The following is a 57,671-nucleotide window of genomic DNA, read 5'->3' on the forward strand; positions in this document are numbered from 1 at the left end:
TTCATATAAGGACGGAATATGCGGCAATTACGAAAGAAAGCGTCCCTGTTGCTATTGGGCAGCTCACTCCTGGCAACCAGCCAGATCATGGCCGCGGATGCGGCTTCGCCCATAACGGTGGTTGCTACCAGCCCTTCGTTTTCCACGCTTGTCGAGCCCGATGCGAAGGTGGAACTGCTCACCGACGGAGCCAAGTGGGCAGAAGGTCCGCTGTGCCTGCCAGATGGGCGCCTGCTCTGGAGTGACGTCAAGGCGAACAAGGTCATGAGCTGGGACGAGAAAAGCGGCGTCACGACCTTGCTGGATCCTGCCCACTATCAGAATGGGCGGGCACTGGATGCCGAGGGTCGCGTGGTTGCAGCCTCCCATGGCGAACGGGCAATCGTGCGTCAGGAAAAGGACGGCAAATGGCAAACCCTGGTCGAGAGATACAGGGGTAAGCGCCTGAACAGTCCGAATGATGTCATCGTCGACAAGAGCGGCCATATCTGGTTCAGCGATCCGACCTTTGGCGTTTTGAACAAGGCAGAGAGTTACGGAGGTAAGCCGGAGCAGGGCGGCGAGTACCTGTATCGCTATAACCCGCAGCTCAAGGAGCTGACGCGCCTCAAGACACCAGGCCTTCATTCACCCAATGGCCTGGCCTTTTCGCCTGATCAAAGCCAGCTCTACGTCGCCGACTCCCAATTGGCCCACGACTTCAAGAACCCGAAGCTGGCCCACAAGATCATGGTCTATCAGGTACACAAGGGCGCACTGAGCAATGGCCGGACATTTACCGAAATCACTCCGGGTATCCCCGACGGCCTCAAGGTCGACAGCAAAGGCAATGTCTGGAGCAGCAGCAAAGAAGGTGTCCAGGTGTTCTCGCCAAAAGGCGAACTGCTGGGGAAATTGCAGGTGGCTGCAGAGGATACCGGCAACCTTGCATTCTGCTCTGCGGGCTCACAGCGCTGGGCTTACGTGACGGCAGGTAACAAGGTATTGAGAGTGCAGACGCTGGTTGGAGGGAGTCAGGAGTAACCCGGGTTCGTCATCAAGCCTTTCTTTTCTCCATTGCTGTGTATGTATGCACAGCAATGGGGAAATACCCCTAGACATCTCCGGGTAACCCTGAGGATGGTCTTTTCATTACCTGTCACTTGTATGTATTCATCTGGTCATGACATTCAGTCATAACTACGGCACATGTTTGTTTGCATATTGCCAAGTGCCAGGATGCTTGCGACATCATATTGATATCATTAGTTCCCGTGCATAAAAATAATAATCGCAAGAGTTAGTGGTAGGCGCTGTTGATATATAGATGATTGCTAATTGCCATCATCTTATATGATGGTTCTCATCCTTGCAGAGAGTGGTTCGCCTGGATGGATATGTCGTCCGTTGCGATGTGCCGGATGGGGTTCCATCCCGTGTGGGCCGCACTGAGGCAGAGATGTGTGACATCAGCCTGGTATCATTAGTTCTCGCGATTTAAGAAAATCCCTACAAAAGATAAAGAAGTTTCGTCTTGCTGTTTAAGTACTTGCTAGTGGCCATCACCGTGAGTAAGATCCACGGCCTCAGAAGGTGGGATTCCCAATTAAACCAGGGGTTCGCTACCACTTCGCGCTGTCTTATGCCATTGCACTTGTAATGGCCATATTGGATGTGATCGTAATTGAAGGTCATGGATGTCCTACTCAAGTAAGCTTTCAGCTCATTACCTCGAACTCGCAAAGGCACCGGTTTGCGCCGAAAGCTTTGCGGGAGAGGACGTTCGCTTTTCAAGCGAGTATGAGGCTCTGGAAAGCGAGCTGAATAAAGCCCAATCCATGCACGAAAGCGGTCAGATCGACTGGCTGAAAATTCGCGAAAACAGTGAAGCTCTCCTTCGTACCCAGTCCAAGGATTTGCGCGTAGGCGCCTGGCTGACCTGGTCCCTTTATCAGCGTGAATCCTTCCAGGGGCTGTTGGCAGGTCTCGGGCTTTTACACCATCTTTGCGAGAATCACTGGCCCGAGGTTTTCCCGAGCAAGGCTCGTACTCGTGCCGCTGGCATCAGCTGGCTGGTGTCACGCCTTGAGCAGGTGTTGAACGAAAACGTTGCCATCAAAGAGCAACTGCCTCTGTTCCGCCGTCTGGTCGAGCACCTTGAAGGTCTCGACAATGCGTGCACCAAACATCTGGGCGATGATGCTCCACTGCTGTTGCCACTTTCCCGCCGCCTTAAAAGCATGGTCCAGCGCGCTGCCGACAACCAGCCGGAACCTGGCGTGGTGGGTGCAGCGGTTGCTCAGGTCAAGCAGGCCGCTACCCAGTTATTCACGCCCGGTGCGCCGATCGACAACGAGAAGGAGGCGCACAAGGCCCTGCGTGCCCAACAGGAAAACGCACGTCCGCTGTGCGCCTGGTGGCTCAAGCAGAAAGCCAGTGACCTGCGTGCCTTGCGCCTCAGCCGCACGCTGCTGTGGCTGCCTATCGATGCTGTTCCTGAGCGCAATGCCGAGCAGATCACCGCGCTGCGCGGGCTGCCGGCAGACAAACTCAAGGCTTATCAGGATCGTTACGACCAGGGCAAATATGCCGACCTGCTGGTAGAGCTGGAGGCCAGCCTGACGAAGGCGCCATTCTGGTTCGATGGTCAGCGGATGGTCTGGGAATGTTTGCAAGCCCTGAACGCCGAACTGGCCATGCGCGAAGTGGAAATCCACTTTGCGCTGTTGATCCAGCGCCTGCCCGGCATCATCGAATTGCGTTTCCACGACGGCGCACCGTTTGCCGATCCGAATACCCGCGCCTGGATCAGCGCCCATGTCATGCCGCACCTGCAGACTGCCAGTGCGCCGCGCAAAGTTGAAGTTGCCGACACCCAGCCGGCCTGGGAACAGGCCCTCGAAGAGGTCATGCCGGTTCTACGCAAGGAAGGCCTCAAGGCTGCCGTGCAGATTCTCAAGCAGGGCTTGCAGAGCGCCAACGGCGGACGGGTAAAGTTTTTCTGGCAGTTCGCACTCGCGCGGCTGTGCTTCATGGCCAAGAAATACGAACTGGCCAGGACTCAGCTCGAAACACTCGACCAAACATTACAGGACTCAGGCCTGAACGCCTGGGAGCCCGATCTTGCGCTGGAAGTGCTGCATTTACTGCATAGCTGCTACGAGTTGTTGCCGCAGAACCATGCAGTGCGTGAACGCAAGGAAGAGATTTATCGCAGGCTGTGCCACCTCGACCTCGAAGTGGTACTCGAATAGGCCCCAGGGCCACAACCGCAAGGAGAAAAGCCATGGCCAAAGAAGGCTCGGTAGCCCCCAAGGAACGCATCAACGTCACTTTCAAACCTGCCACCGGTGGTGCACAGGAAGAGATCGAACTGCCGTTGAAGCTACTTGCAATCGGTGATTACACGCACCGCAAGGACGAACGCAAGATCGAAGATCGCAAGCCGATCAGCATCGACAAAATGACGTTTGACGAAGTGCTGGCAAAGCAAGAGCTGAGTCTGACATTGAGCGTGCCGAACCGCCTTCAGGAAGAAAGCGACAATGAAGAGCTGGCCGTGAAGCTGCGCGTCAACTCGATGAAGGACTTCAACCCGGCCAGTCTGGTCGAGCAAGTGCCCGAGTTGAAAAAACTGATGGAACTGCGCGACGCGCTGGTGGCCCTCAAAGGTCCGCTGGGTAACGCGCCTGCGTTCCGCAAAGCCATCGAAGGCGTTCTCGCCGACGACGAATCCCGCGGTCGCGTACTCGGTGAGCTGGGTCTGAACGCCGAAGCCCCGAAAGCCTGAGCCTCTATCAGTCAAGGAAGCCAACACAATGAGCACTAGCGCAGCACAGCAAAAGAGCAACGAGAGCGGCGAATACAGCATTCTCGACAGCATCATTGCCGAAACCCGCCTGACACCGGACGACGAAGCCTACGACATCGCCAAGCGCGGCGTATCCGCCTTCATCGAAGAACTGCTCAAGCCGCAGAACAACGGTGAGCCGGTCAAGAAGGCCATGGTTGACCGCATGATCGCCGAGATCGATGCCAAGCTCAGCCGTCAGATGGACGAAATTCTGCACCACCCTGACTTCCAGTCCCTGGAATCGTCCTGGCGTGGTCTGCAATTGCTGGTCGATCGCACCAATTTCCGTGAAAACATCAAGATCGAAATCCTCAACGTCTCCAAGGACGACCTGCTGGATGACTTCGAAGATTCGCCGGAAGTGATGCAGTCGGGTCTGTACAAGCACATCTACACCGCTGAATACGGTCAGTTCGGTGGACAACCGGTTGGCGCGATCATCGCCAACTACTACATGTCCCCAAGCTCCCCGGACGTGAAACTGATGCAGTACGTGTCCAGCGTAGCCTGCATGTCCCACGCGCCGTTCATTGCCGCTGCCGGCCCGAAATTCTTCGGCCTGGAAAGCTTCACCGGTCTGCCGGACCTCAAGGATCTGAAAGATCACTTCGAAGGCCCGCAATTCGCCAAATGGCAGAGCTTCCGTGAGTCGGAAGACTCCCGTTACGTTGGCCTGACCGTGCCGCGCTTCCTGCTGCGCAACCCGTACGATCCGGAAGAAAACCCGGTCAAATCGTTCGTGTACAAGGAAACCGTCGCCAACAGCCACGAGCACTACCTGTGGGGCAACACGGCCTACGCGTTCGGCACCAAGCTGACCGACAGTTTCGCCAAGTTCCGCTGGTGCCCGAACATCATCGGCCCGCAGAGCGGTGGTGCTGTTGAAGACCTGCCGTTGCACCATTTCGAAAGCATGGGCGAAATCGAAACCAAGATTCCTACCGAGGTACTGGTCAGCGACCGTCGTGAATACGAACTGGCCGAGGAAGGCTTCATCTCCCTGACCATGCGCAAAGGCTCCGACAACGCGGCGTTCTTCTCCGCAAGCTCGGTGCAGAAGCCGAAGTTCTTCGGCATCAGCGCAGAAGGCAAGGCAGCAGAGCTGAACTACAAGCTCGGCACCCAACTGCCGTACATGATGATCGTCAACCGCCTGGCTCACTACCTGAAAGTGCTGCAGCGCGAGCAACTCGGTTCGTGGAAAGAGCGCACCGACCTCGAGCTGGAACTCAACAAGTGGATCCGCCAGTACGTGGCCGACCAGGAAAACCCGAGCGCCGAAGTGCGTGGCCGTCGCCCGCTGCGCGCTGCCCAGATCATCGTCAGCGATGTAGAAGGGGAGCCGGGCTGGTACCGCGTCAGCCTGAACGTGCGTCCGCACTTCAAGTACATGGGGGCCGATTTCACCCTGTCGCTGGTTGGCAAGCTGGACAAAGAGTAAGGAGCAACTCATGACTGGATACGGCAGCCTTTTCGAACGCCTGAATGGCGACGCGGATCAACGCGTCGGATGGAGCCGCGAGGTTTCCGCCATGTCGTCCGTGGCTGCCCATCTGGCCAAGATGCTCAGCACCCGTGCGGGCAGCGTGCAAACGCTGTCCGATTACGGGTTACCCGATCTCAATGACATGCGCCTGAGCCTGCACGATTCCCTGAGTCAGGCACGCCTGGCCATCGAAAGCTTCATCGAAGCCTATGAGCCGCGCCTGAGCAACGTGCGTGTCATTTCCCTGCCGCGTGACAACGATCAGCTTCGCCTGTCCTTCAGTATCGAAGGCCTGCTGGAAGTTGATGGTTTCAAGCGCCAGGTCAGTTTCGCCGCGCGCCTGGATGGTAGCGGTCAAGTGAAGGTCAACTAAGGAGACTCCGATGTCCGGTAAACCCGCAGCACGCGTATCCGACCCGACGGCTTGCCCTGTCTCCGGCCACGGCACCAACCCGATTGCCGCCGGTTCCGGCGACGTCTTCTTCGATGGCCTCCCGGCCGCCCGCCAAGGCGATGCCTCGGCCTGTGGCGGTGCGTTGGTGGGTGATCTTGCAACAACCGTTCTGATCAACGGCAAACCGGCTGCGACCGTGGGTTCGGTGGGTAGTCATGGCAATATTGTGACGGCCGGGTCCGGGACGGTGATTATCGGGAATTCGCATACGCCGGCGCCGTTTGTGCCGCCGTTGCCGGTGGAGATCAAGTGGCCTTTTAACGAGCACTATGTGATCAATTGCCAAGACACCGGTAAGCCTCTTGCAGGGGTTGCATACAGCTTCAAAACAGCTTCTGGAAAAATAATCAATGGGGTTACGGGGGCTGACGGAAAGACCCAAATAGTTTCCTCCTCGGAGGCTGAAGCATACGAATTGATTATTGAACAACAGTCTGAAGTCGTCATTGGTTAATGTTGCTCAGGAATATTGCACGTAAGGAGTTGTGATATGGCGGATACAAAAGTAGCTTCAAATCTGACTCCGGCCAGTAATCAGGTAGGCAAATCTGCTGTTGTTCGTCAATTCAAGATTACCGATATTCCTGCTGCAATGGATAAAATGAAATGGCCTGTGGCTGCAAATCTGATGCGGCACTGGTTCAAGGGTAATCCCTGGCCTACGGCCGATGGCGCAATGAGTCCTGAGGTGAAGGACCATACTGTTCTTGCAAAAGATCCGTATGTAGAAGACTCCATCGTGACAATGAACTGGGTGATGCAGTTTGAACCGGCAAAGGCAGTCGTTCAAGAATTGAAGTCTGCCTGGAATAATCCTGCTGCACAGAAAAACATGCGCAACAAAATGGGGCCTAAACTTCTGAGCAAGGCGCCTGGAACATACCCGGTAAGGTTCGACGGGAAAGCAAGGGATGTTGAGGCGTTCGGGTATAGCAATAGTCGTGCCGTTAAGTTTGGTCTGATTGAAAAGACGGATGAGCTCAGGGCTGCGCTGGCTAATTTTAATATGCGCGTATTTCCGGAAGGTAATGTCGTCATTTCGGATAAGGGTATACAGTTGCTGGTCGATCGTATCGGGTTTTATGTTGAGGATTCCTATGACTTCAATGACTCCCCTGACGACAGCTTCAGCCAGCCGCTTGGGTATTGGAATTTCGACGGAATTGCCAATCCAGCTATTGCAAATGCTGCCAATATCAGCGCCCAACAAGCGAAGGCCAATATAGCGTCGAATCCATTTCTGGATCCACAGGACTCTCAGAAAATGTACAAGGAGTTAGACGAAGCGCGTTATTTTTATATAACAAACTCTCATTTTGTTAAATATCGAACGCAGTTTAAAAAGGGCGGGGATTTTCAGGTTTTTTCTGATGTGCTGTATCAAACCGTACCTTTGGCAGTTATAGATGTCTTGAGTAAGTGATAGGTAGTTTTAGTTCGCTTGGGCGACCGAAATTTCTTGGTGTGGAACAATGATGCGATTAATTAGGGATAAGTGGAAGTGGTTGCTCGGCGCTTTGCTGATGATTACCTGTGCGCTTTTGATTTATTGCGTGAATGCCATGCTTGGATACCCTGCCAGCTCGACTCAGGTCAGTCCCTCGGGTCGTTATGTCATGGAGAATGTGCGTGTTGGGCGGATCTTCATGCTGGGTGGTATGGGGTACTTAAGGGTTATTGATACTCAGGAACCGGGCAAGGTCTATCGAACGCCTTTATATGATACGCAGTCACTGGATATGCGTGCTTTTGAAAATGAAAAAGAAGTGGGTATTTCCTGGATTGATTTTGATCGGCAAGAAAAAACGTTCACTATTTCCATGCCGCAATGGAAAGAAAGTTGGCTGAATGTATTCATCAGCAATACCCATTATATCCATCTAGAAAACTGACCGATATGTCCAGGATAGGGTGCGCTATGAGTGACCTGAGCATTATTGCCAATAGGGATTTGTTCAGCGGTGAGAGTTTGTCTAGCTCGATATTGTCTGTGGCAGTTGAATCTGTTCGCAGGTGTTTTCCAATGATCCAGATAAACGTGGAATGCAATCCACAGGACCGCTCCTTCATAAGCTCTCCTACCAGGCAGGTAACCCGTGTCCTTTAACCACTACTACCAAAGCGAACTCACCGCACTGCGTCAGTTGGGCCGCCGTTTCGCCGAGCGTAGCCCGGCGTTGGCGCCTTTTCTGGGGCAGACCGGGCGTGATCCGGATGTGGAGCGGTTGCTGGAAGGTTTTGCTTTCCTGACCGGGCGTCTGCGCCAGAAGCTCGATGACGAATTGCCGGAGCTCAGCCATTCGCTGATGCAGTTGCTGTGGCCGAACTACATGCGCCCGCTGCCTGCATTCAGCATTTTGCAGTTCGATCCGCTCAAGCGTTCGGGGCCTGCGTTGAATGTCGAGCGTGATACGCCCGTTGAAAGCGTGCCAAAAAATGACGTGCGTTGCCGTTTCCGTACCTGCTACCCGACCGAGGTGCTGGCGCTGGATCTGGCGGCACTGAATTACTCGGTGAAGGGAGATGGTTCGCTGTTGAGCCTGCGCCTGGAGATGAGTGCTGATGGCCATCTGGGCGAACTGGAATTGAGCCGTCTGCGCCTGCACTTCGCCGGTGAGCGCTATATCAGCCAGATGCTTTACCTCAGCCTGTTGCGCAATCTGGAAGGCATTGAGTTGATTCCTCTGGACGGAGCCGGAAAGCCTATCAATGGCGTCAACGACATTCCGATGGCGTTCAAGATACCGGGCGACCGCGTGCAGCCGGTGGGTTTTGCCGAGGAAGAGGCGCTGATCCCGTATCCGCTGAACACCTTCCGCGGCTATCGCTACCTGCAGGAATACTTCGCCTTTCAGGACAAGTTCCTGTTCGTCGACGTCAACGGCCTGGATATTCTCAAAGCGCTGCCGCAAGACACCCTCAAGCAGATGCGTGGCCTGGAGCTGCGCTTCGATATTCGTAAAAGCGGCATCCAGCGCCTGCGCCCGACCCTGGATAACGTGAAGCTGTTCTGCACGCCCATCGTCAACCTGTTCAAGCACGATGCGCTGCCGATCCGTCTCGATGGCAAACAGGACGAGTACCTGTTGCTGCCAGCGGAATACGATCTGGAAAACTGTGGTGTGTTCTCGGTGGAAACCGTGACCGGTTGGAAGCCCGGTGGCCTTGGTTATCAGGAATACGTGCCGTTCGAGTCTTTCGAACATGACCCGAGCTTCGACGTGCCCAACAGCCGTCCGCACTACAGCATCCGCCAGCGTTCATCCTTGCTGCATCATGGCCTGGACACTTACCTGAGCTTCGGTATTCGTCATACCGAGGCTCACGAAACCCTGTCCATCGAGCTGATGTGTACCAACCAGAACCTGCCGCTCAAGCTCAAGCTCGGCGATATCTGCGTGGCCTGTGAAGAGACGCCGGAGTTCCTGAGTTTTCGCAATATCACCCTGGCCACGTCGAGTTTTGCGCCGCCGCTGAACCGAGACTTCCTGTGGAAGCTGATCAGCAACATGTCGCTTAACTATCTGTCCCTTGCCGACGTCAATGCACTGAAGGTGATTCTGGAAACCTACGACCTGCCGCGCTACTACGACCAGCACGCGGAAAAGGTCAGCAAACGCCTGCTGGGCGGGCTCAAGTCGATCAAGCATCAACACGTGGACCGGTTGCACCGTGGTCTGCCGGTACGCGGTCTGCGCACCGAACTGACCATCGACCCGGAAGGGTATATCGGCGAAGGCGACCTGTTCGTGTTCGCTTCGGTTCTCAACGAGTTTTTCGCGCTTTACGCCAGTCTCAATTCGTACCATGAGCTGCGGGTAAAAAGCACACAGGGAGAGGTGTACCAATGGACACCACGTATGGGCCTTCAGCCCCTGCTTTAAGCGGGCTGGCCCGAAGTATACGAGAGTACTCGCTGTTTCAGGCCGTGCTGCTGGTCATCGACCGGCTGCGCGAGGCGCACCCGTACCTGAGCGAGGACGACCTGTACGACCAGCTGGAATTCCAGGCCAACCCGAGCCTGGGTTTCCCTGGCAGTGACGTCGATCGCGTGGAGTTTTTCGAAGAGCACGGGCAGATGCGTGCGCGCATGCGTTTCAACCTGATCGGTCTGGTGGGTTCCGGTTCGCCGCTGCCTGCGTTTTATGGCGAACAGGCGCTGGGCGACAGCGAGGACGGCAACCCGACCCGCAATTTCCTCGATCTGTTTCACCATCGCCTGCAACGGCTGATGCTGCCGATCTGGAAAAAATACCGCTATCGCGCCAGTTTCGAGAGCGGCGCGGTCGATGCGTTTTCTTCGCATCTTTTCGCCCTGATCGGCCTTGGTGGTGAAGAGATCCGGCGCGCCAAGGAACTGAACTGGAAGCGCTTGCTGCCGTATCTGGGCTTGCTCAGCCTGCGTGCACACTCGGCGGCGCTGATCGAAGCGGTGCTGCGTTACTACTTCAAACACGCTGAACTGACCATCGAGCAGTGCATCGAGCGCCGGGTGGAAATTCTCGACGAGCAGCGCAATCGTCTGGGCCGCGCCAACAGCATGCTCGGGGAAGACCTGGTGCTGGGTGAACATGTACGCGACCGCAGCGGCAAGTTCCGCATTCACATTCGCGAGCTCGACTGGCAGCGCTTTCACGAGTTCCTGCCAATCGGTTTCGGCTACCAGCCGCTGTGCGCGCTGGTGCGGTTCACCTTGCGTGACCCGCTTGATTACGACATTCGCCTGGTACTGCGCCAGGAAGAAATACGCGAACTGCGCATCGGTGAACAAAACGCCTGTCGCCTGGGATGGACCAGTTGGCTCGGCCGCGAAAAAGCGGACGGTGTGGTAACCCTGGGCAGCAAAACTCATTAAGGACAGATGACCCATGATCAACGTAGACCTGCAACAACTCATTCAGGCACTGGACGCCGAAACCCGTCGTGATCTGGAACGTTCGGCCGAGCGCTGCGTTGCCCGTGGCGGTAGCAAAATCCTCGTCGAAGACTTGTTGCTGGGCCTGCTGGAACGTCCCCAAGGCTTGCTCGCGCGCGCTTTGCAGGATGCCGAAGTGGATGCCGGTGAACTGAGCGCTGCCTTGCAGTCGCGGGTCGAACACAGTGCTTCGCGCAACCCGGTGTTCGCGCCGGAGCTGGTGCAATGGCTGCAGGATGCGCTGCTGGTTGCGAACCTTGAACTGGGCCAAAGCCAGGTCGAGCAGGCCGCACTGATCCTCGCACTGCTGCGCAACCCGATGCGCTATGCCGGTAGCCGCTACCAACCCTTGCTGGCCAAGTTGAATGTTGAACGTCTGAAAGAGTTCGCGCTGTCCCAGAAAGAACAACCTGCCAGCGGCAAACCCGCCGTGCAGGGCGAGTCGCTGCTGGAGCGCTTCACCCACAACCTGACCCAACAGGCTCGTGACGGCAAACTTGATCCGGTGCTGTGCCGTGACGGCGCTATCCGTCAGATGGTCGATATTCTGGCCCGTCGCCGCAAGAACAACCCGATTGTGGTCGGTGAAGCCGGTGTGGGTAAAACCGCCATTGTCGAAGGTCTGGCTTCGCGCATCGCCGCCGGTGAAGTGCCACAAGTTCTCAAGGGCGTAGAGCTTCTGTCCCTGGACATGGGCCTGTTGCAGGCCGGTGCCAGCGTCAAGGGCGAGTTCGAACGACGCCTCAAAGGTGTGATCGACGAAGTCAAAGCCTCGCCAAAGCCCATCATCCTGTTCATCGACGAAGCCCACACGCTGATTGGCGCAGGCGGCAATGCCGGTGGCTCCGATGCCGCCAACCTGCTCAAGCCGGCACTGGCCCGTGGCGAGTTGCGCACCATCGCCGCCACCACCTGGGCGGAGTACAAGAAGTACTTTGAAAAAGACCCGGCCCTGGCCCGTCGTTTCCAGCCGGTGCAACTGCACGAACCGACTGTCAGCGAAGCCGTGACTATCCTGCGTGGCCTGGCTCAGGTTTACGAGAAGAGCCACGGTATCTACCTGCGCGATGACGCCGTGGTGTGTGCTGCCGAGTTGTCTGCCCGTTATCTGGCAGGCCGCCAGTTGCCGGACAAGGCTGTCGATGTTCTCGATACCGCATGCGCCCGTGTGCGTATCAGCCTGGCCGCGGCTCCTGAGAGCCTTGAGCGCCTGCGTGGCGAGCTGGCCGAAGGAGGCCGCCAGCGTCAGGCGCTGCGCCGTGATGCCGAAGCCGGTCTGCTGATCGACCATGAAGCCCTTGATGCACTGGAGGCCCGACTGGAGGAAGCCCAAAGCGAAATGACCGCTCTGGAAAGCCAGTGGACCGAACAGAAGCAGCTGGCCGAGCGTCTGCTGGAACTGCGTCAGCAACTGGCCAAGGCCCGTGAAGCCGCAGCGGTCGAACCGACCATCAGTGTCGAAGAAGACGCCGAAGGCACGGTCATCGAAACCCTGAGCAATGAAGCCGACGAAGCCCTGAGTGTCGAGACGCTGGAAGCCGAGTTGAACCAGACCCATAGCGCCTTGACCGCCGCCCAGACCAAGGAGCGTCTGGTCAGCTTCGAAGTCTGCCCGCGTCTGGTGGCCGAAGTGATCAGCGCCTGGACCGGCGTGCCGCTGTCGCAACTGGCCCGTGAGCACAATGCCAAGGTCGCGAGTTTCGCTGTCGACCTGCGTACCCGCATTCGTGGTCAGGAACAGGCCGTACATGCGCTTGATCGTTCGATGCGCGCCACGGCTGCGGGCCTGAACAAGCCGGACGCACCGGTGGGCGTGTTCCTGCTGGTCGGTCCGAGCGGTGTCGGCAAGACCGAAACCGCGCTGGCCCTGGCAGATCTGCTGTACGGCGGTGACCGCTTCATCACCACCATCAACATGTCCGAATTCCAGGAGAAACACACTGTTTCTCGCCTGATCGGCGCACCACCGGGCTATGTGGGCTACGGCGAAGGCGGCATGCTCACTGAAGCCGTGCGCCAGAAGCCTTATTCCGTGGTGCTGCTCGATGAAGTCGAGAAGGCTGACCCTGACGTGCTCAACCTGTTTTACCAGATCTTCGACAAGGGCGTGGCCAACGACGGGGAAGGGCGCGAGATCGACTTCCGCAATACCCTGATCCTGATGACCTCGAACCTGGGCAGCGACCGTATCGCCGAACTGTGCGAAAACGGCGAGCGTCCGTCTGCCGAAGTGCTGGAAGAAACCATTCGCCCGGTCCTCAGCAAGCATTTCAAACCGGCGCTGCTGGCCCGTATGCGCGTGGTGCCGTATTACCCGGTCGGCGGTCCGGTGCTGCGCGAGCTGATCGAGATCAAACTCGGCCGCCTGGGCGAGCGCCTGAACCGTCGCCAGCTGGAATTCACCTGGTGCCAGAACCTTGTGGATCACCTGTCCGAGCGTTGCACCCAGAGCGAAAGCGGTGCGCGCCTGATCGATCACTTGCTGGACCAGCACGTTCTGCCGCTGGTGGCCGACCGCCTTTTGGATGCCATGGCCACGGGTGAAAGCCTCAAGCGAGTTCACGCCACGCTTGACGGCAACGCCAGTGTGACGTGCGAGTTCGCCTGAGGTGGGTGTGATGTTCACTCAGGTGCCTCAGCCACTGGCCTATGCCGAAGCGTTGCTTGCGCAGTACGCTGAACTGTCGCGGGCGGCCTGCGGTGCCGATCTGCTGGGTGGCTTTGTGCGCGGGCTGGCCGGACTCAGCGGTTGCGAGCTGACTCAGCTCTACCTGCTGGATGCCACCAACACCTGCCTTGGCATGAATGCCGAGTGCCTTGATGGCATCCTGCAACCCCGGGAAGCGGCGAGCTTGCCGGTGGATTACAGCGACGAACAGTTGCTGCAGTTCGCCCTGAGCCAGAATCGCGTGTTGTTCCTCAGTGAACTGAGCGGCAGCTTGCATGAAACCAGCTTCCTGCCGGCACAGGCCACGCCATGGCAGTCGCTGCTGTGTGTGCCCATGGTCACCCATCAGGGGGCCGTCGAAGGCGTGTTGTTGTGCGCGAGCCGTCGGCATGTCGACCTGCAAGGTTTTGCCGACTCACTCGGGCAGCTTGGCTCGTTTGTACTTGGCCAGTTGCATCTGATGCAGCGCCTGCGCCAGCCCACGGATGAGCTGCCCGTTGCATCGGCCCGCGTGCCCAATGCCAGCGATTACGGCCTGATCGGCAAAAGCGCAAGCATGCGCCGTACCTATTCGATGATCAGCAAAGTCCTGCACAGCCCTTATACCGTGCTGTTGCGCGGCGAGACGGGTACCGGCAAGGAGGTGGTCGCACGGGCGATTCATGACTTCGGACCGCGCCACTCGAAGGCATTCATCGTGCAGAACTGTGCGGCGTTCCCTGAAAACCTGCTCGAAAGCGAGCTGTTCGGCTATCGCAAGGGCGCATTCACCGGTGCTGACTTTGACCGTGAAGGGCTTTTCGACGCAGCCAATGGCGGCACCCTGTTGCTCGACGAAATCGGCGACATGCCATTGGCCCTGCAAGCCAAGCTGCTGCGCGTCCTGCAGGAAGGCGAGATTCGGCCGCTGGGTTCCAACGAGACTCACAAGATCGACGTTCGCATCATTGCCGCCACGCACCGGGACCTGTCGGTGATGGTCAGTGAAGGCACATTCCGCGAGGACTTGTACTACCGCCTTGCGCAGTTTCCTATCGAACTGCCGGCCTTGCGTCAGCGCGAAGGCGACATTGTCGACCTGGCTCGGCACTTTGCCGACAAGACCTGTACGTTCCTGCAGCGTGACCCGTTGCGCTGGTCGGATTCGGCACTGGCTCACCTGTCCAGCTATGCATTCCCCGGCAACGTTCGCGAGCTCAAAGGCCTGGTCGAACGTGCCGTGCTGCTGTGCGAGGGCGGTGAGTTGCTGGCCGAGCACTTTTCCCTGCGCACAGAAGCCATCCCTCTGGACAGCAGCCTCAATCTGCGCGAGCGCCTGGAACAGGTAGAACGCTGCATGCTCCTCGATTGCCTGCGCAAGAACGATGGCAACCAGACTCTTTCCGCGCGTGAACTCGGCTTGCCGAGGCGCACGCTGCTTTACCGCCTTGAGCGCCTGAATATCAATCTGGGTGATTTCAATGGGTAGGCAACAACACTCTTTTTCAATTCATCCGCTTCTAACAGCGCCCTCCGAAAGGTCCGGCGCTTTGTGCTTACTCCTGGAGACCCTCTGATGTCTGTTCGTCACTGGCAAGCCTTCCTGCTGACACTTGTCGTTCTATGCGGCCTTGGCGGTTGCAGCGGCAATTACAAATTCAACGACAACACCTATCGCCCATTGGGTGATCCTCAGGCGGTCAATCGCGGCAAGTGACCGCAAGGAGCATCATCATGGAACTGGTTTTCGAAATGCTTAACACCAAGCAGTTCGTGCCCACGGAGTTGTGCCAGAAGACCTTCAAGCAGGCTGGTGGCGTGATTGGTCGGGGAGAGGACTGCGACTGGATTATCCCGGACCGCAAGCGTCATTTGTCCAACCATCACGCGCTGATCAGCTATCGCGAGGGAACGTTTTTCCTGACCGATACCAGCAGTAACGGTATTCAGGACAGCGCCAACGGCGCGCGTCTGCGCAAGGGTGAAGCCGTACGTATCGAGCACGGCAGTGTGTATGTCCTGGGTGACTTCGAGATTCGTGCGCGGCTGGTTCGTGACCCGGCCACTTTCGACGTGGAAGTCGGTCGCCCACAAGCGGCAGGCAGCATCATCCCTGACGATGCTTTCCTCGACCTGGACCCGCTGAACGCCCTTGACCAGCAGGAGCGTGTCTATTCGGAAATCGAGGAACTGATCTCCCCGAACACTGCTATCGATGATGGACGGCAGCGTGCCGACTATGCCCGCATCGATATGGAAAGCCTGTTGGTGCCGGAACTGGTCGAGGTTGCGAAAAAGCCTGAACCCGCGCCCGCACCGCCACCGGTCGAGCGTCAGTCCGATGCTTTCTGGGACAAGTTTGCTGTGGCTCTGGGGGTTGACCTCAAGGATCTCGATCACGATGCCAAAGAGGCACTGGCGCTCAATGCAGCCCGTTTGCTCAAGCAAAGCATCGGCGGTCTGCAACAGAGCCTGCGTACCCGCAGCGAGCTGAAAAACGAATTGCGCCTGGCGCAGACCACGGTTCAGGGCAGTCAGAAGAACCCGTTGAAGTTTGCCGTCGATACCCGTGAAGCACTGGGCATTCTGTTGCAGCCAGGCAAGCCTGGGCAGTTGCCGGCCGAGCAGGCGATATCCCGCGCATTCCGTGATCTGCAGGCGCATCAGGTGGCTCTGCTGACCGCCAGCCGCGCCGCCGTTCGAGGCACTCTGGAACACTTCTCGCCGCAACAGCTCACCCTGCGTTTCGAACGCGACAACAAACCGCTGATTGCCACGTCCGGCAGTCGCTGGAGAGCTTACGGGCGTTATCACCAGGCGCTGCGTCAGGATGATGACTGGAGCGAGCGTTTGATGGCCCGCGATTTCGCCCAGGCCTATGAAGAGCAGATTCGCCTGATTTCCACCCTCCACACCGATCACCAAGGATGATGCGCATGTCTCGCCGTATGACTGCTTTCTCTAAAACGCTGGCTGCGCTGACCGCCCTGGTGCTGCTGGCCGGCTGCTCAACGCTCTCGCCGTACTCCCATCTCACCAAGCTCAACCTGAAGCTGACGGCCAGTGATCGTTTGAACCCGGACCTCAACGGCCGTCCGTCACCGATCGTGGTACGCCTGTTCGAGCTCAAGCACCCTGTGGCGTTCGAAAATGCTGACTTCTTCAGCCTTTATGAGCGCGCCAAGGAGTCCCTGGCGCCGGACATGGTGACCAGCGAAGAGCTGGAGCTGCGTCCGGGTGAAACCGTCGAACTCAAGCTGACTGTGGGAGAGGGTAGCCGTTACGTCGGTGTCCTTGCGGCCTACCGCGACCTGCCGGAAACCAGATGGCGCTACACGCTGCAAGTTACTCCGCTGGCACTCACCGATGCCGAACTGGTTCTTGATCAGAACGGTATTCGCAACACCAATGAATCCCTCGCCAAGGCAGTCGACTGACCATGAACTCTCATAAAGTCATTTGGCAGGAAGGCATGTTGCTGCGTCCGCAGCACTTCCAGCACAACGATCGCTACTACGATCACCAGATGAAGACCCGCACCAAGCTGCTGGGCAGCTACACCTGGGGCTTCCTCAATCTGGACATCGACCTGCAGTTCCTCAACATGGGCAAACTGGTGGTCAGTCAGGCCTCGGGGATTCTGCCGGACGGCAGCCTGTTCGAGCTGGGTGGCAACACGGAGCCGCTGGCTCTCGACGTGCCGCCCAATACCGGTAATACACCAGTCTATCTGGCACTGCCGCTGGTGACCGGCAATCACATCGAGGCTCGCCGCCCGGAGCAGTCTGACGTGCTGGCACGCTATACCGCGTACGAAGCCGAAGTGGCCGACTCCAATGCAGGCGACGACTCCTCAAGCCAGGTCAGCTGTGGTCGTCCCGACTTCAAGCTGTTGCTCGGCGAACAGCAGAGCGATCAGGCCTACGTGAAGCTGAAGATCTGCGAAGTGCTCGATACGACGCCGGACGGCGTGATCAGCCTCGACCCTGACTTTGTACCGACCTACATTCAGGCACACGCTTCCAGCTACCTACTGTCATGCCTGAAGGAAGTCATCAGCATGCTCAGCCACCGGGGCGACACCATCGCCGACCGGATTCGCTCCAACGGCAAAGTGGGCGGCGCTGAAGTCGGCGACTTCATGATGCTGCAACTGATCAACCGCACCGAACTGTTGCTGCGTCACTATCTGGGCCTGGAGCAGGTTCACCCGGAAGAGCTGTACCGCACGCTGCTGACCATGCTTGGCGATCTGGCGACCTTTTCCAGCGACAGCAAACGCCCACGCCTGGACAGCCGTTATCAGCACAGCGACCAGGGTGCGAGCTTCCGCAAACTGATGGAAGCGATCCGTCAGGTGTTGTCGATGGTGCTGGAGCAGCATGCCATCGAGTTGATTCTGCAGGCACGTCAGTACGGCATCATCGTATCGCCGCTGCACGATCACACTCTGCTGGGCTCAGCCTCGTTCGTGCTGGCGGCCAGTGCCAACTGTGATTCCGAAGAGCTGCGCCATCGCTTGCCAGCGCACCTCAAGGTCGGCCCGGTGGAACGTATCCGCCAACTGGTCAACCTGCACCTGCCAGGCATCAAGGTCAAACCCTTGCCGGTGGCCCCGCGGCAGATCGCGTTCCACTCCAACAAAACCTATTTCATCCTCGAACTCAGTTCCGAAGACCTGGCACAACTCGAGCGCTCCGGCGGCTTCGCGTTCCACGTGTCCGGCGAATTCGCCGAGCTTGAACTGAAATTCTGGGCCATAAGGAACTGATCGACATGATCAAGGACACGGAATACAACCAGGACGACAAGACCGTCCTGCTCGACCGTCAGGGCCATGGGCCGGCATCGAGCCCGCTGACCGACTTCGCAGCGCCGCCACGCTTCGAGCAGCTTGAAGAGCGCATGATCTATGCGGCGCGCCTGCGCCCGGCCGAAGCGTTCAACATCAGCCTCAATTCGCTGGTGGCTGCTGGCTCCGAGCTGCTGTCTGAAGTGGTGCGACTCAAGCACAGTGACTCCCGCGAGGACCTGTACGCACTCAACGATCGACTGACGGCTGGGCTGAAACTGTTTGAAGTGCGCGCCTTGCACAACGGTGCCGAGAGCAGTCAGGTAATGGCTGCCCGTTATGTGCTGTGCACCGTGGTAGATGAAGCGGTTGTGACCACGCCCTGGGGCAACGAAAGCGAGTGGTCGCAGATGAGCCTGCTCAGCAGCTTCCACAATGAAACCTTCGGCGGCGAGAAATTTTTCCAGCTGCTGGATCGCCTGTCGAAAAACCCGGTCAAGCATCTACCCATGCTGGAACTGATGTACCTGTGCCTGTCCCTTGGTTTTGAAGGCAAGTATCGGGTACAGGCGCGGGGCATGCTCGAGCTCGAAGGCATCCGTGACGCCCTGTATCGCCAGATCCGTCAATTGCGCGGTGATGTACCCCGTGAGCTTTCGCCCCATTGGGAAGGCTTGAACGATCAGCGCCGCAGCCTGGTACGCATCGTGCCGGTGTGGATGGTGGTGCTGTTTACCTTCGTCTGCCTGGTGGTGATGTATTCCGGTTTCGCCTGGATGCTGGGCGAGCAGCGCGACACCGTTCTGCAACCTTATCAGCCGTTTGACCAGACCGCGGTTCAGCCGCAGTCGCAGCCGTAATCAGGGACGCGTGATGAAGAATTTTTTCAAGAAAGTCGGCGCATTCCTGCGCAAGACATGGGTCTGGACACTGCTGCTGGTACTATTTGTCGCGTTGCTGGTGTGGTTCGTGGGGCCGCTGCTAGCGGTCAATGACTACAAGTTCTGGGAAGGCTCGACGTCCCGCCTGCTGACCATCAGTGTGCTGTTCCTGATCTGGGGCCTGACCATGGTCTTCGTCAGCTGGCGCGCCGGTGTTCGCAAGAAAGCGATGGAAGAGAGCGAAGACGGCCAGGATCGTCTTCGCCGCGAAGAGCAGATCGACGAAGAACAGAAAGAGTTGAAAGCGCGCTTCAAGGATGCGCTCAAGACCCTGAAAACGTCGAGCCTGTATCGTGGCCGCAGCGAACGCTGGCGCAGCGATTTGCCCTGGTATTTGCTGATCGGCCCGCAAGGCAGTGGCAAAACCAGTCTCCTGGACTTCTCGGGCCTTGAGTTCCCGATCAACAAGATCGAGCGCAAACTGACCCGCGATACCCTGGGCACCCGCCACTGCGACTGGTACTTCGCTGATCATGGCGTGCTGATCGATACCGCTGGCCGCTACCTGACCCAGCCGGATGCCGAGGTGGATGGCAGTGCCTGGAGCACCTTGCTTGACCTGCTGCGCAAGCGTCGTCGCAATCGTCCGTTGAACGGTGTGCTGGTGACCATTCCGGTGGAAACCCTGCTGCAGGGCAGCGAACAGCAACTCGAAACCCTGGCTCGTCAGGTGCGTGGCCGCCTGCAGGACGTGCATCAGAAACTGCACGTGGACGTGCCGGTTTATCTGGTGCTGAGCAAGGCTGACAGCCTGCTGGGCTTCGATGAGTTCTTCGATCAACTGACCCGCGAAGAAAGCGATCAGGTGCTGGGTACCAGCTTCCGCAAAGAGCAGATCGGCACCGATGTGGCTGTGCTGCGCAACGAGTTCGAAGAACTGCTGCGTCGCCTCAACAGCCAGGTGATCATGCGCATGCACCAGGAGCGTGACACCCAGCGTCGTGGCCGCATCCTCGACTTCCCGCATCAACTGGGTCAGATCGGCGAGCGTCTGTGCCTGTTCGTCGACATGGCATTCACCGGCAACCGCTACCAGCGTGCCAGCCAGTTGCGCGGTTTCTACCTGACCAGCGCGCCGCACCTGACTGCGGAAATGGACGCCACCACTGCTGGTATCGGCGCCAATCTGGGCTTGAACGCTGGCATCTTGCCAACCCTGCGCAGCGGCCGCTCGCGCTTCATTCACCACTTGCTCAGCCGGGTGATTTTCCCCGAGGCCGATCTTGCGGGTCTGGACAAACGCGAACGCAGCCGCATCCATTGGGGCCAACGTGCGCTGTACGTGGGCGCACTGGCAGCACTGGGATTGTTCGGCCTGCTTTGGGCCAGCGGTTTCTCTGCCAACTATGAGCGTCTGGAAAACCTGCGCAACCTTGCTCAGACCTGGACCCAGCAGCGTTCGGCTCTGAGCACCCGCGATGACGCCATGGCGGCACTCAAGACTCTGGACACCAGTTACGCCGCTACCCAGGTGTTCCCGGCGAAAGACGATGTGAGCTACCACGAACGCGGTGGTCTGTATCAGGGTGAAGTCGTCAACCCGGTCGTCAAGGACGCTTACGATCGTCAGCTTGAACAACAACTGTTGCCACGGGTCGCAACCCTGCTGGAAGGCCAGGTGCGTGCCAATACCAAGGACCGCGATCGCCTGCTCAACAGCCTGCGTGCGTACCTGATGCTGAACATGAAGGACCGTCGTGACGAGCAATGGCTCAAGGACTGGGTCGCGACAGAATGGTCCCAGCGTTACAGCGGCAACACAGCCGTACAGAACGGCTTGAACAGCCACTTCGAGCGTTTGCTCAAGCAGCCGTTCGTTTATCCGCTGGACGAGCAACTGGTGGCTCAGGCGCGTCAGATTCTGCGCAGCGAGTCTCTGGCCAACGTGGTCTACCGGATGCTGCGCGAGCAGGCTCGCAACTTGCCGGAATACCGTCTGGACCAACACCTGGGCCCACAAGGCTCGCTGTTTGTCGGCACCGACTACGTGATCCCGGGCTTCTACACCCAACAGGGTTACCAGCAGTATTTCTCGGTACAGGGCTCGATGCTGGTCAGCGATATCCTGCGTGACAACTGGGTATTGGGTGAAGGCTCCGGCCTGAGCAGCATGGATTTGCGTCGCCTGATGGTTGAGCTGGAGCAACTGTACTTCCGTGACTACGCCAACTATTGGGGTGAAGCGGTAGGCCAGGTTCAACTGCCGGCCATCAACGACTTTGGCGAGGGTGCCGAGCAACTGGCAGGCTTGACGTCAGCCAACTCACCGGTCATCCAGATGTTGGTGGAAGTGCGTGAAAACACCCGCTTCCCGGTGGTCGCGGAAACGGCAGAAGAAGCCGCTGCAGCTGCCGCGCAACTGGCTGACAAAGGCGGAAAACTCGGCAAGGTAGCCGCCGCTGCAGCAGGCAATGCGTCTGATGCTCTGGCGAAAAAGCTGCCGGATACTGCACGCAAATCCCTGCAGAGCCGCTTCGAACCGCTGCACCGTTTGCTGGATGACAACAACGGCCCGACCGCTGACCTGACGCCAGCCTTGGCAGCCCTTAACGAACTGCAAATGCAGATGGCCAGCCTGGCGCGCTCCAGTTCGCCGGATCAGGCCGCGTTCGAGCTGGCCAAGAACCGCATGGGTGGCCAGCGTGATGCGCTGAGCAACCTGCGCACTGTATCCAGCCGTCTGCCGCGTCCGGTGGGTGTGTGGTTCAACGTCCTGGCTGAAGACACCTGGCGCCTGGTGCTGCGTGATTCCTATCAGTACCTGAACCAGCGTTATCAGAACGAGCTGTACAGCTTTTACGGCAAGGCGATCAATCAGCGTTATCCGTTCAACGCGCACAGCGCCAGCGACGTGGCAATCAGCGACTTCCGTGAGTTCTTCAAGGCTCAGGGTATTGCCGATCGCTTCTTCGACAGCTACATGCGTCCATTCGTCAGTGGCGATCCGGGTAACTACCGCATGCGCACTGTCGACGGTTACAGCCTGCCGGTCTCCAAGGTCTACCTCGACCAGATGGCGTCTGCACTGGTGATCCGCCAGAGCTTCTTCGCGGATAACCCGGCCGAGCCGCAAGTGCAGTTCAAGCTGGAGCCTTACACCCTGGACCCGGCAGTCAGCCGCTCCGAGTTCAAGCTGGGCGACAAGACCATCGAATACCGCCATGGCCCGATCGTGCCGGTGTCGTTCAAATGGCCAACCGATGCCGAAGACGGGCGCACCAGCCTGGTACTCGACAGAATGGTCGGTCGCCCGCTGGGTATCGAGAAGAACACTGGCCCATGGTCACTGTTCCGTCTGTTCGACCTGATGCAGACCGAATACCTGACAGGGCGTGACGTGTTGGTGCTCAAGGCCGACGTGGGTGGCCTGCGCGCCAACTACCTGCTGACCAGCCAGCGCACGCCGAACCCGTTCGACATGGGCGTGTTGCGTACCTTCCGCATGCCGGTGCAACTCTGATGCTGGTAGCCAGCCCATGGCGCAGCGCTGCGCGCACCGATGCCGGCAAGGTTCGGGCGCGCAACGAAGATGCTTTTCTGAACTCCCCACAGCATGGGCTGTGGGTGGTCGCAGACGGGATGGGCGGTCATCAGGGGGGCGATATCGCCAGTCAGTTGATCGTCGCCAGCCTGGCGGAATTGCCGGTGCAGAATGATTTCAACGAACGACTCAAGGACATACGCCAGTGCCTGCACTGGCTCAACCGCCGTTTGGGGCAAGAGTTGACTGTCACCGCCGGACGCCACGACAGCATCATGGGCAGCACCGTTGTGGCGCTGCTGGTGGAGGGCAATCGTGCGGCCTGCATCTGGGCCGGCGATAGCCGCTGTTATCTGTGGCGCGGTCAGCGTCTGTATCAGTTGTCCAGAGACCACTCGCTGCAGCAGCAACTGATCGACGAGCAGAAAATGAGCGTTGAGCAGGCGCGGGCCTATCCTGGCGCCCATGCCCTGACTCGTGCAGTCGGGGCTGCCGAGCAACTGACCCTGGATGTACTGGAGCTGGAAGTGTATCCCGGCGATACCTTTCTGCTTTGCAGCGATGGCTTGTATCAAGGGCTCAGCAGCGATGCACTCGGCAATGCCCTGAGCCTGACTGCGCCGCAGATTGCGCTGGAGCGCCTGTTCGATGGTGCCCTGCGTGGTTCGGCACGGGACAACCTGACGGCCGTGGTAATCCGCCAATGACTGAACTCATGCGACCGATCGACGACTTGCTGGTGAGCGAGGAGCAGGACAGCAATCTGACCTACTTTGCCTTCGCCCAGTCCCACAAGGCAGAAGCTGCGCCGGCGCCGACCCGGGCCAGCATCTCGGAGATGCCCGATCTGCTGGCAGGTCGTTACCGTATAGAGCGTTTGCTCGGTGCCGGTGGCATGGGCCTGGTCTATCGTGCCCGGGACTTGCTGAGCGAGCAGTTCGGCGATCCCGATCCTTACATCGCGCTGAAAGTCCTCAGCGAAGAATTTGCCGAGTCGCCGGATGCCAGCGCCTTGCTCTACAGCGAGTACGCCCTGACCCGACGCCTGCGCCACGACAACGTACTGCGCCTGCATAACTTTGAAGTGGACACTGACTGTCAGCGGGCCTTCATCACCATGGAACTCATGCGTGGGCTGACCCTGGACAAATTGCTCTGCGAGCGGCCTCTGGGGTTGCCGTGGAAAGAGTTGCGTGACATCACACTGCCGTTGCTCGATGCCTTGGCCTATTCCCATGCCCATGGCGTGCTGCATGGTGACATGAAGCCGAGCAACGTCATGGTCACCGAAGATGGCGTACGCCTGTTCGACTTTGGCCTTGGCCAGGCAGAGGAGGGTATCCTGCCCGGTCTGCCACATCTGAGCCGCGAGCGATTCCATGCATGGACACCGGGCTATGCCGCCCCGGAACTGCTCGAAGGCAAGCCACTGTCGGCAGGTGCCGATGTTTTCGGCGTGGCCTGTGTGATCTTCGAGCTGGCGGGAGGCAAACACCCGTTTCGCCGTTTGCCCTCGACCCAGGCCCGTGACGAGCGCCTCGATCGTGAACTGCAAGCGCCGAAGAACTTGCCCAGACACTGCTGGCCAGCCCTGCGCGCAGCACTGGCTTTCGATGCAGGGGATCGCAGGATCACCGCCAAACAATTGCGTGACGCTTTCACCGTCACTTCGTCCTGGCAGCAGCGTCTGATGCCTTGGCGTAACGGATGACTACCGAACAGGGAGCAAACAATGTTCAACCCTTCCAACGAAACGCATTTCAGCCTGACCATCGAAGATTACGAGGGCGATCTGCAGGTGCTGTCGTTTACTGGTACAGAAAGCATCAGCCAGGCCTTTCGTTTCGACGTGGAACTTGTCAGCGAAAACCCTGATCTGGACTTGGAAAAGCTCTTGCACAAGCAGGCGTTTCTGGCGTTCGATCCTCAGGGTAGCGGCATTCATGGCCAGATATACCGTATCGCCCAGGGCGACGCCGGCAAGCGTCTGACCCGTTACACCCTGTCTCTGGTTCCGCAGTTGCAGTACCTGCACCACAGGACCAACCAGCGTATCTACCAGCAACTGTCAGCGCCCGAGATCATTGCGCTGATCCTCGAAGAGCACGGCATCAAGGGTAACGCCTACAGCTTCCAGCTCAGCCAGCAGTGCCCCAAGCGCGAGTATTGCGTGCAGTACGACGAAACCGACCTGCACTTTATCCAGCGTCTGTGTGAAGAGGAGGGGATTCACTATCACTTCCAGCACAGCGAAAAGCTTCATCTGCTGGTATTTGGCGACGACCAGACCGTATTCCCCAAACTCGGGCAGCCCACAGCGTATGTACAAGGCAGTGGCCTGGTTGCCGACGTGCCGGTAATCAAGGGCCTCCAACTGCGTCTGGAAACCCGCACCAGTCGCGTCACCCGTCGTGATTACGATTTCGAAAAGCCCAACATGCAACTCGAAGCGGCCTATAAACCCGCTGGCGAAAGTACTGAACCGGACCTGGAAGACTACGACTATCCCGGCCAATTCCTTGATCGTGCCCGGGGCAAGTTCCTCAGCCAGCGCGCATTGGAGCGTCATCGCGCCGATTACCAGCAAGTCGAAGGCTGGGGCGACCAGACGACCCTCACCAGCGGGCACTTCCTGGAACTCTCCGATCACCCTCGTACCGAGTGGAACGATCTGTGGTTGCTGACCGAAATCTTCCACGAAGGCAAACAGCCGCAAGTGCTGGAAGAGTCGGTCACCAGTGACACCACCGACAACAAGGACGACTTCCACCAAGGCTACCGCAACCGCTTCCTCGCGACCCCGTGGGCCGTGTTCTATCGCCCGGCGCTGGAGCACACCAAACCCCGTGTTCTCGGCACCCAGACCGCCACTGTCACAGGGCCAAAAGGTGAAGAAATCCACTGCGACCAGTACGGCCGGATCAAAGTGCAGTTCCACTGGGACCGGGAAGGCCAGGCCGACGACAAGACCACTTGCTGGTTGCGTGTGTCCAGCGCCTGGGCAGGCGACCGCTATGGCGCTATTTCCATCCCGCGGATCGGCATGGAAGTCCTCGTCACCTTCCTCGAAGGCGACCCCGACCAGCCGCTGGTGAACGGCTGCCTGTACCACAAGGAAAACCAGGTTCCGTACCCATTGCCAGCCAACAAGACCCGCACCGTCTTCAAGACACTCAGTTCTCCAGGCGGTGGCGGGTACAACGAGCTGCGCATCGAAGACAAGAAAGGCGCCGAACAGATTTACATCCACGCCCAGCGCGACTGGGATGAAAATATCGAGCACGACCAGAAAATCCGCGTCGGCAATGAGCGCCATGACACGGTAGAGAAAAACACCTACACCGAACTCAAGGCCGAAGAGCACCGCACCACCCACAGCGACCGCAAGGTCGAGGTCCGTATGGATGACCACCTCACCATCGGACAGAACCAGCATGTGAAGCTCGGTACGGCACAACTGACCAGTGTCGGCAGAGAAATGCACCTCAAGGCTGGCGACAAGATAGTCATCGAAGCCGGCACGGAACTGACCGCGCTGGGAGGCGGGAGCTTCATCAAGCTCGATGGCGGCGGCATCACCATGATCGGCCCGGTAGTGAAGGTCAATGCCGGCGGCTCGGCAGGGTCAGGTACGGGGATCGCGATCAAACCGCCAGTGCTGCCGGGTGCGGCGGATAAAGACAAGGCGGGGAGTCTGATGGATCAGGCATTGGTGAATGCGCCGCCTGAGAAGGTCAAGCCAAAGGCTTTTTTTGTGTTTTCTGAGTAATTGATATGAATCGTTTTTCAAAAAAGAAATGCTCATGGGTTGTAATGTTTTTTGCAACCTCAGGGTTAAACCTGTTTCATGGCATCGCGAGTGCAAATGAATGTCCATCTGATGAGTTCACTGCATTCCTCAATGTGTTTTCCAAAGCCCCTGAAGTGCAGCAGAACCTTACAGCAGGGTCGATAAAGGTTATGACGTTGAAGCCTGCCAAGGAATCAGACTCGTTTGAGCCTCAGACCACTGAGGTTCTGAATTCACGTCTGGCGTTTCCGCTAATGACTCAGATTCCCTTGAGTCAAGTTGACGGTGTGGAGATTGAAAAGATTGACGACCAGCATGTCAATGTGATCGATAAGCGTGCTGGCAACAGCAACATCAAAGTATTCAACTTTACTCACAAGGCATGCTGGGTGCTTGACGGTATGGAAGATTGGTCAATTCGTGAAAAAGATCTTTCTGCATCAGAAAAAGCGGGCATGAACCGTGTCGAGACCCACTGTTATCAGCGTGCCAAATCTTACGCCAACCTCGCTGGGGGTGAGCAATACCGGTTGACTGCAGAGCTCTTTGAAGCCGCATTGGAAAACTATACCTGTGCTGCTGCTTCCGGGGACCCTCAGGCTAGTCTGGAAGCTGCCAGTTTGAGTCTCTCGGGGATGGCGCCCCAGTTGAAAACCACACAAGTTGAAGCACTGTTAAAAGCTGCAGCAACCACTATGGCTGATGGGGCCGCGGCCTTATCGACCTTTTACTGTTACGGTAACAGCACATCTGCTGATGGCCCATGCCAGAACCCACATCTAGCCGAGAAAGAGCTTATACGAGCAGCCTCCATGGGATCTGTAGACGCTATCAATTACTTGGGCTACGCCTTTGAGCAAGGTGAGTTTTCCACCAGGGATGTGTCCAGAGCAATGGCTTGTTATCGCTTGGCCGCCGATAAAGGGAATGAAACTGCTACTGCTAACGTGCAGCGCCTGAAGGCGCAAGTCGCTGACATTCCTATGGGCAGTAGCTGCTATTAATTACAGGGTGTAGAAATGACAGAACCACTTGACTTAAAAAGCAACTACACCGGCGGTGATTATGTTTATAAGATGGGCGGTGATGGCTCCACCGTCGTCAATGGGAAAAAGCAAATTGACTGCTCCCATATGGTCAATCTGTTGCTGAAAGGCGCCGGCTATAACATTCCGTATGAAGATACGCGAGTGATGAATAACTCGTCTTACTATACGACCGTGTTGCCGCAAGATGTAAAGCGTGGTGATATTGTCCTTTGGATCAATGCAACCGCCAATCAGGCCGGTAGTAGCCCGCTCTTTCATACCGGCATTGTTGAAGATTTCAATTCTGCAACTAACGCTGGGAGTTTTTTTGGGGCACAGACGAGTAGCGGGCCTGCTAAAACAGTATTCGGTCCCAAACCTCCCAGTTACTATTGGCCCGTCGCAACGAAATTCCTGAGAGCCAAAGAAGAGTTCAGGACAGGAGCCACTCCTGCACCTGCTGCTGCGCCGCCTCCGACTCCTGCGCCTTCCGGGCCTGCGCCGTTGATGAATTTCCACTACCCCTTCCGTAAAGCAGACGGTAAGCAGTTCACCGATGTGGAAGAAATCTACAAGGCACTGGAAGGCGAAACATCTGGCCATTACCTGCTGGGTAGCAACAGGTTCTGGCATGGTGGAATTCATATCTCAGACAAAAGCGCTCCACAGTGCGTGCTGAATGAACCCGTCCGCTGTATGGCCGATGGTGAGGTTGTCGCCTATCGCCTGAATCAGGATTACCTGGAATCTACATTCGGTGACAATGAAAAGAAGCTGAAGTACTCCAACTCCTTCTGTCTGGTGCGCCACGAATACAAATCAGCGCCAAATCCGGAAGAGGGTCCCAACAAAGGCAAGCAGAACAAACTGACTTTCTACAGCCTGTACATGCATCTGTTGCCTTATGCTCGCTACCCGTTGGCCCCGGAAGAAACACCAAAGCCAGTCGTTACGATGAACGTGGGTGATTACAAGGCCTACGACAAGGCACGTTGGGCAGAGGGTGCCCAGTCTTATGGCTTGATCAAGAAAGGGACAAGGTTGGAGATTATTGATCAGGCCAGCGAAGGCGTGGAGGTCTACGCCAAGGGCAAGATTCTTGTCGGGTCAGTAAAAAGTGGCTCAAGTACGACACGTAACGCAGGCGACGAAATCTGGTTCGCCTACAAGAAAAACGATGCGCCTTACAAAAATTCCGGTGGCGACAAAATCTGGACGGCAGACAAGCTCGTTGAGCGTCTGCGCCCAAACTATTGGCAGGGTAGGGTAAAGGCGACTGCCGCCATCAAGCTCGATCTGTACAAGGATCCGGCGAATCCACAAAACGGCCAGCCAGCGGGAGACAAGTACAGCACCCAACTCAACGCCACCAGTATCGTAGAGTTCGAGAGCAAAGAGGTGCTGACTCTCAACCTGGGGGGCAAACTCCGCAGAATGGCGAAATGTACCTTTGTTAGTGGCGAAGTCGCTGGGGCAGGAACCATACCGCCAAGTTTCTGGATTTGTGTGGAAAACGAGGCTGAATACAAAGTCGTCGAGTGGACATCCTTGACCCCCAGCAGTTTTGACTCGGTTGAGACGGCCAGTACAGGCATCAAGGCAGGCGATCCCATTGGCTACCTGGGGCTGACCGAAAACCTCACAGGTGAAGAGGGCGGAGTCAGCAGCAAGCATCAGGTTCACGTCGAGATTTTCACCGCCGAAGCAGAGGTCAAGGAATTCCTCAAGAACGTCGCGGGCTTGAAAACAGGCAAGCAGTATCTTTACCTGGCAAAAGACACAAAGCTCAAGGTAAAAGCCTCTGCCACCGAAACGGCTCCGCTCAAGAAACAACATGCCATCGATCTGGCCAAGGCCCCCGTCATCAAAGAGAACAACGAAGACTGGTACGAAGTCAGCGTCGTCGATGACAACCAGACCCTGACCGGTCTGGTGAAAAAAACAGGGGCGCAACTCATCACCCAGCATGACTGGGAAAAGCTGGGCTTCCAGATTGTCGAAGAATCCAATGCTACAGCTGACGGGTTCCTCGATCCCGATGATATGCCGCCATTCTTCAAGGACTTGTTCGCCAAGATCAATAAGAACAATGACAAGGAAGTCAGCTCTGACGAACTGTCCGAAGCCTTGAAAAACAAAGAGACGAGAGATCAGTGGTCGAAGCTGATTGCTTATCATCCGACGGAGTGGAAGGACAAGTCCGGTTCAGCGAAGTGGAGCAAGCTTGATACGCTGCTGGAGACATCGCCGAAAACGCTGAAGCATGAGAAAGAGCGTATTGATAAGTATGTGTTTTGGGATGAGTTGTCTGGGAAGGCGGCGATAGGGGCGAGTCTGGTTTGGCATTTTCATCCGGTTGAAATGATAGGTGGCTTTTTAATAAAAAATGCCTCTAAAGCTGGGGGGCAGATTACGTATGATGCAGAAGGTAATGATATTCCGGGATCACCATTTTTCAGTCGATGCATTCATTGGCCTGGAAATGATTTGTCGGGAGTTACGTTGGGGCGCGGTTATGACATGGGTTTTAGATCAGAAACCGAAATCTATAACCACATGATTGCATCCGGCGTTGAGTCTGGCCAAGCAACAAAAATTTCTAAGGCACATGGCAAAAGAGGATCTGCGGCTGATAATTTTGTAACACAAAATCGTGATGACATCGGAAATATAACACTTGAGCAACAAAGAGCCCTTTTTGATCTGATTTATCCAGATTATGTTGCAAAAACCATTACCAACTACAATCACTGGACGTCTTCACTGCCGGACCGATTGGAGTGGGAGGGGTTGAGGCCAATTATTAAAGATGTGTTGGTTGATTTTGTCTACCAAGGTTTTACTAAGGGGCCAAACCCTATGAAGGCAGGAATGAAGGATGATGTTGATCAGTTAATAAATTATATCGAAAGCACACCAACTATCAGTCAGTATGAGCCTGGACGGAAGCGGGCTGCATATCTTAGGAATAATCGTTAGGAGAGGTCATGAAAAAATCCATAATATTTTTTTTAATGCTGAGTTCGGTCTATCTTACATCAGCGAAAGCAGAGTGTCTTGAAGCTTCAAACAGTCAAGAGATTGACGCGTGTGCGAAACTGGCAAAAAACTCTGCAGATGCGAATTTGAATTCTAGTTATAAAAAGCTTATTACTCGAATAAAGAGTCAGTATGCAGTCGATGTAAAAGTCGGGGACGATTTTACTAACAAGCTTAAAGAGTCACAGCGAGCCTGGTTAAAATTGCGCGATACCAATTGTGCGCTTGAAGCATTTGAAATTGAGGTCGGGCAGCCTGCTTATTTAACTACTGTAAATAACTGCGTGGCAAAAATGAGCTTGGAGCGCTCCGGCTATCTAGATAGAATTTTACCGGACATATAATTTCGTGGCCCAATCTTTGATGATGCTGAATGCAATGCTCCAGCATCATCAAGAGCACTGATGGGCAAGTTTTAAGAGGCTGTCCATGCGGGAGAAATAGTTGATGTTACGTTCTTAATTTATGATCTGCTTTATCTGTAATCTTGCGTTTCTGTGAGTTTTCTACGGTATTCACATGGGGCTGTGACAAACTACGTTACTGACATCAAAGGGAGCCATATGAGGCTGCTGAAAAAAATCCTGCTCACTTTCTGTGTCATGTGCTCATTCAACGCATTTTCCTGTGAAGTGCTCGAAGGCAAAGCATTTCGGTCAATATCTGTTGAAAACGGAGTCATTACTTTTGATCTCGTCCCGATTGATGAGGATGCGGGAGATACCAGCGCAGGTGAGCAGTTAGGGATCGATATTAATTTCTTTAACTGCAACACCGGTGAGAGAAGCCTGATTGGGCAGTTGCCTTTTTTAGCTGACACCGGCGAAGTCAAAGCAGCTTTTTTAGCTAACGCAGAGCAAGGACATGAAAAAGAGCTTTTTGTGATACATGGTGTCGAGATCAGGTCCGATACGGGAATCAAATATTCTGGAGATTACTATTCTGTTCATGCTTACAAAAAGAGTCCTAATAGCTACACCAAGGATGATAAGCTTTCCAGGTACTTTGGTGAGGGTGGCGATATTTTAGCAGATGACTATAAAAAAGTTGCATATCTGTTTCCCTACAAGAGTAAAGATGCTGTTACTTCCAGGCTTCAATCAGAAGCTTACAAAAAGTGGAGTTCCGACGCACCTGTGACTTTGGTCGTCAACAAGAAATCTTCTTTACATAATTCACCTGTACTGGATGACATGAGTCGCATGTATCTTGTTGCAGGAGACAAGGTCACACAAGAAGCCGTTGAGGCCGGATGGATTTCGGTTGCATATAGGACTGCCACGGGAAAGTTGATTCGTGGCTGGATTCAGTGCGGTAACGTAGACGGCTGTTAACCAGAAGGGAGGTTATTTGGAAATAACCTCCTGAACACCATTACTGTGTCGAATTAAACCACTTCATCGATCAGCGAGGTTTTCACCGGCGTCACAGTAACCGGAGGGGTGGTCGGATTTTGCAACTGATCCCTGAGTTTTTCCAATGCTGCTTTTTGCTCATCGGTCAAGGGTGGCGGCGGGGTTGGAGAAACGGGCAGGGGAGTCGTCGGGCGAGTACCGCCGGGGGTCAGTATGGGCAGGGGATTGTTGGTTATTTGCATGTCACTACTTCCGTGAGTGAGGGTTGAACCCAGTGTAACGGCCGCTTTTCGATGAGCTTTAGAGCTGATCGACTCCAGTTTGCTCCAGGCGTTGTTAGCAATGGCCTGTGGGCAGTCCTTGTCATCTATCCCCAGTCAGGCTGGCTAAAAGAGAGTCACCGTACCCCCGACAGTCAAATTGGCAGTAGTACATATGTGCTATTGATATGCTTTAAAGGCTTGGCCAATATTCTGCAAAGAGACTGATTTTCGCTCTTGTCATGTGTTTTCCAGAATGACTTTCCTCAAGCCGATTAATTTCTTCGGCTTTGCGATCATTACATGAGCGTAGACGGTTTTATATAAATAGCAGGATCGAAATAATGTTCAAGATGGCAGTGACGCTTTTGTTTTTTGTGTCTCTCTCCGGATGCAGCTCTTTTAATCCTGAGCGTGAAATGATAAACAAACTCGAGGGTAAAGATGTTGCAGAAGCCAAAGGCTTTCTTTATTCAACCATGGGTGATCCTGTCTATGAGCCCACGCCAATCCCCAGCATAATTGCCGACACGATCCCGGTTGATGCAGAGCGTCTACACCAATGGGAGACGCTTGTTTACTACGAAGATGTGCCGGAGCAGACCGGTTCCTACATGGACGTCAGTATGGGACGCCCTGTATTGGTTTCTGCCTACGACTACAAGCGCGTCAATCACTACTGTACCGTCAACCTTAAAACCGATCGACGAGGCATCATTCAAAGTGCGAAAGCGGTGGGTTCAGGATGTACGCGGTTGTCGAAGAGCTGGTCTTTCGGTATCTAAGCGATAGAAAACCTTATCAAAAACTCTCTGTCTGGACTCACAACTTAATGAAAAAACATGCATTGATGGTGATATTTCTGTTCTCATTGGTTGGCTGTGTTTCGATTCCCAGCCAGGAACTGACTAGCGTAAAAGAGTCAATGGGAAAAAATGTCAATGAAGCGATAGCAAAACTCGCTCCACTCATGGGTAAGCCCTCTAGTATAGAGCCCTATAATAAAAATCCGGCAAACACTGTCTACCTGTGGATTCGGTACAAGGGCACGTTCTCTGAGAACAAATACATGGGAAGTAACCACGACAGGAGTGGAGGACATCTCCAAATTACCGACGTCTATCAGCAAAACACGTGGGTAGAGTATTGCTCCGTCAAGGTCATCGTTGATCCTCAAGACATTGTTGTCGATTATCTTGTAAGAAAATGCGGGGCTTTGGACGAGATTTTTGGTAGCGGTGAATATATGGAGAGATTTCGCTAGCTCACATCAAAGCCATCCCAGTATAAAGTAGCGAGAAATTAATTATGTTTGCCTGCCTATCCGCAGTATTTCAGCGCCGCCTGTTGTGCGTGGTAGCACTGTGGTTGAGTAGCGCGCTCACACCCGTCCTGGCTCTCTCGCCTGTAGAGCAACCCATGGATGCCATTGACGCTCTGGCTGAGTTGGGCCCGGAGGATCTGGGATGGGCGTCTCCGAGAATGCGCGACTATATGCGGCAGTGGTTCGATTTGGCTGAACTGGATGAGTCACCGTGCGCACCCGCGGATGTGAAGTTAGCGCCCATCACGAGTGTCTGTGAATTAAAGCCCTCGAATCAGAGCGGCTATACCGGGCCGCCGCAACTGTTGCTCGGTATTGTCGGCCAAGACAAGAACTCTGCCCGAATTGGCAGTGTCGTGAGTCAGCGAGCACTCTCCCATCCCTGGAGTTGCCGTCCTTCGCAACTGGGCACATTTGTGTGCATGCCTGTGGGTGGAAACAGTAGCGAAAATGAGCAAGTGTTTACGCGTTGGGATAAATGGCTTCCCCGGAACGAAACCGAGTTGTTTGCCTGGTACGCAGCAGATCCTGAAATGAGGTACATCCAGAGTGTGCTCGCCTCAGGCAAGCCGATGCCCGCCGATGTTCAGGGCCTGCTTGCCTGGAAGCAGTGGCAGGGTGTGGCAATGACTACGGTCCGGATCGAGCGATTAGTGCTGATCGGTCAGATATGCCGCGTTTTAAACCCGGATGACGCGCAGACCATCATTCGCAATGCCAGTGCCGAACTGGCTCAACACCGGTTCCAGTTGACCGACCAGGACAGGCGCCGTGCCAAAGACTGGCTCAAGGCTCTACGTATCGGTGCAACTCAGTCAGCAAGAGTGTCGGATGTGACCGATGAAGCGTCCTGCCAACGTTTTGCCGAGCCCTATGGAACCTTGTCAAAGCTTTTGACCTGGACAGATAAACCGCAGGAGTCCGCTCCGGGTGTTCGTGCAAGCCCCTGGACTTTGCCCTGAGAATATCCAGCACAGATCTAAAACAGTCCTGCGTTGATTTTTTGTTCAATGATCTGCCCCAACTCGCGACCGGGGGATTGGACTTGCCGCGTGAACTGAGGGCAGCTCTGTGCGTGCCTGAAAGGGCGGTGGTCTGCCAGGTGTTGCGAGCGGCCACAATATTGACAGGACACAGACTCACCGCTCAGCTTCCAGTGCTTGTTCCAGAGCAACAGCGGCAGATAGGGTATGGCCATAAACGTCCTGTCTAACGGGATAAGAGAGCACAGATGATCAACAAGACTCCAGGGTAGTCACGGCCCCCAGCGATCCAGCACAGTGTTTTGTATGGTGGGGTCATAAACCACTGTCACTTTCTCTGATTCATTGAAAGCCTTGAACATGGCCAGGAATATGGAGGTGTACGTGTGTTTACCGACCCGCGTCTCACCGACTTCAGGTCGTGCGCCGAGTGTCCATATATAGCTCGTTACGTCAGTTTCATAATCTCTTTCTGACCAGACGAAAATAGATGCCTCAGGTCTGCCATCCACGTGGAGGTTAATGATATGACCGACACGTCGGCCCTCAAAGCTCACCCGATAGTACCCATCCTGAGCTTCCCACACGCCCGATGGTGTTCGCTTGAAGATCAAAGGCTCCTTGTCGCTGCTGTTTGTTCTAAACGGTGAAGCACACAACTTAGTCACCGCCACGACACCACATCGGACAAGCCGCAACAGTTGCTTGTAATTCAAGAGCAGACTCCTGTCCGGCTTGCCGGCAAATGAATCATCTTTTTACGCCGTCGCTTTTCAGCGAGACCGATTTATAGGGTCGAACTCATTCGCGAATGAGCGGAGCGCCGCCCGACTCGCTCCTCCCCATGGTCACTTGTCAGGCATCGCTTCATAACCTTCAAGCGCATAGCCGCTGATGCTGGTGCCAGTAAGGTGGGCGTCCTCACATCTATAACTGCGGCGTTCGTAGCTGTAGGAAGTCCGTATCTGCTTTATATCTAACAGAGGGCGCCTGAATTGCCAGCCTTCCTCGACTTCGTAAGCCAGGTGTCTGTCATCAATGGCGACCACGCCGTCGGAGTAAATCAACGTCTGACTTGATCCGTCGTTATCGGGTATTGGCTGTGGATCGGCCTTGCTCTGATCTGTCCGCCAGGTTGCCTCAAGAAAGGTGCGGCAAGCGGAGGCGCTGGGCAGAATCCGGTCCTCGATCGTACTTGGCGGTAGTTGCCCGCTCGCATGGACGCAGACGGGCAAGAGCAGAGGTACAAGCCACGCCATGCAGCCTGTTGTTACTTCACGAGGCCTTGTTGTTCTGACGTATGCAGTGTCCATACTCTGTTTTTATCCTGGTTAGCGCTTATTCCTGGAGACTGGCCTGGGCCTGAAGAAAATGACCGCACTGATGCAAAAGCCAGCGTTTTCAGCAGGCGATAGAGCATAGAACACACGCCATATTCGATCATTACTTATAAAGGTTATACCGGGGGCAAGCCCTAAAAAATAGCACATGTGTACTATTTTTTAACGGTCTGGCAACGGGTATCTTCTGGATTTATCGTAATTACGTTTTAGCTTTTTGTAGGCATTTAATAAAACTTCGTTTCTGCGAGCAAAACCAGTCATGAATAAATTAGTTATCCCGGCGATATTGATTATGGGTGTTTCGGGTTGCAGCACGATCAATCCAGAGAGAAGCATAGCCAGTGAGTTGGTGGGCAAGAATGTCAGTGAAGCGGTAGAGCGACTGGCTCCGTCAATGGGGAATCCGAGATATATCACTCGTTCAATCAGCAACCCTGAGTATACCTTTTATGAGTGGGTGAGCAATGAAGGGTACTATGATCATGTGCAGCCTGCCGGCACCTATACCGACACCTCCAGAGGTTACGCGCAACACGTAGAAACTTACACGACGAAGCGTAAATATACCGCCTGTTCAGTCAATATGACCGTTAACTCCAAAGATATCATCGAGTATTACGAAACCAAGGGCTGTGGTTTCATGGGAATGGGCAATACGGGATCGCTGCATAAGTGGGGAATCAACTAGTTTACTGCTCCAGACGTTCAGTGCCACTCACGAGGATAGATTCGCAAGATCACAAGGATTGATGCCTTTTCCAAAAGGTAAAGGCATCGCCCTGTGCTTAATAGGTTCTGAACGCACGCACGACATCACCTCTGAACTCAACATACAGCTTGTTGATTTTCACCTTTTTTCCTGGGGCATTGCTGCCAGAGAGTGTACCGGCATCATTCATGATCTCTTGAGCATCACCCACCTGGTTCTGGCTTGAAATGATGGTGCTGGCAGAGCCTTGAGCCCCATACCGGGTGGTGTACTTGTAGGCCATGTCAGTAAGCTTGCCCAGCTGCGACTCGCTGCGATCGTAAAGCCATTCCGAGGTATCGTTGCCCAGGTTGTCACTCACATCTGAAGGTGAGCCAAACTTTTCGCGAATCTGTTGTTTTGTTGACTTGCCAACTACAATATTGCTTTTGATAAATTCAGGCGCGTACTTTGCCTCGCCGGTTAAAGAGTCCAGTCCGGCGAATGAACTTCCATCGGTTGAGCATGCCGTCAAGGCCATCATTAACATTCCTGCAGCCGCCAAGCCTTTCAGCTTTACAAGTTGGCAATAAGTACCCATGTCCGCTACCTCTGAGAGTAAGAGTCGTGTTGATTTTTTTGCACGAGAGCTTCGGCAGCCTGAAAGCCGACGGTTATCTGAAGATGTGCAATTGCTACTGTACATTCGCTTCTTGAGGTAGCTTAGTGGAGCTGTACAAGAAGCTCCTATAGTACAGATGTGCTATTGATGACTGGGTGAGGCATGAGACTATCGTTCTCAAATCAGGCTTTTTAAATCTTCTTGTCAATAGCAGCAGGAGTAATGACGGGTGTATAAATACGGTTTGGTTCTGGCGGTTTTTTCGCCACTTGTTATCTTTCCAGGACTGGCAGTTGCATCACCATCTGACTGGTGGCTCATCTTCGGAAGCGGGGAACAGCCGAAGCGGCAAGTCATGTATGCAGATGCTATTTCTGTGGCAGATATCAGCTCGAAAACGGCAGAGGAGGCCGCCCGCTCAGTCGACGTTGTTCATGTATATGAAGCAGAGGACAAACCCTCTTACGTCATGCACAGGATTTCCTTTCAGTGCAAGGCCGGTCAGTATCGTGTCGAGGCAGCGAACGCCCAGATGCGCTCGGGAAAGATCACCGCAGAACCTACCAATAGTCATTGGAACCCGGTTGCCCGAAGCTCGATGGAACGGCCTTATGACTTTGTGTGCCAGGCCGGCTCTCGGCGATCTAACAGCATGATCAAGGTCGGGAACATGAGCGTGACTACCTTGGCGGATTTTACAAAAAAGGCGCTGTGGGGGCCGGCAATTAATACGCCACCTAAATAAAGCCTGTTGCGAATAGGCAATCCACGACGATGGTAGGGGAGAGAGTGACACACCTGGAGGTTCTGTAATCGCTGCATGTTGGCTGCGGCTCTATAGGCATCCGGCAACTGAAAAAGCCCACGACGATATCGGAGCTCTGAGAAAGGCCATGTAGGGTAATATCCTCATCCCGAATAAGGCCCTGAACAAGGGATCGCAGCGAGTCAGAGCCATGCTCGAAGCCAATCCGAATTGCCCCATCCGTCGTCGGCTGGCCAACATACCCTGGGTCGGTGATAACCGTGCGGGCTTGCGCCACTGGCTGGAGATCCAGCGCGACCCGCTGGCCTGGCTGCAGAAAATGCACGCTATGCAGCCGGACGTGGCGGTCATGCGCATGGGCCCGCAGCGTGTATGGTGCCTGTTCCATCCGCAAGCCGTGCACGAACTGATGGTCGAGCATCGTGACAATCTACGCCGCTGGACGCCGGCACTGTGCATGCTCAAGCAATGGAATGGACGCAGCTTCATGATGCGTGAAGGCGAGCCGGCACAGGCACAGCGCAAGGCGGTACGCCCACACCTTGTTGCGCCGCAGGCCAGTGATGTACGCCGCCTTGCTGCGCAGTGGGCAGACCGGATCGAGGAGGGGCGCGAGTATGATCTCGACCTGGAAATGGCAGCATTCAGCGTCACCCTCAGCGGTCATGCCCTGTTCGATGTAGACCTGGAGCCGGCGGCCTACCGGATAGCCAAGGCGGTTCGCCTGCTGTCGCGGGTGGCGTTGCTGGAGATGTCCACCGGTCTGCCGCTGGGGCACTGGTTTCCGAGCAAACTCTGCCCGCGAAAACGCTGGGCACTGGGGCAATTGCGAGCAGTGGTCGACGAAGTTGTGGAACATTCGCCTCGGCCCCTCGTCGAGATGCGTGATGAGCTCTGCACACTGCTGATGGCGTCGCACCAGTCCACTGGCGTCACCATGACCTGGTGTCTGCTACTGTTGGCGCAGCGTCCGGAATTATGCAAGCAACTGCGGGCCGAACTGGCACCAATCGACTGGACAGCAATCCGTTCGCTCGGTGACCTGCGCAACTGCCCCTTATTGAGAGCAGTGCTACAGGAATGCCTGCGTCTTTACCCGCCGGCCTACGGCCTTGTTCCGCGACAGGTGAGTGCTGACATCGAAGTATCCGGCCATTCGCTCAAGCGTGGAGACGTCGTTATGATTTCCAGCTGGATCACACACCGGGACCCACGCTGGTTCGATGCGCCTCTGGAGTTCCGCCCAGAGCGCTTTATGGACCCAGCAACGTGGCCGCGCGGCGCCTATTTCCCGTTCGGCCTGGGCGACCGTTCCTGCCCCGGAACAGCGATGGCGATGATCGATCTTGCTGCCGCATTGGCCTACTGGGTGGAACACTGGGACATCGTGCACGACGGGGAACTGACGCCACGTGGGTGGTTTTCTCTGCGCCCGCAGCGGGCCCGGGTCAGGTTTGTTCGAGTTGCATGAGTGTTGACGGGTTTTGGGGGAGAATGATCCCGCTGTGTGATCAGGCCTCACTGGCTTGATATGCTGCACCTCAAGTATTAGCAGATCAGAAGTTTGGAGAGCGGATGCGACTTTGTATTTTCTCAGGCTCAAGCCCTGGGCGATTGCCCTTGTACATGGAGGCTGCTACCCGCTTGGGGCAAACTCTCGCGAAATCCGGTATTGGTTTGGTTTACGGCGGCGCCTCCGTAGGCTTGATGGGAGCAGTCGCTGACGCTTCGCTGGCAAGTGGTGGGGAAGTGATTGGCGTTTTGCCTGGTTTTTTAGCCGAGAAGGAGCTAGCGCACACTGGCTTGAGTGATCTCAGAATTGTCAATTCAATGCATGATCGCAAAGCACTCATGGCTGAGTTGTCTGACGGTTTCATCGCTTTGCCCGGTGGGATAGGCACATTAGAAGAACTGTTCGAAGTATGGACGTGGGCACAGCTAGGCCAGCATGCAAAGCCCTGTGCCTTGCTGAGCATTCATGGTTTCTACGATGGTCTTACCTCGTTCCTCGACCACATTGTGAACGAAGCTTTTCTCAGGCCGGAGCACCGCGAAATGCTCATCGTCGAGCGAGATATAGATAAATTGCTGAACGCAGTGCTCAGCTACCATCCGCCCAAAGTGACTAAATGGATAAAACGGGAGGATAAATAGTGTCTGAACAGCCTCGACTGGGATGCGGCGCAGCAATAGTGCGCGATGGGCGTATTCTGCTGATCCAGCGCAGGAAAGAGCCTGAAGCTGGATATTGGGGCTTGCCTGGCGGGAAAGTGGATTTTCTTGAGCGGGTCGAGCAAGCCGTCATCAGAGAAATCGCTGAAGAACTGGGGATCCAGCTTCACGAACTGACCCTCCTTTGTGTGGTCGATCAAATCGATTCAGATAAAAGAATCCATTGGGTAGCGCCCGTTTACAAGGTGTCGAGCTTTGAAGGAGAACCCAGCCTGGTCGAGCCGGATAAACATTCAGCTATAGGCTGGTTCTCTCTGGAGACATTGCCAACACTCTTGACGGTTGCGACTCAAACAGCATTACCGCTTTTGCGCAACGAAATGGCCTGATTCCGTAAAAGAGGAGGAGGGTGCAGCCTGTTCTTGATCGGCTGATTTGGTCTTATGGCGTGAGGAACAGTGGAAAGGAGCGTTGAAAGTCCATGCATCCGACAACACCGGACGGTCGCTATTTTGTTGTCAAAGGACAGCTTTGGCGGTGCTCTAATCCATCGCTTTCCGAGGATGAGCGGCAGCGTCTGGTGCATGAACTCATGAGCGCACGCAGAGAAGTGAAACAGGCCAAGGCCTCTGGCGATCCTGGTCTTCTCAAAACGGCTCGTTCAAAAGTCAACGCTGCCAAGGTGGCGCTCGGTGAGCGAGGCGCTGTGTGGTGGAACGATGGCAGTCCTGATTACAACCGACGGCGTGTTCTTGATACTCCTTATGCTGACTGGGCCAGAGGAACCCTTCGAAATCTTTAGACGGGCACGCGGCCGCGCTTGTCGCTGTCGATTGAATGGTCGCTACGGGGCGCCCATTGAACAAGCGTATTGATCACAGCGCTTCCGACCATTCTTTGTGAATCGCAGGCCACTGTAAGGCATATAGCGTCTTTACAGGCGTGAGCCAAGGCATAGCGCCATTCTTTCTGTTGTGCGCCCATCGGGTCTATGTTCTTACCGGTTTCACCGTCCACGCCTTTTGTTTCTGACCTCACATCTTCGACCAGTGCCAGCATTTTACTGTCCTGGGCTCGCAGGCTATCGCTTGAACACGCGATGTCCTCAAGCGTGGTCAATTTTGCACTTTCATCGTCGCAGCGCTCGGCAAACCCAAAGTTGGAATAGCCTGCAGGTATATCTTCGTTTCCGGCACTCACGCTCAGCGTGAAGGCAAGCAGCAGGGGGCTTGCGACGCACAGGCCAATTCTCTTTTTCATCTGGCAGTCTCTTTCAATGCTGATCAATACCATGCTAAGCGCACGAACATTACGCTCTGCGTTCAATAACGGGGTGTTCAAGGGATAGGCAACTCAGGACGGAAAGTGAATGGCTCACTTTATTTGACTCAATGTGATTCAACCACCGCTGCCACGCGATCAAAGTTCTGGACCGCCAGGTCTTCTCTGGATATCCAGAAAGTCGCCTGGCCGCAATCCCCAAACCTGAGGTCGATGGCAGGATCCCAGGCGAGCTGCAGCAGGCATAATGGCTCCCCCTCGATATCAGGCATAGTGCCCTGCAACAGTGGAACGTGCCCCAACATCTGGTGGACCCTGGCCTCGGCACAATACTTTCGTCCATCGGCATGCTTGCGATGACTTTCCACATACGGCAAGTGCTCGCCTTCAAGGTCACGATAGAGCTGCAATGGAATCAACCGCGCTGCGTCAGGTGAACCCGAGACATAGGCAACAGAGGCCAGCAGCCCTTTTGTGAATACACGTCCCATCGCTCTGTCGGTGAGCGTGGCGTCTTCATCCCCGATCTGTTCAATGACCCAGTTTCTAAACGCCTCCCTCGAGGCCTCATCAGGAGCGCTCTCCCAGCCGATGCTGCTCGCGCGATCCACCCAGTCCAATACATCCTGATCAGCCACGAAACTGCGTGTTTTCTTGCTTCGGGCATTGCCTACGATACGTGCCAGGCGATCTATCATGATACCCACCTGGGGGAAATCAAGCTGATAGCGCAACCACTGGGCAGGGAACTTCCAGGTTTGGGACAGCGGCTGCTCCCAATGGAAAACTGGGTCGGCGTTGGGCATTAGCCCGGTCGCTGCCACGGCTGCTCCGAGGCTCAGTTCGGACCATCGCCGGTGGTAGGCCGTAATGTCTGGCATTGAGCCGTCTTCTGGCGTCGGCATATCGTATGGCCAGGTTTCCATCCGCCGTGCAACCAATGGCCACTGGACGTGGACCCGCGGGCCACTTTCACCGGGCAGCAACCAGTCTTGTCCCGCATACGAGCTGTCCACTGTCTTCACGTCCTGAATCGGGCGCAGATTTTCCGGCGCTTGGCGCGCGGGCTGGTCCTCGGGCACGTTATGCGCATACAGGACCCGGACACTTTCCTGGGGAGCGTCTGTATTCCAAATCTGTTCTTCGTCGTTTACGGCAAAGAAGAACAACATACCCTGCGTTGGCATCAGCGACTCGACACGTGGCAACTCCGCGCAATCGATCTGGGCAAGGAAATGCATAGGGGTCGACTCACCGTAACTGGCACCTACCGGCCATTCAAAAGTCTGTGGCAATTGCGGTAAACCGCCCAGACGGCTGCGTACTTTGGGGAACGCGGTGGGTGGATAGACCCGTTGCAGCACAATGCCGGTTTTGCGGTGTTTGTGGATGTGCGCCTCAAGCTCGGCTTCCACCTGGTGGTCGCGCAGGCTCGCGTCATAGGGGGACTGTGTTTGAGCTGCCACTTCCTGAACCTCCACGTTGCAAAGCGTTAGGGCTGTGTTGCAGTGCCAGTCGAGTTGCCATTTCAGCATGCGATATGCCAATCGCCCTGGCCGCGACTTTTATAAAAGTTGGGCAGGTGCCGGGCGTGATGCCATGGGCTTAAGGTAAAACAATAATCGAATTGCTGATGCTTGCCGATAGCACAGGTGTACTACTGCGGTGCAGGCTTCTTTCGCGAGTTCACTGTTCGCGCTGACATTGAATTGACCCAGTGGCCGATATCACGCTGCCCCAATATCAATCGGCCTATATATCGAGAGAAGTTTTTACATCAACGCCGATCGCGATGGCCCGTCCCTCGAAACCTGATAGACGCTGATCGGGTTAATTGGCCGGGGACGATGGGCTCATCCGATCAATTGCTTCCGGCGGCAGACCAAGCAACGCAGTGGAAGTGATGGCATTAGGCTATTTTGAGTTGTAAGCTTGCCACGCCAAAAAACGGAATCGGAATCCATCATGTTCGTAATCACTAGGCGCTGAGCAGATTTTATTCGGTACAACCTTCGCAGAGTCGCGCACGAGTGTCGTGCATATCTTCAATTAACGTAGTGCCGTAGAAACTGTGGTTCCTACGGAAGGGACAATCTCATATGGAAATCATTGCCGTAATTGCAGGCATAGCCGCGTTCATACTTTTGATAAAAAACACCAAGGCGAACGGCAAAATTGCTCAACTGAGCCTGCAGCTCAACGCTAGAAAAAACGACCTGGAGAAAACTGAAGCCGAAATCGACGAGCTCCGGAAACAGCTTCAAGCGCGAATCCACGAGCTTGAACGTTTTAAAGGGATCATGGATGTCGAGGCAGAGGCGTCACGTCTTTCCGCTGAAGCCAACGCGGAACGCACCCGCTTGGTTCAACTTGCTCAGTCCCGGGTCGAGCAGGCAGAAAACCGCTTGGCCAAAGCTATCGCCGATGCCGACAAGATTGTAGCGACAGCGAACGAACGCGCTCAAAAAATCGCCGGCGACGCCATGGAAGCTATGGGCAAGGCAAAGCAATATGCCGATGCCGCCAAAGCCATGAAGAACATCATCGAAGGTTACGGCGATGCCTATATCGTCCCGACTTACCATCTCCTGGACGACCTGGCTGAGGAGTTTGGATTCACCGAAGCTGGACAGAAACTCAAAGAGGCACGTGAACACACCAAGGTTCTGGTGAAAACGAGCAGGGCGGCCAGCTGTGATTACGCCGAAGCGAATCGCCGGGAAACCGCTATTCGATTTGTGACCGACGCCTTCAACGGCAAGGTCGACTCGATACTGTCTCGCTCCAAGTCAGATAATCACGGCAAGCTCGAACAGGAAATCTTTGACGCTGCAGCAGTGGTCAACCAACTGGGCGCTCCATTCCGTAATGCTCGGGTGAACGAGGAGTACCTCAAGGCTCGTCTCGAAGAACTGCGCTGGGGTGTCACTGCGAAGCTGCTGAAAGATCAAGAGCGCGAAGAGCAGCGACAACTGCGTGAACAGATGCGTGAGGAAGAAAAGGCTCGCCGTGAATACGAGCGAGCCATTAAAGACGCCGCCAAGGAAGAAACGACGCTGCGCAAAGCTTTGGAGAAAGCTCAGGAGCAGGTTGCCGCAGCTAACGCCGCAGAGCGGGCCGAATTTGAGACTCGCCTGGCATTGCTCCAAGACCAACTGAAAGCTGCTGAAGAGAAAAATCAGCGTGCTCTGTCGATGGCCCAGCAAACACGGGCAGGTCACGTTTACGTGATCTCCAATACTGGATCATTCGGAGAGGAAATCTTCAAGATTGGAATGACTCGCAGGCTTGAGCCACTGGATCGTGTCCGTGAGCTGGGCGACGCAAGCGTCCCGTTTGAGTTTGATGTACACGCTATGATCTTCAGTGACGACGCGCCAGGTCTGGAAAAACAACTGCATCGTCATTTTTTGCGTGAGCAGGTCAATAAAGTGAATCCTCGCAAGGAGTTTTTCCGGATCGATCTGTTGTCCATCCGCAAGGAGCTTGAATCACTCGGCGTCGAAACTCAGTGGACGATGATCTCCCAAGCACTCGAGTATCGTGAAACCCTTCGGATCGAAGAGCAGATTCGTGAAAACCCAGCAGTCGCTGCTGAGTGGACTAAGCACCAGTTGGCAGTCGAAGAAACCATCGCGCAGGAAGAAGAGGCGGTCTTGGAGACTGTTTGAGCATTTGCTCACAAGACTTGCGTCGGCATTTTTGTCAGCAAATGCGTGTGAGGATGAAGGCCGTAGTGCCAAGCCGCGTATCGGCGGCTTGGTTCACGACAGCCGTGCCAACAAAACGCGATTGGCGCGTTTTGAGTTTCCGACTTGTAGGTACCGCCAGCAAGGGAGTCTTTTCTTGTATAGTACATTATTTAACATAATACACATTATGCGAACAATCATATATAAAGCATGGAACACTCTACTGGTGCTTTTCAACGGGTAATCCCACTACCCAAGCCAGATTTTCTCACCTGCGAGAAAAACATCACCACGAACCACCGTACTGATGCTATCTCGCGAAATCCAACCTAGCTCTCACGCAAACAATTCCAGCGCCGCATCATCCCATTCGTGTCCACGCTCTGACCAACCATTGCCAACTGCTGGCGGGAACCCTGTGCGGCAATAGCCTTGTTTCGCCGTGAAATCGAATATGGCGTGCGGGTAATCATTGATCAGCAACACGGCCTTGCTGTGATCCATGGACCAGCCAATCTTCACGCTTGAGGGTTTTTCTTTGTCTGAAACGTCCTCGGCGTTGTAGATATGCAGCGCGTCCTGAATCGGGTTGCCTTCTACTGCTGTGTCCAGGGCGTAGAAATAGCCAGTGCCTTCGTCGTCTTCGAATACAACAACGTAAGTTCCTTCTGCCGCAGGTGCTTCTGTGACTGAGCCTTGGCCTACATGCAGTTCTGATTCGGCCGCCAGATAGATTGGCATCGAGTATTCCTTTACGTGTGGGTTTGATGTTTGAAGCACTGAATCATGCCAAACGCCATAAACCCTCTCAACCTTGAGCACAGGACCTCGTTGCCGAAGAGTCCTGCAGCAATGGCCACACCACACTAATCAACCCTAAAAACGCCAGTCCCGCGCCGACCCATAAAGGTCCACGCAAACCATACCCGGCATTGATCGCCTCTCCGCCCGCCCAGCTACCCAAAGCGAGGCCTGCGGTGATGACTGAGGTGTGAAGTGTATTCACCAGCGCGCCCGGTTCGGCGGCTTTCATCACTCGCGCTGCCATGGCCGGGTTCAGCGCAACACCTGTCAAACCGATGGTGATGAAGCACACCACATTCAACCACTGATGCTCTCCGGCCAGGGCGAAGCCGGTCAGGGCCAGGACCAACAGAGCCAGCCCCCAGCCCAATGCCGGGAATGTATGGCGGTCAGCAATGCGCCCAACGAATATATTGCCCACGAGATTGGCCACGCCATAAAGCGCCAGGAGAGGCGCTATATAGCCGGGAAGTACACCGACTTCCTTGATGAGAATCGGTGTGATGTAGCTGAACGCCGAGAAAGTCGATCCAATGATCAGGCCGCTGGTAAGGTAAGCGCCCCAAAGGCTGAGGTTATTGAGATCACCCAATTGCTGGCGTAGAGCTGGCTGTTTGTCTGCTCCGCCATGAGGCAGCCTGGTTGCGACCAGGAATGTACATACCAACGCTAACGCAACGATCAGCCATGAGCTCGCACGCCATCCATAAGCGTGTTCAATAATGTTGGTCATGGGCACGCCGGCCACAGGTGAAAGCATGAGTCCACCCAGGACAACCGATACCGCCCGCCCCCTTGCCTCAGGCGGTACAAGCCCGGCGCATATCGTCATGCACAATCCGATACAGGCGGCGCTGGCCACGCCCATGATGACTCTGGCCAACAGCAGGATTTCGTAGCTTTGCGCCGCTGATGCCAGTACTCCGGCAGCAACATACACAGCCAATAGCCCGATGAGTGCAGGCTTGTTGCCAATGCTGCGGGAAACCAGAAGCACCATGACAGGCGGCCCGCCCAGTGCCATGCCCAGTGCATAAAAGGCAATGAGGTTACCGACCTGGGCAAGGCTCACCGAGAATGAGTCGGCCAGCGCCGGCATCATCCCGGCCACCATGAACTCTGCGGTGACCAGTGTGAAGATCGTCAAACCCAGCAGGTAGACGGTAGGCGGTAGTTTAGAGCGGTTGGTCATGACAATCTCGAAGCAAAACAAAGCGCGCTACCCTAAGCAGATATGACCGAACGGTCAAATATCTGGGCGGAATAATGTCTGCACGCTTATCAAACAATGGCCGATAACCCTTCCCAGTCCAGCCGTCGCTCAATGCTGCCGCCCTTGATCAGCAAAGCCCTGTCGCACAGATGTGCAACCGTATTCATGTCGTGACTGACGAGAATCATGGTCATCCCGGTATCCCGTCGCAGGCCTTGAAGCAGATTGAGGATTTCCGCCTGGACGGTCATGTCCAGCGCCGAGGTAGGTTCGTCGAGCAGCAGCAACTTTGGTTGCAGTTGCAAGGCACGGACGATGGCGACTCGTTGTCGCTGGCCGCCGGATAGCTGATGCGGATAACGGTCCAGAACCTCGGCTGGCAAACCCACTTGCTCCAGTGACGCCACCAGAGTGGCCTCATCAAAAGGCAATCCGTTGACTTGCCGCGGCTCGCGCAGGCTGCGACGAATGCGGTGCAAGGGATGCAATGAAGCGTATGGGTCCTGAAACACCATCTGGACATCGCGGCGCAGTTTGCCCTTGAAGGCTTGCTGCGCCACAAGAGACTGGCCGAACACTTGAACGCCGCCCTGCCAGTCACGTTGCAGTCCCGCAAGCACCCTCAACAGAGTCGATTTGCCGGAACCGGAGCCGCCAATCAGGCCGTAACACTCACCCTGCCCGATCTGTATCTGCTCGACTTCCAGCGCCTTGAAGTGGCTCAAACCGCGCTTGAAGCTCACTGCCAACGAACTGATCTCCACTGCGTTCATCGATGCTCCTCAAGCAGGCTTCTGTCCAGGACAGGCAATGGTTGCCCATAGCTCAGCGCCGAAGGCTGGCAGTTCCACAAGGTCTTCGTATACGGATGGCTGGCAGTCGCCAACTCGGATGCCCGGCACCGATCCACGATATTGCCTTGGTACATGACCAACACGCGGTCGCAATATCTGGAGACCAGAGGCAGATCGTGGCTGATCAACAGCAGACCCATGCCCCGCTGCTCTACCAGGCCCATGATCAGATCGAGCATCTGGTCGCGCAGGTTGCTGTCCAGGGCTGAAGTCGGTTCGTCGGCGATCAGCACTCGAGGATCATTGATCAGCATCGCCGCCAGCATGACTCGCTGGCCCATGCCACCCGACAGTTCGTGGGGATAGCGATCATAGAGCGTTGCCGGATCCGGCAAGCCCACCGCATCGAGCATTTCCAATACCTTCTCACGACGCTCGCGACGCCCGAGTCGGGTGTGCAATACCAGCACTTCCTCTACCTGAGTGCCGACCTTGAGCACCGGATTTAGGGAATACTTGGGGTCCTGTAGCACCAGTGATAACCGAGTACCGCGCAGGGTTTGCCACTGTTTTTCGTTCAGTCGCAGTAAATCATCGGCCCCCAGGCGCATGTGCTCTGCAGAAACCCGAGCTGGACGAGGCACGAGCCCAAGCAGCGCACGGGCGGTCAGTGACTTGCCCGAACCGGACTCACCCACCAAGGCAACCTTTTCAGTTCCGACGGTGAAATCGATCCCTTTGACGACATCAATTCGCTGGGCATCAGGCCCGGGAAAACCGACACGCAAGCCTCTTACATCCAGGAGTGTTTCATCACGAGCCATGACGGGGATCCAGAACATCGCGCAGGCCATCGCCCAGCAGGTTGAAGGACAAACTCGTCAGCAGAATCGCGATGCCCGGTGCAGCAGCAACCCACCACTGATCGAAGATGACACGGCTACCATCGGCAACCATCGAGCCCCATTCGGCGGTCGGTGGCTCGACACCCAGCCCGAGAAAACCGAGCCCGGCAGCCGCCAGGATGATGCCACCCAGATTCAATGCAACCCGCACAATCACTGATGGCAGGCACAGCGGCAAGACATGCCCGAGCAGCAAGCGCGCGCCCTTGATCCCTTGCAGATGAGCCGCAGCCAGATAGTCACTGTCGCGCAGGACACTGGTTTCGGCCCGTGCCTGACGGGCATAAGCTGGCCATGCCGTGAGCGACAGGGCCAGCGCACCGTTGAGCAACCCCGGCCCGAGAATGGCGACGAATGCCAAGGCCAGAACCAGTTGCGGAAAAGCCATGACTACATCGGTTATGCGCATCAGGATTCGCTCTGGCCAGCCGCCGTAGAACCCGGCCGTGACACCCACCAGCACACCGATCGGCAAGGTCAGCAGCAAGACCAGCGACACCAGCAACAAGGTGGGACGTGTGCCATAAAGCAAACGGGTAAACAGATCACGGCCAAAGCCATCGGTGCCCAGCCAATGACTGGCTGACGGTGGCAACAACCGCTGTTCGATATCTTGATGGTTTGGATCAAAGCCGCTTAACAAGGGTGCGAACAGCGCAATCAACAGCAGCAGGACAATCAACGATCCGCCAAGGGTCAAGGCTGGCGAACGACGCCACCAGCGTTGTCCCGACACGGTATCGAAGGCTACAGAAAGACTCATAGCAACTCCCTCGTCCGTGGGTCGATCATGCCTGCCAGCACATCGGCGATACCGTTGACGATCACGAAACAAAGGCCGATCACCAAGGTGCTACCCAGAATCGCCGACACATCGCCTGCAAACAGTGCTGTCGTCAGATAGCGACCGATACCCGGCCAGGCAAAGACGGTTTCAGTGAGAATGGAGCCTTCGAGCAGACCGGCGTAAGCCAGGGCAACCACAATTACCAACGTGCCTGCGACATTGGGTAGAACGTGACGAAACAACACACGACCACGCCCGGCACCTTTGGCCAGAGCGGTTATCACGTACTCCTTGCCCATTTCACCCAGCAGTGCAGAGCGCGTCAGTCGGCAAATACCCGCCATGGCGTAAAACCCCAACACCAGCACCGGCAGTACCAGGTGTGAGAAGGCGTTGCTCAAGGCCCCCTCTTCTCCCGAACGCCAGGTGTCCCACAGCATCCAGCCGCTGGGCAGTTCGATGGTGTAGATAAACGCATCATCCAGACGGCCTGGCCCTCCCGCCCACTGCAATTTTGCGTAGAACAACAGCAGCATCAGCAGCCCGAGCCAGAACACCGGCACCGAATAACCGATCAGTGAGAACAACCTCACCAGCGTGTCGATCCAGCCACCGGGTCGCCAGGCAGCCAGCAGGCCCAGTGACAAGCCAAGAGACGCACCCAGCACAATCGACAGGGTGGCGAGTTCCAGGGTGGCGGGCAAGGCACGTTTCAAGTCTTCCAGCACCGGCTTGCTGGAGGTATTGGAAACACCCAGATCGCCTTGGGAAAGCTGGTGGAGGTAACTGCCGAACCTGACTGGCCAGGGTTGGTCCAGTCCCAGATCACTGCGGACCTGAGCCAGGGTTGCCTCACTGGCACGATCCCCGGCAATACGTAACGCCGGATCGACCGGCGAAAACGTAGTCAGCAGAAAAGTAAAGAAAAGCAGGCCGAGCAGCGTGACCAACAAGGTTAACAATCCGGTTCCTGCCACTCGAATCCTGCGCGAGGCCCCTACCCTCACTTGGCTTTGCTCACCTGATCGAAGTACGGCAGAGAAACCGTGATGTTCTGCAGAACACCTTCGACGCCCTCATGAACTGCAACCTGATTGCGGCCTTGCAGCGCCACGACATAGGGCGAACTTTCCTGTACGGTTTTTTGCAGATGGGCATACAAGGCAGTGCGTTTCTGTGGATCGCGCTCAGCCGCTGCGGCACGGGTTTCCTGACTTAGCTGGGGAATATTCCACTGGGTACGCCATGCCAGAGTTTTGGGCCCATTCTCTACGTTGTAAGTGAAGGTGCTGGCGTTGGAGTTCGGGTCAAGGTAATCCATGCCCCAATAAGTAAAGATCAGCTGGAAGTCGCGGCTACGCATTTTTGCCCACAATTCACTCTCTACCAGAGGGCGAACGGCAATGTCGATGCCAGCTTTCGCGAAACTGGATTGCAGAGCCTGGGCAATGTCGGTGTAAGGCGGTTGGTTGAAGACATTCAATTCAATCCTGGTGCCTTCAGCGATGCCGGCATTTTTCAGGATGCCTTTGGCTTTTTCCACGTCCAGCTTGAAGGGCTGATCACTCAATGAACCCGCCACACCTGCTGGCAGGAACGACTGGTGCACGCTGTATTGCCCTTTCAGCAGGTTATTGGAAATGCTCTGGTAGTCCACGAGCCAGCGTGCGGCTTCCCAGAAAGCAGGATTCTTCAGGGCGGGAACCTGGGTGTTACCGCTGTTGATGCCCAGGTAGTAGATCATCGATGAAGGAAAACGCTGGACGGTCACTCCCTTTTGCTTTTCCAGAGCGCTGAACTGGTCGGCGCCCAGATCATACGCAAGGTCCGCATCACCCTGGACCACCAACAGGCGGCGGGTGGCAGGGTCAGTGACGTTCTTGATCACGACGGTCTTCAGCTTGGGCGCTACGGCTGCATGGGGGTTGGCCTGTAAAACAACGGCCTCATGAGGTGTATAGGAGCGCAGCGCATAAGCGCCAGTGCCCGCCGAGTGATTTTTCAGCCAGCCATTACCCAGGTCGGCGCCCTTCGCATGCTTCTCGACTTCTGTCGCATCGACAATGAAACCAACGGGAGTCGCAGACAGAATACTCAGGGCAAACGAGCTACCTACACCTGCCGGCCAGGCGACTTTTACATGATTTTCATCAACCTTGGTAAGAAAGCCGTCAATGTTGTCTGCTGTCCAGCCCAGCTCTCCCAGAATGAATGAAGGCGTCTTGTTCAGTTTGACGACGCGCTTGAACGAGTAAATGACGTCCTCCGGGCGTACCGCGTTGCCCGAAGAGAAAGTCGCTCCGGAGCGCAGTTTGAACACCAGACTCTTGTCGTCACTGCCTGCTGTCCAGCTTTGTGCCAACGCAGGGACCAGTACGGACGGATTCTGGCGATCAGGCTCAAGCAGGCGCTGATAAAGGTTGGCCAAGGTGTTTGTAGCGGTAATTTCAAAACTTTCGGCGGGGTCAAGGCTGACGATATCGTCAATTGAACGAGCCACAATCAACGTATCCGCAGGCGTCTTTGCCCACGCAGAACCACTGATTGCAATAGCCATTGCCAAAGCCGTAAGACGCCGCATGCTTGATCCCTCATTCCAGAAAACATCGTGATATGAACCGACGATATATTGCCTTTAGGAATAAGAAAAATAGTTTTTAGTCATTAACTTATGACTTTTTGGCGTTGAAGAACGGCCTGTGTCTGAAGAAAAATCGAACGTATATCAATGCGCTGGGCAACACTGCTCATGTATCACAGTCATTTGCCCAGCGCCTGACACTCAGGGTTTAGCGGTTACGGGTAACCCTCCACACCGTATTCGCAAGGTCATCCGCGATGATCAGTGCGCCACGTGGATCGATAGTCACCCCTACAGGTCGACCGCGGGTTTTCCCGTCGGCATCCCGAAAGCCTGTAGCGAAATCAAGTGGCTCGCCTGCTGGCCGTCCATTGCTGAACGGTACAAAGATCACTTTGTAACCCACCGGATTATCCCGGTTCCAGCTGCCATGCTCGCCAACGAATACGCCGTTTGCGTACTTGTCGCCCAGGGCCGGTATGGAGAAGTCGACGCCCAGTGCTGCGACGTGCGATCCCAGGCTGTAATCCGGCTTGATTGCAGCAGCCACCTTCTCGGGATTCTGCGGCTGTGCGCGAGAGTCGACGTTCTGTCCCCAATAGCTGTAAGGCCAGCCGTAAAATCCGCCTTCGCGTACAGAGGTCAGGTAGTCGGGAACCAGATCGGGCCCAAGCTCATCACGTTCGTTGACCACCGTCCACAACTGCCCCGTCTCAGGCTGAATCGCCAATGCCGTGGGGTTGCGCAGACCGGTTGCATAAGGTTTATGAGCGCCTGTCTGAGCATCGATCTGCCATACCATGGCACGGTCGACTTCTGCCTCCATGCCACGTTCGGTGACGTTGCTGTTTGAGCCGATACCCACATACAGGAAACGGCCGTCAGGGCTGACAGTCAGAGCCTTGGTCCAGTGGTGGTTGATCTCGGAAGGCAGGTCGGTGACCTTGGTGGGTGCGCCGCTGGCCTTGGTCTGGCCTTCTGCATAATCGAAACGCACCAGCGCATCCTGGTTCGCCACGTACAGCTTGCCATCGGCAAAGGCCAGGCCATAAGGCGCGTTGAGGTTTTCGGCAAACACAGTCTTCAGCTCGTAGGTTCCATCACCGTCGGCATCGCGCAGCAATGTCAGACGGTTACCGCCTTTGACCTTGGTATTACCCTCGGCCTTGATGACGCTTGCGATGACATCCTTGGGCTTGAGCTTCGCAGCACCGCCGCCACGACCTTCTGCAACGATGATATCGCCGTTGGGTAGAACAAGAGTCTGACGCGGGATTCTCAGATCGGTAGCGATCGCGGTAACACTGTAGCCCTGAGGCACGGTTGGCTTTTTATCGCCCCACTCAGCCGGCTCGGCAATTTTCATGCTCGGCAGCAGGCCACGTTGCGGCTCAGGCAGTTTGGGATCGGGCCCGAGAGACTGGGTGCTATCCGCTTCGCCGCCACATGCGCTCAGCAACAAGGCAACACTCAAAACAGACAGTGCAGGCAAATGTCTCATTGCGCACCTCCCGACCGCAGGTTGCTCAACCCGATCCATGCGGCCACAACAGACAGCAGGGTCACGATGACAGACAGAACCAGACCCGAGGGCATGACGGCCCATGCGTCTTTCGCATGCTCGAAAGCATTGATCAGGCCCAATACCCAAGTGCCCAGAAGCAGCAGAAAGTACACCACCGGGCGACCAGCCTTGTGCTCTGCCCGGATCAGATTGACCAGCGCGAACAGCAGCGCCAGGCCGCAGAAAACCAGGCCACCGGCAATAAGCCAGGACGCAAAGTTGCTCCACTGGATCTGAAAGGTCTTGAAATAGGCAATGTCACTCAGCAAGGCGCCGAGAAACAGCGGGACGGTTCCGGCAAGCAAGATCGCGTGCAGCGGGCTTGGCGTGCTTCGGTAGACGGGGGTGGCGGTAACGGTCACGGCGGCTCCTTATCGTGTGGCGAACCTGGACTCATGCTCGGTGCAGTGGCACCGGCTCATCAGGGCGCGCGCAGACTGCGCACAGAAAAGGAACGCATGGCCAAGCCATTAGTTCAGCCCGTTTCGTATCTAAATATGTTCAAGGCGCCTCAGGGAAAGACAAGACCTCTATTTCGGTACCTCCCCCCCTATCACGACCTTGTCTCCCGCCTTCAGACCGGACAGCACCTGAACCCTGACCTTGTTATTGATGCCGGTACGTATATTTTCCGTTCTGACCTGGTCCTGCTCTTCAAGGATGCGCACCGGATAAGTGCCGTCAGGGTTCTGTTCGCCCAATGCCGCCAAAGGAATCGTCACGACACCCTCACTCACCTCGATCACGACGCGTACCTGTGCCGTCATATTGATTCTCAAGCGCCCGTCGGGATTGGGAACATCGAAGAAGGCATTGTAGAAAACCGCTGAATCTGACCGCCCTGCTCCGCTGGACTGGCTGGCGAAACTGGTAGAGGCCGGCTCGATGCCTCGCAATGTAGCGCTGTAACGCTTGTCGCGGTCCCCGAGTATCGTGAAGTAGACCGGCATGCCAGCCTTGATCTTCACCACATCGGCCTCAGAAACCCGGGCCTTGATGGTCATCGTATCGAGCCGGGCCATTTTCAGAATCACAGGCGCCAGTTGCTCTGCAATGACTGTCTGGCCTTCCTGAGTAACGATGGCCAGGATCTTGCCATCCATGGGCGCAAGAATCCGGGTGTACCCCAGGTTTATCCGGGCTGTCTCTATGTTGATTCGGGCAGTACGAACCTGGGCCTGAAGCGACGCGAGCGTGGCGCTCTTCTCTTCATGATCAAAGCGCGCCTTGTCGAAATCCTCACCCGATACTGCAGCATCGGCCCCCAGTTCCTCAAAGCGTTGGTAGGTCAAACGTGCGAGGTGTGACTGGTGAGCGGCCGCATCTCTGTCAGCAGTCAGCCTTTCACTGTTGACGATGGCCTGACGCAACGCGTTGCTCGCCGGCAGAGGATCAATCTGGGCCAGTAACTGCCCTTTCTGGACATTGTCGCCGGGAGCGACCTTCAGGCTTTGCAACTGGCCGGAAACCTGGGCCCCCACATCCACTTGCTGCTGGCCCTGAAGCACGCCTTCTGCCTGTACGGCATTTTCGATGTGGGTAATCTCGGCCGAAGCGGTCAGGTAATGAGGAGCCTCGTCTTGAGTGGCACCTTTATAAAGAGCATAACCGGCCAGTGACACCAGCAGGTCGATGAAAATCATCCGCAGAATGATCTTGCGGTAGTTGAGACCACACAGAAAACGCCAGATCCTCCTCACCACCAGGCCCTTTTCGTGATATGCATGCAACCCCCTCATTCTCTGTCAGGGGAATAGAAACATTCGGGCTCGGGGGCGTCTGTCCTTGCATTCGGGGACAAGATTGCTGTGGTATTCATCTACAGGCTCAAGAATCTTACAGTGCAGGCTCTGTAGGGTTTTCAGAGGCATGCATGACAGTTTGTCCCCAGTTTCCCTTACAGACATTGATCAAGGCCCATGTGTACATTCATCCATACATTAGGAGTCTTGTCCTACAAAATGAGCGCACCACAAGGCAAGACATCGATGGACTTCCGTGCCGGGGGATACCTGAAATACCGGCGGAAATTAATGCCATGGGGGCACACGTGTGATGAATGCCAATCTACGAATGACGGGAAAGCAACCGGCTTACTTTCTTGAACTGGGGCGTCTTATCTCGAGCGTCGGTGATGCGCAGTTCGTCTCCAATATGTATCAGCTCATAGCAGCCTCTGTGCCCATCGATTTCCTTGAACTCAGCGAATGGACTATCGATGAAAGCGAGGCAAGCATCATAAGCATCCAGCCTCTTGGGCGCGAAGCTACAGAGCGAAAGCTGGGAACGCCGACAGCATTGCCGGACAACCAGATGCTGCTCACGCGGATGCTCAACCTGGATGATTCACTGCTGATTCACCTCAAATACACAATCAACGATGCACCTGGCAGTAACGCAGGCTCCAGTGTCGCCTACCAGTGCAATCTGGTTTCACGAAAGTCCAATCGCCGCTGTGTGATCTCTCTGCGCCGGGAACCGCCACTGCGTGATTTCTCTCTGCATGAGCTGTCCTTCCTGAAGAATTTTTCCGAAACCCTGTTGCCCTTGCTGGAGCGACACGCTCAGACAACACGCAATCTCTTCAGCACACCGACCGAAGAAGATTCAGCAATGCAGGGTGGACAACAGTTGCAGAAAGACTTCAACGAAAAGCTGACGCTCTCCGAAGTCAGGCTGTCGTTGCGTGAAAAGGAAATCTGTCTTGGCTTGCTCGCCGGTTCAACTGTTCCGGAAATGGCTGAAAAACTCCATGTCAAAAACAGCTCCATAGAAACCTACCTCAAACGTGCAGCAGCCAAGCTTGGCGTGAAAGGACGTCATGGCCTGGTGAAGTGGATGATTGGTGTCTCCCAGAGTGTCTGAGCCACTGAATGCAGAGGGTTGCCGGTACCCACAAAGGCTATTTCAATGAAGTACTTCCTACTCAGCGCCCTGGCGGCTTCAGTACTTGGCGGTTGCTCTCTCATTCCCGACTATCAACGCCCGCCCGCACCTGTAGCTGCAAGCTATCCGACGGGTACAGCCTATGCGACAGGTGTTACTGCGCCTGCAGGTCAGGCAGCGGCGGAACAAGGCTGGCGAAACTTCTTTCGTGACCCGGTGCTTGGCCAACTGATCGAAAGCTCATTGTCCAATAACCGCGACTTGCGCGTAGCCGTACTCAATATCGAGGCCTATCAGGCTCAGTACCGCATACAACGCAGCGACCTGTTTCCTGCTGTTTCGGTGAGCGGGTCAGGCACGCGACAGAGCCTTCCTGCCGATTTGTCAGGGGTTAACAAGCGCGCCATCAGCAGCTCCTACTCCACCACATTGGGTATCAGCGCCTACGAGCTGGACCTGTTCGGCCGCAACCGCAGCCTTTCCCGTGAAGATCTGGAAATCTATCTTTCCAGCGAACAGGCACGGCGCAGTACGCAACTGAGTCTTGTGGCCAACGTGGCAAACGCTTACCTCACCTGGCGTGCAGATCAGGAGCAACTCAGACTCACCAGTGACACTCTGCAAACCTATGAGCAGAGTCTCAATCTGACCCTTCAGCAAGGGTCGGCAGGCACTGCATCGGCCCTGGCAATCAGCCAGGCTCGTACATCCGTGGAAAGTGCGCGGGCACGCCTGGCGCAATACGAAAGACTGGTTGCCCAGGACCTCAATGCCCTGACACTGCTGGTGGGAACCCGTGTTTCGGATACGCTGCCGGCGCAGCCCTTGAGCAGCGAGCTTCTTGGCAGCGTACCCGCGGGCTTGCCTTCGGAACTGTTGCAGCGTCGCCCGGACATTCTCCAGGCCGAATACCTGCTCAAAGCCGCCAATGCCAATATCGGCGCTGCGCGGGCCGCATTCTTTCCCAGTATCAGCCTGACTGCCAATGCAGGCACCTCAAGTACTGAGCTGTCGGGGTTGTTCAAGGCGGGCTCAGGAGGCTGGCTGTTCCAGCCACAGATCAACATTCCGATCTTCAATGCCGGCAACCTGCGCGCCAGCCTGGACTACTCGAAAATCCAGAAGGATATCCGGGTCGCACAGTATGAGAAAAGCATCCAGACCGCATTCCAGGAAGTCGCCGATGGCCTGGCGGCAAGGCAGACCTACACAGAACAACTGATCGCGCAGCGTGACTCACTCAAAG

Annotated in this window: 53 protein-coding genes (1 of these 53 only partly in view); 37 read left to right on the top strand and 16 right to left on the bottom strand. The window is 55.8% G+C overall.

What is annotated here, in order from left to right; translation table 11 throughout:
* The first annotated feature begins 18 nt into the window (after positions 1-18).
* The 25 genes from K5D32_RS07450 (at position 19) to K5D32_RS07570 (ending at position 31,739) form a co-directional block, all read left to right on the top strand.
* The gene (locus tag K5D32_RS07450) at positions 19-1,023 is read left to right on the top strand and encodes an SMP-30/gluconolactonase/LRE family protein (protein WP_221576212.1); all 1,005 of its coding nucleotides are present in this window, start codon (positions 19-21) and stop codon (positions 1,021-1,023) included.
* 653 nt (positions 1,024-1,676) lie between these two features.
* Entirely contained in the window at positions 1,677-3,233 is a 1,557-nt protein-coding gene (gene tssA, locus K5D32_RS07455; protein ID WP_221599633.1) for a type VI secretion system protein TssA, read from the top strand.
* Positions 3,234-3,265: 32 nt separating this feature from the next.
* The gene (gene tssB / locus K5D32_RS07460) at positions 3,266-3,769 is read left to right on the top strand and encodes a type VI secretion system contractile sheath small subunit (RefSeq protein WP_198726432.1); all 504 of its coding nucleotides are present in this window, start codon (positions 3,266-3,268) and stop codon (positions 3,767-3,769) included.
* Positions 3,770-3,797: 28 nt separating this feature from the next.
* The gene (tssC, locus tag K5D32_RS07465) at positions 3,798-5,273 is read left to right on the top strand and encodes a type VI secretion system contractile sheath large subunit (protein ID WP_025260185.1); all 1,476 of its coding nucleotides are present in this window, start codon (positions 3,798-3,800) and stop codon (positions 5,271-5,273) included.
* 10 nt (positions 5,274-5,283) lie between these two features.
* Entirely contained in the window at positions 5,284-5,691 is a 408-nt protein-coding gene (tssE, locus tag K5D32_RS07470; RefSeq protein WP_025260184.1) for a type VI secretion system baseplate subunit TssE, read from the top strand.
* A 10-nt stretch (positions 5,692-5,701) separates the two neighbouring features.
* The gene (locus K5D32_RS07475) at positions 5,702-6,226 is read left to right on the top strand and encodes a PAAR domain-containing protein (RefSeq protein ID WP_221599635.1); all 525 of its coding nucleotides are present in this window, start codon (positions 5,702-5,704) and stop codon (positions 6,224-6,226) included.
* Between the two features lie 36 nt (positions 6,227-6,262).
* On the top strand, positions 6,263-7,195 hold the full coding sequence (locus K5D32_RS07480; RefSeq protein WP_221599637.1) for a DUF6402 family protein: 933 nt from the start codon (positions 6,263-6,265) through the stop codon (positions 7,193-7,195).
* 49 nt (positions 7,196-7,244) lie between these two features.
* Positions 7,245-7,664 (top strand): hypothetical protein, encoded by a 420-nt coding sequence (locus K5D32_RS07485; RefSeq protein ID WP_221599639.1) that lies wholly within the window; start codon positions 7,245-7,247, stop codon positions 7,662-7,664.
* 204 nt (positions 7,665-7,868) lie between these two features.
* Positions 7,869-9,656 carry a type VI secretion system baseplate subunit TssF gene (gene tssF / locus K5D32_RS07490; RefSeq protein WP_221599641.1) on the top strand — a complete coding sequence of 596 codons (1,788 nt, stop codon included), beginning with the start codon at positions 7,869-7,871 and terminating at the stop codon, positions 9,654-9,656.
* Positions 9,620-10,627 (top strand): type VI secretion system baseplate subunit TssG, encoded by a 1,008-nt coding sequence (gene tssG / locus K5D32_RS07495; RefSeq protein WP_221576208.1) that lies wholly within the window; start codon positions 9,620-9,622, stop codon positions 10,625-10,627. The genes tssF and tssG overlap by 37 nt, the downstream gene beginning before the upstream one ends.
* Before the next feature lie 13 nt (positions 10,628-10,640).
* On the top strand, positions 10,641-13,295 hold the full coding sequence (tssH, locus tag K5D32_RS07500; RefSeq protein ID WP_221576207.1) for a type VI secretion system ATPase TssH: 2,655 nt from the start codon (positions 10,641-10,643) through the stop codon (positions 13,293-13,295).
* Between the two features lie 10 nt (positions 13,296-13,305).
* On the top strand, positions 13,306-14,823 hold the full coding sequence (locus K5D32_RS07505) for a sigma-54-dependent Fis family transcriptional regulator (RefSeq protein WP_221599643.1): 1,518 nt from the start codon (positions 13,306-13,308) through the stop codon (positions 14,821-14,823).
* An 87-nt stretch (positions 14,824-14,910) separates the two neighbouring features.
* Complete coding sequence (locus K5D32_RS07510; protein ID WP_025260177.1) at positions 14,911-15,051, top strand: hypothetical protein; 141 nt, start codon at positions 14,911-14,913, stop codon at positions 15,049-15,051.
* A gap of 17 nt (positions 15,052-15,068) precedes the next feature.
* Positions 15,069-16,265, top strand: a complete 1,197-nt coding sequence (gene tagH / locus K5D32_RS07515) for a type VI secretion system-associated FHA domain protein TagH (protein WP_221593298.1) — start codon at positions 15,069-15,071, stop codon at positions 16,263-16,265.
* A gap of 5 nt (positions 16,266-16,270) precedes the next feature.
* Positions 16,271-16,771 (top strand): type VI secretion system lipoprotein TssJ, encoded by a 501-nt coding sequence (gene tssJ, locus K5D32_RS07520; protein WP_198726456.1) that lies wholly within the window; start codon positions 16,271-16,273, stop codon positions 16,769-16,771.
* A 2-nt stretch (positions 16,772-16,773) separates the two neighbouring features.
* Positions 16,774-18,105, top strand: a complete 1,332-nt coding sequence (gene tssK, locus K5D32_RS07525; RefSeq protein ID WP_200992231.1) for a type VI secretion system baseplate subunit TssK — start codon at positions 16,774-16,776, stop codon at positions 18,103-18,105.
* 5 nt (positions 18,106-18,110) lie between these two features.
* A complete protein-coding gene (gene icmH, locus K5D32_RS07530) occupies positions 18,111-18,986 on the top strand; it encodes a type IVB secretion system protein IcmH/DotU (RefSeq protein ID WP_025260173.1) in 876 nt (291 codons plus the stop codon).
* A gap of 13 nt (positions 18,987-18,999) precedes the next feature.
* Complete coding sequence (gene tssM / locus K5D32_RS07535) at positions 19,000-22,527, top strand: type VI secretion system membrane subunit TssM (protein WP_221576204.1); 3,528 nt, start codon at positions 19,000-19,002, stop codon at positions 22,525-22,527.
* Complete coding sequence (locus K5D32_RS07540; protein WP_221560910.1) at positions 22,527-23,255, top strand: PP2C family serine/threonine-protein phosphatase; 729 nt, start codon at positions 22,527-22,529, stop codon at positions 23,253-23,255. Before tssM ends, K5D32_RS07540 begins: the two co-directional genes overlap by 1 nt.
* Positions 23,252-24,259 carry a serine/threonine-protein kinase gene (locus tag K5D32_RS07545; RefSeq protein WP_221576202.1) on the top strand — a complete coding sequence of 336 codons (1,008 nt, stop codon included), beginning with the start codon at positions 23,252-23,254 and terminating at the stop codon, positions 24,257-24,259. The genes K5D32_RS07540 and K5D32_RS07545 overlap by 4 nt, the downstream gene beginning before the upstream one ends.
* 21 nt (positions 24,260-24,280) lie before the next feature.
* Positions 24,281-26,317, top strand: coding sequence for a type VI secretion system tip protein VgrG (gene tssI / locus K5D32_RS07550; RefSeq protein ID WP_221599645.1), 2,037 nt, complete (start codon positions 24,281-24,283; stop codon positions 26,315-26,317).
* 5 nt (positions 26,318-26,322) lie between these two features.
* Complete coding sequence (locus tag K5D32_RS07555) at positions 26,323-27,342, top strand: tetratricopeptide repeat protein (protein ID WP_221599647.1); 1,020 nt, start codon at positions 26,323-26,325, stop codon at positions 27,340-27,342.
* A 15-nt stretch (positions 27,343-27,357) separates the two neighbouring features.
* The gene (locus K5D32_RS25910; protein WP_260407287.1) at positions 27,358-30,345 is read left to right on the top strand and encodes a hypothetical protein; all 2,988 of its coding nucleotides are present in this window, start codon (positions 27,358-27,360) and stop codon (positions 30,343-30,345) included.
* 8 nt (positions 30,346-30,353) lie between these two features.
* The gene (locus K5D32_RS07565) at positions 30,354-30,749 is read left to right on the top strand and encodes a lysozyme inhibitor LprI family protein (RefSeq protein WP_221599648.1); all 396 of its coding nucleotides are present in this window, start codon (positions 30,354-30,356) and stop codon (positions 30,747-30,749) included.
* Between the two features lie 219 nt (positions 30,750-30,968).
* A complete protein-coding gene (locus K5D32_RS07570) occupies positions 30,969-31,739 on the top strand; it encodes a hypothetical protein (RefSeq protein WP_221599650.1) in 771 nt (256 codons plus the stop codon).
* A 53-nt stretch (positions 31,740-31,792) separates the two neighbouring features.
* Here K5D32_RS07570 and K5D32_RS07575 read toward each other — a convergent pair whose 3' ends face one another.
* Positions 31,793-32,002, bottom strand: coding sequence for a hypothetical protein (locus K5D32_RS07575; RefSeq protein ID WP_221578285.1), 210 nt, complete (start codon positions 32,000-32,002; stop codon positions 31,793-31,795).
* 362 nt (positions 32,003-32,364) lie between these two features.
* Here K5D32_RS07575 and K5D32_RS07580 point away from each other — a divergent pair, with 362 nt between their 5' ends.
* From K5D32_RS07580 to K5D32_RS07590, 3 genes are all read left to right on the top strand, one after another.
* Entirely contained in the window at positions 32,365-32,805 is a 441-nt protein-coding gene (locus K5D32_RS07580) for a hypothetical protein (RefSeq protein WP_221599652.1), read from the top strand.
* Positions 32,766-33,284: a hypothetical protein gene (locus K5D32_RS07585; protein WP_221599654.1), complete on the top strand. Its 519-nt coding sequence runs from the start codon at positions 32,766-32,768 to the stop codon at positions 33,282-33,284. Before K5D32_RS07580 ends, K5D32_RS07585 begins: the two co-directional genes overlap by 40 nt.
* A gap of 155 nt (positions 33,285-33,439) precedes the next feature.
* A complete protein-coding gene (locus tag K5D32_RS07590; RefSeq protein ID WP_221599656.1) occupies positions 33,440-34,306 on the top strand; it encodes a hypothetical protein in 867 nt (288 codons plus the stop codon).
* A gap of 293 nt (positions 34,307-34,599) precedes the next feature.
* On the opposite strand, the gene K5D32_RS07595 is transcribed toward K5D32_RS07590, so the two are convergent.
* Together K5D32_RS07595 and K5D32_RS07600 are read right to left on the bottom strand one after the other, a co-directional pair.
* Positions 34,600-35,043, bottom strand: coding sequence for a hypothetical protein (locus K5D32_RS07595; RefSeq protein WP_221593281.1), 444 nt, complete (start codon positions 35,041-35,043; stop codon positions 34,600-34,602).
* Between the two features lie 132 nt (positions 35,044-35,175).
* Positions 35,176-35,586 carry a hypothetical protein gene (locus K5D32_RS07600; RefSeq protein ID WP_221578290.1) on the bottom strand — a complete coding sequence of 137 codons (411 nt, stop codon included), beginning with the start codon at positions 35,584-35,586 and terminating at the stop codon, positions 35,176-35,178.
* A gap of 343 nt (positions 35,587-35,929) precedes the next feature.
* Between K5D32_RS07600 and K5D32_RS07605 the strand changes: the two genes are divergently transcribed.
* Positions 35,930-36,358, top strand: a complete 429-nt coding sequence (locus K5D32_RS07605; RefSeq protein ID WP_221599658.1) for a hypothetical protein — start codon at positions 35,930-35,932, stop codon at positions 36,356-36,358.
* A gap of 97 nt (positions 36,359-36,455) precedes the next feature.
* Here K5D32_RS07605 and K5D32_RS07610 read toward each other — a convergent pair whose 3' ends face one another.
* Complete coding sequence (locus K5D32_RS07610; RefSeq protein WP_260407288.1) at positions 36,456-36,959, bottom strand: hypothetical protein; 504 nt, start codon at positions 36,957-36,959, stop codon at positions 36,456-36,458.
* Between the two features lie 250 nt (positions 36,960-37,209).
* Between K5D32_RS07610 and K5D32_RS07615 the strand changes: the two genes are divergently transcribed.
* From K5D32_RS07615 to K5D32_RS07635, 5 genes are all read left to right on the top strand, one after another.
* The gene (locus K5D32_RS07615) at positions 37,210-37,725 is read left to right on the top strand and encodes a hypothetical protein (protein WP_221599659.1); all 516 of its coding nucleotides are present in this window, start codon (positions 37,210-37,212) and stop codon (positions 37,723-37,725) included.
* Between the two features lie 211 nt (positions 37,726-37,936).
* Positions 37,937-39,217 (top strand): cytochrome P450, encoded by a 1,281-nt coding sequence (locus K5D32_RS07620; protein WP_221599661.1) that lies wholly within the window; start codon positions 37,937-37,939, stop codon positions 39,215-39,217.
* Between the two features lie 104 nt (positions 39,218-39,321).
* Positions 39,322-39,900 (top strand): TIGR00730 family Rossman fold protein, encoded by a 579-nt coding sequence (locus tag K5D32_RS07625; RefSeq protein ID WP_221578294.1) that lies wholly within the window; start codon positions 39,322-39,324, stop codon positions 39,898-39,900.
* Positions 39,900-40,307, top strand: coding sequence for an NUDIX domain-containing protein (locus K5D32_RS07630; RefSeq protein WP_221578295.1), 408 nt, complete (start codon positions 39,900-39,902; stop codon positions 40,305-40,307). Before K5D32_RS07625 ends, K5D32_RS07630 begins: the two co-directional genes overlap by 1 nt.
* A gap of 92 nt (positions 40,308-40,399) precedes the next feature.
* Entirely contained in the window at positions 40,400-40,720 is a 321-nt protein-coding gene (locus K5D32_RS07635; protein ID WP_221599663.1) for a hypothetical protein, read from the top strand.
* Here the strand turns inward: K5D32_RS07635 and K5D32_RS07640 are convergent.
* A complete protein-coding gene (locus K5D32_RS07640) occupies positions 40,717-41,178 on the bottom strand; it encodes a hypothetical protein (protein WP_221599665.1) in 462 nt (153 codons plus the stop codon). The genes K5D32_RS07635 and K5D32_RS07640 overlap by 4 nt on opposite strands.
* A gap of 128 nt (positions 41,179-41,306) precedes the next feature.
* Positions 41,307-42,734 (bottom strand): DUF1963 domain-containing protein, encoded by a 1,428-nt coding sequence (locus tag K5D32_RS07645; protein ID WP_221593274.1) that lies wholly within the window; start codon positions 42,732-42,734, stop codon positions 41,307-41,309.
* A 564-nt stretch (positions 42,735-43,298) separates the two neighbouring features.
* On the opposite strand from K5D32_RS07645, the gene K5D32_RS07650 reads away from it, so the two are divergent.
* Positions 43,299-44,870 carry a DUF4041 domain-containing protein gene (locus tag K5D32_RS07650; protein WP_221599666.1) on the top strand — a complete coding sequence of 524 codons (1,572 nt, stop codon included), beginning with the start codon at positions 43,299-43,301 and terminating at the stop codon, positions 44,868-44,870.
* Positions 44,871-45,227: 357 nt separating this feature from the next.
* Here K5D32_RS07650 and K5D32_RS07655 read toward each other — a convergent pair whose 3' ends face one another.
* From K5D32_RS07655 to K5D32_RS07700, 10 genes are all read right to left on the bottom strand, one after another.
* Complete coding sequence (locus K5D32_RS07655; protein WP_221599668.1) at positions 45,228-45,632, bottom strand: DUF2251 domain-containing protein; 405 nt, start codon at positions 45,630-45,632, stop codon at positions 45,228-45,230.
* 67 nt (positions 45,633-45,699) lie between these two features.
* Positions 45,700-46,887 carry an MFS transporter gene (locus K5D32_RS07660; RefSeq protein ID WP_221593267.1) on the bottom strand — a complete coding sequence of 396 codons (1,188 nt, stop codon included), beginning with the start codon at positions 46,885-46,887 and terminating at the stop codon, positions 45,700-45,702.
* Between the two features lie 89 nt (positions 46,888-46,976).
* Positions 46,977-47,681 carry an ABC transporter ATP-binding protein gene (locus K5D32_RS07665; protein ID WP_221578301.1) on the bottom strand — a complete coding sequence of 235 codons (705 nt, stop codon included), beginning with the start codon at positions 47,679-47,681 and terminating at the stop codon, positions 46,977-46,979.
* Positions 47,678-48,526, bottom strand: a complete 849-nt coding sequence (locus K5D32_RS07670; protein WP_221593265.1) for an ABC transporter ATP-binding protein — start codon at positions 48,524-48,526, stop codon at positions 47,678-47,680. Before K5D32_RS07670 ends, K5D32_RS07665 begins: the two co-directional genes overlap by 4 nt.
* Positions 48,516-49,370, bottom strand: a complete 855-nt coding sequence (locus K5D32_RS07675) for an ABC transporter permease (RefSeq protein ID WP_221578303.1) — start codon at positions 49,368-49,370, stop codon at positions 48,516-48,518. The genes K5D32_RS07670 and K5D32_RS07675 overlap by 11 nt, the downstream gene beginning before the upstream one ends.
* Positions 49,367-50,377, bottom strand: a complete 1,011-nt coding sequence (locus tag K5D32_RS07680; RefSeq protein ID WP_221578317.1) for an ABC transporter permease — start codon at positions 50,375-50,377, stop codon at positions 49,367-49,369. Before K5D32_RS07680 ends, K5D32_RS07675 begins: the two co-directional genes overlap by 4 nt.
* 20 nt (positions 50,378-50,397) lie before the next feature.
* Positions 50,398-51,975: an ABC transporter substrate-binding protein gene (locus K5D32_RS07685; protein ID WP_221578304.1), complete on the bottom strand. Its 1,578-nt coding sequence runs from the start codon at positions 51,973-51,975 to the stop codon at positions 50,398-50,400.
* A 208-nt stretch (positions 51,976-52,183) separates the two neighbouring features.
* Complete coding sequence (locus K5D32_RS07690; RefSeq protein WP_221599670.1) at positions 52,184-53,476, bottom strand: sorbosone dehydrogenase family protein; 1,293 nt, start codon at positions 53,474-53,476, stop codon at positions 52,184-52,186.
* Positions 53,473-53,901 carry a DUF2231 domain-containing protein gene (locus K5D32_RS07695; protein ID WP_221578306.1) on the bottom strand — a complete coding sequence of 143 codons (429 nt, stop codon included), beginning with the start codon at positions 53,899-53,901 and terminating at the stop codon, positions 53,473-53,475. Before K5D32_RS07695 ends, K5D32_RS07690 begins: the two co-directional genes overlap by 4 nt.
* Before the next feature lie 168 nt (positions 53,902-54,069).
* Complete coding sequence (locus K5D32_RS07700) at positions 54,070-55,182, bottom strand: efflux RND transporter periplasmic adaptor subunit (RefSeq protein WP_260407301.1); 1,113 nt, start codon at positions 55,180-55,182, stop codon at positions 54,070-54,072.
* Positions 55,183-55,594: 412 nt separating this feature from the next.
* Between K5D32_RS07700 and K5D32_RS07705 the strand changes: the two genes are divergently transcribed.
* Both K5D32_RS07705 and adeC read left to right on the top strand, forming a co-directional pair.
* Positions 55,595-56,404 (top strand): helix-turn-helix transcriptional regulator, encoded by an 810-nt coding sequence (locus K5D32_RS07705; RefSeq protein WP_260407302.1) that lies wholly within the window; start codon positions 55,595-55,597, stop codon positions 56,402-56,404.
* A 45-nt stretch (positions 56,405-56,449) separates the two neighbouring features.
* Positions 56,450-57,671 carry the 5' portion of an AdeC/AdeK/OprM family multidrug efflux complex outer membrane factor gene (gene adeC, locus K5D32_RS07710; protein WP_221599674.1) on the top strand. 236 nt of this gene lie beyond the right edge of the window, so only the first 1,222 of its 1,458 coding nucleotides appear in the window; its start codon is at positions 56,450-56,452; its stop codon lies off the right edge, out of view.

The organism is Pseudomonas cichorii (genome assembly GCF_019719005.1).
Classification (GTDB): domain Bacteria; phylum Pseudomonadota; class Gammaproteobacteria; order Pseudomonadales; family Pseudomonadaceae; genus Aquipseudomonas; species Aquipseudomonas cichorii_E.

Excerpts from the sequence above, each read along its gene's own strand:
- K5D32_RS07450 (WP_221576212.1), top strand. The coding sequence starts at position 19 with ATGCGGCAATTACGAAAGAAAGCGTCCCTGTTGCTATTGGGCAGCTCA.
- tssA (WP_221599633.1), top strand. The coding sequence starts at position 1,677 with ATGTCCTACTCAAGTAAGCTTTCAGCTCATTACCTCGAACTCGCAAAG.
- tssB (WP_198726432.1), top strand. The coding sequence starts at position 3,266 with ATGGCCAAAGAAGGCTCGGTAGCCCCCAAGGAACGCATCAACGTCACT.
- tssC (WP_025260185.1), top strand. The coding sequence starts at position 3,798 with ATGAGCACTAGCGCAGCACAGCAAAAGAGCAACGAGAGCGGCGAATAC.
- tssE (WP_025260184.1), top strand. The coding sequence starts at position 5,284 with ATGACTGGATACGGCAGCCTTTTCGAACGCCTGAATGGCGACGCGGAT.
- K5D32_RS07475 (WP_221599635.1), top strand. The coding sequence starts at position 5,702 with ATGTCCGGTAAACCCGCAGCACGCGTATCCGACCCGACGGCTTGCCCT.
- K5D32_RS07480 (WP_221599637.1), top strand. The coding sequence starts at position 6,263 with ATGGCGGATACAAAAGTAGCTTCAAATCTGACTCCGGCCAGTAATCAG.
- K5D32_RS07485 (WP_221599639.1), top strand. The coding sequence starts at position 7,245 with ATGATGCGATTAATTAGGGATAAGTGGAAGTGGTTGCTCGGCGCTTTG.
- tssG (WP_221576208.1), top strand. The coding sequence starts at position 9,620 with ATGGACACCACGTATGGGCCTTCAGCCCCTGCTTTAAGCGGGCTGGCC.
- tssH (WP_221576207.1), top strand. The coding sequence starts at position 10,641 with ATGATCAACGTAGACCTGCAACAACTCATTCAGGCACTGGACGCCGAA.
- K5D32_RS07505 (WP_221599643.1), top strand. The coding sequence starts at position 13,306 with ATGTTCACTCAGGTGCCTCAGCCACTGGCCTATGCCGAAGCGTTGCTT.
- K5D32_RS07510 (WP_025260177.1), top strand. The coding sequence starts at position 14,911 with ATGTCTGTTCGTCACTGGCAAGCCTTCCTGCTGACACTTGTCGTTCTA.
- tagH (WP_221593298.1), top strand. The coding sequence starts at position 15,069 with ATGGAACTGGTTTTCGAAATGCTTAACACCAAGCAGTTCGTGCCCACG.
- tssJ (WP_198726456.1), top strand. The coding sequence starts at position 16,271 with ATGTCTCGCCGTATGACTGCTTTCTCTAAAACGCTGGCTGCGCTGACC.
- tssK (WP_200992231.1), top strand. The coding sequence starts at position 16,774 with ATGAACTCTCATAAAGTCATTTGGCAGGAAGGCATGTTGCTGCGTCCG.
- icmH (WP_025260173.1), top strand. The coding sequence starts at position 18,111 with ATGATCAAGGACACGGAATACAACCAGGACGACAAGACCGTCCTGCTC.
- tssM (WP_221576204.1), top strand. The coding sequence starts at position 19,000 with ATGAAGAATTTTTTCAAGAAAGTCGGCGCATTCCTGCGCAAGACATGG.
- K5D32_RS07540 (WP_221560910.1), top strand. The coding sequence starts at position 22,527 with ATGCTGGTAGCCAGCCCATGGCGCAGCGCTGCGCGCACCGATGCCGGC.
- K5D32_RS07545 (WP_221576202.1), top strand. The coding sequence starts at position 23,252 with ATGACTGAACTCATGCGACCGATCGACGACTTGCTGGTGAGCGAGGAG.
- tssI (WP_221599645.1), top strand. The coding sequence starts at position 24,281 with ATGTTCAACCCTTCCAACGAAACGCATTTCAGCCTGACCATCGAAGAT.
- K5D32_RS07555 (WP_221599647.1), top strand. The coding sequence starts at position 26,323 with ATGAATCGTTTTTCAAAAAAGAAATGCTCATGGGTTGTAATGTTTTTT.
- K5D32_RS25910 (WP_260407287.1), top strand. The coding sequence starts at position 27,358 with ATGACAGAACCACTTGACTTAAAAAGCAACTACACCGGCGGTGATTAT.
- K5D32_RS07565 (WP_221599648.1), top strand. The coding sequence starts at position 30,354 with ATGAAAAAATCCATAATATTTTTTTTAATGCTGAGTTCGGTCTATCTT.
- K5D32_RS07570 (WP_221599650.1), top strand. The coding sequence starts at position 30,969 with ATGAGGCTGCTGAAAAAAATCCTGCTCACTTTCTGTGTCATGTGCTCA.
- K5D32_RS07575 (WP_221578285.1), bottom strand. The coding sequence starts at position 32,002 with ATGCAAATAACCAACAATCCCCTGCCCATACTGACCCCCGGCGGTACT.
- K5D32_RS07580 (WP_221599652.1), top strand. The coding sequence starts at position 32,365 with ATGTTCAAGATGGCAGTGACGCTTTTGTTTTTTGTGTCTCTCTCCGGA.
- K5D32_RS07585 (WP_221599654.1), top strand. The coding sequence starts at position 32,766 with ATGTACGCGGTTGTCGAAGAGCTGGTCTTTCGGTATCTAAGCGATAGA.
- K5D32_RS07590 (WP_221599656.1), top strand. The coding sequence starts at position 33,440 with ATGGATGCCATTGACGCTCTGGCTGAGTTGGGCCCGGAGGATCTGGGA.
- K5D32_RS07600 (WP_221578290.1), bottom strand. The coding sequence starts at position 35,586 with ATGGCGTGGCTTGTACCTCTGCTCTTGCCCGTCTGCGTCCATGCGAGC.
- K5D32_RS07605 (WP_221599658.1), top strand. The coding sequence starts at position 35,930 with ATGAATAAATTAGTTATCCCGGCGATATTGATTATGGGTGTTTCGGGT.
- K5D32_RS07610 (WP_260407288.1), bottom strand. The coding sequence starts at position 36,959 with ATGGGTACTTATTGCCAACTTGTAAAGCTGAAAGGCTTGGCGGCTGCA.
- K5D32_RS07620 (WP_221599661.1), top strand. The coding sequence starts at position 37,937 with ATGCTCGAAGCCAATCCGAATTGCCCCATCCGTCGTCGGCTGGCCAAC.
- K5D32_RS07625 (WP_221578294.1), top strand. The coding sequence starts at position 39,322 with ATGCGACTTTGTATTTTCTCAGGCTCAAGCCCTGGGCGATTGCCCTTG.
- K5D32_RS07635 (WP_221599663.1), top strand. The coding sequence starts at position 40,400 with ATGCATCCGACAACACCGGACGGTCGCTATTTTGTTGTCAAAGGACAG.
- K5D32_RS07640 (WP_221599665.1), bottom strand. The coding sequence starts at position 41,178 with ATGAAAAAGAGAATTGGCCTGTGCGTCGCAAGCCCCCTGCTGCTTGCC.
- K5D32_RS07645 (WP_221593274.1), bottom strand. The coding sequence starts at position 42,734 with ATGCTGAAATGGCAACTCGACTGGCACTGCAACACAGCCCTAACGCTT.
- K5D32_RS07650 (WP_221599666.1), top strand. The coding sequence starts at position 43,299 with ATGGAAATCATTGCCGTAATTGCAGGCATAGCCGCGTTCATACTTTTG.
- K5D32_RS07655 (WP_221599668.1), bottom strand. The coding sequence starts at position 45,632 with ATGCCAATCTATCTGGCGGCCGAATCAGAACTGCATGTAGGCCAAGGC.
- K5D32_RS07660 (WP_221593267.1), bottom strand. The coding sequence starts at position 46,887 with ATGACCAACCGCTCTAAACTACCGCCTACCGTCTACCTGCTGGGTTTG.
- K5D32_RS07665 (WP_221578301.1), bottom strand. The coding sequence starts at position 47,681 with ATGAACGCAGTGGAGATCAGTTCGTTGGCAGTGAGCTTCAAGCGCGGT.
- K5D32_RS07670 (WP_221593265.1), bottom strand. The coding sequence starts at position 48,526 with ATGGCTCGTGATGAAACACTCCTGGATGTAAGAGGCTTGCGTGTCGGT.
- K5D32_RS07675 (WP_221578303.1), bottom strand. The coding sequence starts at position 49,370 with ATGAGTCTTTCTGTAGCCTTCGATACCGTGTCGGGACAACGCTGGTGG.
- K5D32_RS07685 (WP_221578304.1), bottom strand. The coding sequence starts at position 51,975 with ATGCGGCGTCTTACGGCTTTGGCAATGGCTATTGCAATCAGTGGTTCT.
- K5D32_RS07690 (WP_221599670.1), bottom strand. The coding sequence starts at position 53,476 with ATGAGACATTTGCCTGCACTGTCTGTTTTGAGTGTTGCCTTGTTGCTG.
- K5D32_RS07700 (WP_260407301.1), bottom strand. The coding sequence starts at position 55,182 with ATGATTTTCATCGACCTGCTGGTGTCACTGGCCGGTTATGCTCTTTAT.
- K5D32_RS07705 (WP_260407302.1), top strand. The coding sequence starts at position 55,595 with ATGAATGCCAATCTACGAATGACGGGAAAGCAACCGGCTTACTTTCTT.